Raw genomic sequence first — 49,757 nt, forward strand, 5'->3', positions numbered from 1 at the left:
AGCGACAGCCCCGATTCCGACGACCAGGCACGGCAGGTCGCGCAGGCGCTCTACCAGGGCAAGGGCTCGGACCTGTCCGATACGCTCGGCTACGCCCAGCTCATCGCGGCGAGCCTCGGCGAGCAGTGGGCCGGCATGGGCAATGCGCTCTTCGTCGAGCCGGTTACGCACGCGACCCGCACGGTGCTCGCGCCCGCCGAAGCGAGTCTGAACGATGCGTGGCGCCAGACGATCGTCGCTGCGTGGAACCGTTCGTTTGCAGGGCGCTATCCATTCGCCAGCACAGCCAGCGATGCGTCGTTGCCCGAACTCGCGCGCTTCCTGCGTCCGCAGGGCGGCTTGATCGACACGTTCCTCTCCACGCAGCTTGCTGGCGCGTTGCGGTTGCAGGGCGACCAGTGGGTGCCCGCTTCCGGGGGAACAGCCAGCACGGCGCGCGCATTCGATCCAGCCTTCCTGAAGGCGATCAATACGCTTCAGCAGATTGCGGGGTATATGCTCGCGCAGGGCGAGCCGCAGTTCGTGTTCGGTCTCAAGCCGGTGCCGACGCCGGGCGTCACCGATACGCTCCTGACGCTCGATGGGCAGACGCTGCACTACTACAACCAGGTGGAATCCTGGAGCACGATGACGTGGCCATCCGGTGAGCCGCAGAAAGCCGGCACGCGACTCGAATGGCAGACGGATACGGCGGGCACGAACAAGGGCTTCGAATTCCCGGGACGCTGGGCGCTCGTGCGTCTGCTCGAACGCGCCAGGGTCGAGCCAGTGGACAGCGCGACATACCAGCTGACGTGGCAGGCGAAGCCGGAAAACGCCGATCCGAAGTCGGGTGTGAGCAAGGCTGATGGGCTCAGCGATCTCGCCGCGCAAGTGGCGCGCGAGCCACTCGCACCGGCCCCCTCAGATTTAACTCATCCGTTGCGTTACCTGATTCATACAGACGTGGGGCAGGGGCCGATGGAACTGCTCGCGCTTCGGGGGTTCGTGCTGCCCTCGCGCATCTTCGTCGATCGCGGCAGTCCCGTCGCTGCAAGGCAGTCCGCGTCTGCGGGACCGCCGCCACTGCCCAGGACGGCTATCGCTGCTGCGAAGCAGGCGGCGGTCTCGCTTCCCACTGGCATGGTGCCAAAGTGAAGACGCGCCGAACCATGCGCGTGAAAACGATAAACCCTGAGAAGTCCTGATCATGACCGACCCTATCCGGAAAGAATATTCGCAAACAGCACACCATTGAAGAGAAGCACGCGGTCGCTGCATCGCGCGACGGGCGCTGCATGTCGACGTAGTACGCGAACAACACCACGCATCTGCAGTGGGTATGAAGGGCACCGGTGGAAAGCCGTGCCCTTCAATGTCAGGGTAGGCTCCACGTGCACTCTTTGTGCGAAGGCACGTTTGCATGTGCCGCCGGCCGTCCCGCCTTGCCTGCGTATGCGCAGAAGGGCACAAGTGGCAGGCTGCGCCGACCAATATCAAATCGGGAAACTGATGCCCGGAATGCGTGATCCTGGAGCGTTGCTGGACCCGTAAGGCCAGAAGGCGGGTATGAGGCGTTTGCATTGACGGAACGAGCCTCAGGATCACAGCTTCAGGAGCTAGTTCCGTTGGCGGTGGAAGCGGCGGAGTAAAAGCAGATCGGGTTGCCTTGCCGGGTAGCCACGCGTGGAGGCAGCCTGGCATGGCAGGGTTGTTCGCCGAGGCGTGAGGTCGCGTTATAGCGCGACGTCGATGCCGATGTCGCGCCGAGGCCGTTCCAGCGCCAGCCAGCGCTGCACCGTGGGCCGCTGCCACTGATAGCGGGCGTAATCGGCCAGCGGCAGGGGCACGGCGTCGCCGTTGAGCACGAGGCGGTTGAGCATCAGCGCGAGATCGACATCGGCGATACACCAGTCGCCGAACAGGTTGGGCTGGCCGTGCGCCAGCAGCGCCTGCGCCGCGGCAAAAAGCTTGCGCGCGGCGTCTTGAGCCGCAGGAGAAAGCGGCTCGGCAGTGGGGCCGTAGAACACCACTTCGGTCGAGCGTTCCGCACGGATCGGCATCAGGTCGCTGCGCAGCCACGCCTGCACCTGGCGGGCGCGTGCGCGGTCGCGGCGGTCTTCGGGGTAGAGCGCGGACTGCGGAAAAACTTCGTCGAGATACTCGGTGATCGCCGACGATTCGGACAACGCGAAGCCATCGTGGATCAACGTGGGCACGCGTTGCGTGAGCGAGGTCGCGGCAAAATCCGCTGCACGGTTGGCCTGTTTGTCGAGATCGACGGTGTGCAGGGTGAAGGGCAGCGACTTCTCGTGCAGCGCGACGAACACGGACATCGCATAGGGGCTGGCGTATTGCGCGTCGGCGTAGAGTTCGAATTTCGGCTGGGACAAAACGGTCTCCGTTGAACGCGGCGCGATCGGCCACGGTCGTTCATATTACGCGACGTCGTGCACTGCATCTGCCTGAATTTCCTGCGCGCAACGCTCCAGCATTTCAGCGAAAATCCGCTTGGCCGGACTGTCCAGATCGCGCCACGCAAGGCCGATACCGGTGCGATGGTCGCGAAGGTCCAGCGGGCGTGCAATCACTTTGGGTGGGAGCGCCAAGGCCGCATGTTGCGGAATCACGCCAATGCCCAGGCCCGCGGAAATCAGCGCGAGCATGGTGGTGTACTCGCCCAGTTCCGCGGCGATTTCCAGCGACACGCGTTGCTGGCGGAACGCCACCAGCATCTCGTCATAGAGCCCCGGTGCATAGCGGCGCGCAAGCACGAAGGCGGCGCGCCCGCGCAGATCGGCGGGGCGAATCTGCGCCTTGCGCGCCAGTGCGTGATCTTCGGGCACGGCCACCACGAAGCTCTCCTCCATCACCACGCGAATTTCCACGCCCGCACCGCTCACTGGCAGACGGATCAGACCGAAATCGAGCTTGCCGTCGTGCAACGCCGCAATCTGCACCGGCGTGGGCATATCCTTGAGTTCCAGCGTAATCATGGGATACCGCGCGTGCATGCGCCGCATCAGCGCTGGCAGCAGACGCGGCAGCACCGACGAAACAAAGGCCACGCGCAGCGTGCCGATCTCGCCGCGCGCAGAAAGCCGCGCCGCCTGTTCCGCGCGCGCCGCCTGATGGAGCGTGGCGCGCGCCTCGGGCAGAAAGACCGCGCCGGTTTCGCTCAGGGCCACGCGATGGCGGTCGCGCTCGAACAGACGCACGCCCAGGTCTTCTTCGAGAGCCTTGATCTGCATGCTCAGCGCGGGCTGCACGATGCACAGACGCTCGGCGGCGCGGCCGAAATGCAGTTCTTCCGCGAGCGCGACGAAGGCGCGCAAGTGCTTGAGTTCCATGGCGATTGTCGTCGATATCCGACCTTGTTATCACGCTTCATGATAACAAGGTCACGAAAGACTATTGGCCGAAGCGCGCAGAATACGGTCAACTCCCACGGAAGACACCGAAGCCACGCGCCACCCGAGGCTGACGGCGGCGGAGCCGGCCCACGGCCTGCCCGCCACCGGCAGTCCCGCGACGCACACGACAATGACGAACGAGACACTCCGCCTGTTTGGCCTGCATGGCCGTCGCGCCCTGGTGACGGGCTCCGGACGAGGTATCGGGCTTGCCCTTGCGGGCGGCCTGGCGCGCGCCGGCGCCGCACTGGTTATCAACGCACGCAATGAAGCGCAGGCCGCCGAAGCAGCCGCGCGTTTGCGCGACGAAGGCTTGGAAGCCGATATCGCCGTGTTCGACGTTGCCGATGCGCAAGCCGTCACACGCGCCGTTGATGAAATCGAGGCGCATCTTGGCCCCATCGACATCCTCTTCAACAACGCCGGCATCCAGAAACGCGCGCCACTCGACCAGTTCGCCGCAAGCGACTGGGACGAACTGATGCGCGTGAATCTGGACGGCGTGTTCCACGTTTCGAAGGCCGTCGCGCGCCACATGCTTGCGCGCGGACGCGGCAAGATCGTCAACATCAGTTCGGTGCAGAGCGCGCTGGCGCGGCCGACCATCGCGCCTTACGCCGCCTCGAAGGGCGCGCTGCGCATGCTCACGCAGGGCATGTGCGCCGACTGGGCGCGTCACGGCATCCAGATCAATGCGCTCGCGCCGGGCTACTTCGCCACCGACCTCAATCGCGCGCTGGTGGACGACCCGGAGTTCAGCGAATGGCTATGCAAGCGCACGCCTGCGGGCCGCTGGGGCCGCGTCGAAGAGTTATGCGGCGCGGCCGTGTTTCTCGCCTCCGAAGCGTCGAACTTCGTGAACGGGCAGACGCTCTTCGTCGACGGCGGCATGACGAGCGTGGTGTGAGAACGATGCGTGCGCAACGTGTGCACAACGTGTGCGCGGTGTCCGCGCCCATGCAATCAAGGATCAAACGATGAAGTCGAATTCCGCTATTGCTTCCTTGCCGTTGCGCGTGCTCGCGGGTCTTACGCTCGCATGGACGCTGGCCGGGGCGGTTCATACGGCCCACGCCGCTGACTGGATCGTCTCGGGCAACGATGGCAAATATCAGCGTATGGAAGGGCGCGACACCTACCTGACGAACCCGCCGCCGGACACGCTCACGCTGCTCGACGCGAGTCAATTCCCGCCGCAGGTCAAGGCGACGGTTGAAGTCGAAAATGGCATCCAAGGCCCGCCGCAGGCCGTGGCCGTGACGCCCGACGGTGCGCTCGCGCTGGTGGCTGCGCCCACGCGTTACGACGAAGACGCGAAGAAGCTGATCATGGACCCGTTCCTGCAGGTAGTCGATCTGCACGCCACGCCGCCCGCTGTCACGCGCGTCGACCTGGGCGCGCATCCGCAGGGCATCGCGATCGATCGCAGCGGGCGTCTTGCCCTCGTAACCGGCGTGGATGGCCGCGTGGCCGTGGTGCAGATCGACAGCAACAGCGTGAAGATCGCCGACTGGCTCAAGCTGGGCGAAAAGCGTCTGGCGGGCGTGAGCTTCACGCACGATGGCCGCCATGCGCTGGTGTCGCTGCGCGACGAGCAGGGCGTGGCCGTGCTCGACGTCAACGACGGCCATGTGAGCGATACGGGCCTGCGTCTTTCGTCGGGCGTCGCGCCGTACACCATCGACGTATCGAGCGACGGCAAATGGGCCGTGGTAAGCGACGTCGGCCTTGCGGGCCTGCCCCATTACCCGGGCAGGCTGGCGGGCGACGCCGATGCCATCACGCTCATCGACGTTTCGCACGAACCGCTTCGCGCGGTCCAGCATCTCACGGTGCCGTCGCTGCCTGAAGGCGTGGCGATCTCGCCGGATGGACGCTGGATCGGCGTGCAAGCGATGGACGGCTCGAACCTCACGCCCGATAACCCGGGCCGCCACGCGCGCGGCAAGGTCGTGCTGTTCGAGATCCGCAATGGCGTGGCGCATCAGGTCGCCGAAGCGCCAGGCGGCGAGGCAGCGCAGGGCATCGCTTTCACGGCGGACAGCAAGTATCTGATCGTCCAGTTCAACGTCGAGCATCAACTGGCGCTCTACGCGGTCAACGGTGGACATCTGCGCGATACCGGCAAGCGTATCGAAATCCAGGGCGGCCCGTCCTCGCTGCGCACGACGCCGCGGTAAAGCGGCACGACGCTCATGCCGGCGGGTCCGCACGGCGTGAACGTAAAACGCCATAACGATCAAGATTACTAACTTCTAGTCATTCCGATTTTCATACTGTCGATCATGCCTCATTCGATACCTGCACTCTGCGGCTCGCTCGCGGGCCAGCCTTTTACCTTCAACGTCAAGGTGCACAACGCAGCCTATCGCGAACTGGGCCTCGACTACACCTTCGTGAGCTTTGGCGTGGAGGACGCGCCGCTGGCGGTGCAGGCGATCCGCACGCTCGGGATTCGCGGCATGAACGTGACGATGCCGCATAAGCAGGCGGTGATTCCGCATCTGGATGCGCTGGACGAAACGGCGCGCGAGATCGGCGCAGTCAACACCATCGACAATCGCTCAGGAAAGCTGACCGGTTACAACACCGATTGCGTCGGCGCGGTGCGCGCGCTCGAAGAGGTCACCAGCTTGCCCGGCAAACGCATCGCCCTGCTGGGCGCGGGCGGCGCGGCGCGTGCGATTGCCTGGGGCGCGCAACGCGCCGGTGCGAGCGTGACGGTTTTCAATCGCACCGCCGAGCGCGGGCAAAAGCTCGCCGACGACTTCGGCCTGCGCTTTGGCGGCGCGTTGCAGGACTTCGACCCGCACGCCTTCGACGGTGTGGTCAACGCCACGGCGGCAGGCTTTCGCGCACCCGATGCGAGCCCGCTGACGCCGCATCAACTGGCTTCGCATCTGTTCGTGATGGACGCGGCGTTTCTGCCGGTGCGCACCCGCCTGATTCGCGACGCCGGGGCAGCGGGCTGTGCAACCGTCGACGGCACACGCATGTTGCTGCATCAATTCTGCGGGCAGATCGAGCTTTACACGGATCGGCCCGCGCCGTTCGAGGCGATGCGTATCGCGCTGCTCGACGAGATCGAGCGCGTCACGCGCGACGCCCCGTAGCCGGTTCATGCATCCGGCAGCCCGCATCAGACGGGCGCTGGAAGCGGCGATCTGGCGCCTGCAATGCACAGGAGTTGAAATGGAAGGAGACGACATGAAGCAGCAATCGATTGCCATGAACGGTGCAGGAGCGCGCGCAAAGCAAAGCATCCAGGCCGACGCCGCGCAGACCAAAGTCACCTCGGCGGATCTCTACCGCGCGGCGTGGGCGGCGTCGATCGGCAGCGCACTGGAGTACTACGATTTCGCGCTTTACAACCTGGCTTCCGCGCTGATTTTCGGGCCGTTGTTCTTTCCGTCGAGCGACCCGGCGCTTGGTCTGATCGCCAGCTTCGGTGCGTATTTCATCGGCTTCGCGATCCGGCCGGTGGGCGGCATCCTGTTCGGTGCGCTGGGCGACCGCTACGGGCGCAAGTTCGTGCTGATGGCGACGATCCTGCTGATGGGCGTGGCGAGCACGCTGATCGGCGTATTGCCCACTTATGCGAGCGTGGGCATCTGGGCGCCGATCCTGCTGGTGGGGTGCCGCCTCCTGCAAGGACTTGGCGCGGGTGCCGAGCAGGCGGGCGCGGCGGTGCTGATGGCCGAATTCGCGCCGCCGCAACGGCGCGGCTATTTCGCGGCGCTGCCGTTCATGGGTGTGCTGCTGGGCACAGTGATGGCAGCGGCAATCTACTTCGCGCTCGTGCGGGTGGAGGATATTTCGCAAACGCCGCTCTGGCGCGTGCCCTTCTTGCTGAGCGCGGTCATCATCGCCGTAGCGGTTTGGATTCGCCTGCGTCTGCGCGAATCGCCGTCGTTCGCGCGGCTCGAAGCGCGCCAGCAGATCAAGGAAAGCCCGCTGCGCCATCTGATGCGCCACTCCCGGCCGACCGTCCTCAAGGTGATCGGCCTGCGCATGGCGGAAAACGGCGGATCTTCGATCTATCAGTCGCTGGCGATCAGCTATATCGCTACCGCTACGGGTCTGAAAGGGCAGATCGGGCCGCTCGCGCTGCTGTTTGCGGGCGCCTCTGGCGCTATCGTCATTCCGCTTGCAGGACTGCTTGGCGATTGTATCGGCCGCGTGAAAACGTACCGTATTTTTGCGGTCTATCAGCTTGTTCTGGCGTTTCCCACCTGGTGGGTGCTGAGTCTGGGCAACGCCACTGCGAGCATCGTCATGCTGTGCGTGACGCTGGCGGGCGTGTGGGGCATGTTCGCGACGCAAGGCGCGCTGCTGCCCGAATTGTTCGGCGCGCAGCATCGCTATGCGGGCGTGGCGGTGGGGCGCGAGCTGTCGGCGGTGGTGGCGGGCGGCGTCGCGCCGCTGGTGGGCGCGTCGATCATCGCTTATGCAACGACGCACTGGGGCGCCGGGCAGGGTGCCGCGGGCACCGTGCTCGCGTGGATTCCGCTCGCCACTTATGTCGCAGTCCTGAGTTTGATCGGCGTCTTGACGACGTTCCATATCCCCGAAACGCGCGGGCGCAGTCTCGACGACCTCAACGACGCCTGAATTTCACGCAGGCAACGCATTCCCGCACTCCGACGGCGGCCAGTCAGGCCGCCGTTTTTCATTTCCGTCGCGCATTTGCGCGTCCCCGGCCCACTCAAATCTGTCCCCATAAAATTCTTCACGTGGAGATTTATTGCAAATTTCGCAATTATTCTCTGCTTGACGAAACATTTCGATCAAGTATGCAAGCCTGCATCGCTATGGCCTGCAATTCGAGGCGGTTTACGGTTTCGGCGGCGAGGCGCGCAATGCGTGGATCGTGGTGCTGGCGTATCGTGTAGGACTGCTGCATTTTGCAGCCGCCTGGCTGCACGCCAATGGCGACGCCGCGCATTGGCGGGCGGCTACATCTATACGCATCGCAGCGCCGTGAGCGATGCGTGTAGGGCGCAATATCACGAGTTCAATCTCTCGGCGTTCTACGCGCTAAGCAGGCGCACCTGGCGCTACGGGCCGATCGCTTATCAGCAGCCCAGTGGGGCCACGCTGGACGGCTGCCGCAATGCAGTTGTGGCGACGGCCTCGCTGGCCGATGTGTCGAACGGCGCGTCATCGGCGAACGGGCGGCGAGCTGGCGCCAAGCGCTGGCGCGAATAGGTTTGCGGCAACGGTTCTGAATTCTGCCGAACGAAGCGGCGTCAACCGGATAGCGGCGAAGTTAGGGTCCCCCACCCATTGACGCCACCGGACGATTTTGCGATACAGAATATAATTCCGCGCGACCCTCGCCCTGCGGTGAACCGCGTTCACTATTCCCACTATCGCAATGTCTGATTCCGCGCAGAAGCCGGCCCGAGCAAGCGCTCACAAGGAAGATCGCCATTTCGTCACCGCGCTCGCGCGCGGGCTCGAAGTCCTCGCGTGCTTTCGCGGCGGCGACACGACACTCACCAATCAGGAAATCGCCCAGCGCTGCAAGCTGCCCAGGTCGACGGTCTCGCGCCTGACGATGACGCTCACGAAACTGGGCTACCTGATTCATCTGGAAGATACCGGGCGTTATCGGCTGGGGACGGCTTGCCTGGCGCTTGGCAGTTCGATGCTCGCACGCCTGGATGTGCGCAAGCTCGCGCGGCCCATGATGCAGGAGCTTTCGGAGTTTTCGGGCGGCACGGTGTCGCTGGGCGTGCGCGACCGGCTGTCGATGCTGTACATCGAAAGCTGCCGTAGCACGGCGGCGCTTGCGCTCACGCTCGATGTGGGATCGCGCATTCCGGTAGGCACGTCGGCGATCGGGCGGGCATGGCTTGCCGCGGTTCCCGCACGCGAACGCGAGGAGGTGATGGAGCAGATTCACGAACTCGACGACGTGGCGTGGCCTGGCGTGCGCCGCGGCATCGAGCAGGGCGTGAGCGATCATGCCGGACTGGGCGTGACCTGTTCGTTCGGCGAATGGCAGAAAGACGTGAATGGCATTGCGCGCGCGTTCGAACCCGGTGGTGGCCTGCCGGTGATGGCGATCAATGTGGGCGGACCTTCCTTTTCGCTTACACCAGAATTTCTGCTCGATGAAGTGAAGCCACGGTTGCTGCACATGATCGCGCAACTGGAAGCGGCCATCGCGGGACGATGAGGGCGAGGGCGCGAGCATGGCGACAGCCGGTTTGTTCGCGCCTTTTCTTTTGGGTCAAATAATTCGGTATGCGAAATTGATTGGGCGTAATTACCGCAGTCTGGACAACCCGCAATGAGGTCTGCAGCGCAAAATGCAGCACGGTGATCCATGCCGGGTGAATCACGGCGAGTCCCACCGCCCGTCGCGCCGGAAAATCCCAGCCTTTCAATTTTGCCCCTCGCCAGTGGGGTTTTTCCCGAGCCAACGAGTCCAATCGGCGCTTTACAGCGCCAGAGCCTCCGCGTTTGCATTTCTGCAATGCAGAATTCATGATCGCTTTGCAGAACAATCTCGTGAGCTAGCGTGGCTCGATTTCATAGGCCGCGCCTCGCCTATGGAGGCCTGTGGATTTCATGAGTATCGATCTCCAGTCGAGCTTCAGTGGCACGCGTCCCGTCGCGCCTGCGCATGCTTTCGATATCGGGCGTCTCGCCGAATGGATGCGCGAGCATGTCGATGGCTTCAATGGCCGCGTCAATGTCGAGCAATTCAAGGGTGGTCAGTCGAATCCCACTTTTCTGCTCGAATCGGCTGGCGGGCGCTACGTGCTGCGGCGCAAGCCGCCTGGCGAGTTGCTGCCTTCCGCCCACGCGGTGGAGCGCGAATACCGCGTAATCCGCGCGCTCGCGCAGACCGACGTGCCGGTTGCGAAGACCTTTGCGCTGTGCGAGGACGCCGGCGTGATCGGCTCGCCGTTTTATCTCATGGAATACGTGGAGGGCCGCATTTTCTGGGACGCGGCGCTGCCCGACATGACGAGCGAAGCGCGCGCGGCGATCTATGGCGAAATGAATCGCGTGATTGCCGCGCTGCATTCGGTCGATCCCGATGCGATTGGTCTGGGCGATTACGGCCGCACCGGCAACTATATCGAGCGGCAGGTCGCCCGCTGGACGCGCCAGTATCGCGCCTCTGAGACCGAGCGTATCGAGGCGGCCGACGCACTGATCGACTGGCTACCGGAACATATCCCGCGAGGCGACGAGCGCCGCATCGTGCACGGCGATTATCGGCTCGATAACGTCGTTTTTCACCCGCACGAAGCGCGCATTGTGGCGGTGCTCGACTGGGAGCTTTCCACGCTCGGCCATCCGCTGGTCGACTTCGCCTATCACTGCATGATCTGGCACATGCAGGCCGGTGCGCGCCGCGGCCTGGTGGGGCTCGATATCGCCGCGCTCGGCATTCCAGACGAAAAGACCTATCTCAAGCGCTATCTGGAGAAGGTTGCGCGCGCATCCAGGTCGGCCGTGCCCGAAGCGGACTGGGGTTACTACCTCGTCTTCAATATGTTCCGGCTGGTGGGCATCCTGCAAGGCGTGATGGCGCGCGCGCTGCAGGGCAATGCCTCCAGTGCGCTCGCACTGGAAACAGGTCGGCGCACGCGGCCGCTTGCGGAGCAGGCCTGGGCGCTGGCACGCCAGGTCGATGCCCTGCGCTAGCGCGGCGCGTCTATCCAGACCCACCTATTCCGGCCAACCTCGGGCCGACCACTCACGCGGACAAGACATATGAACTTCGAACACTCAGGCAAGGTGAAAGCACTGCAGGCGCGTCTTACGGCGTTCATGGAGCAGCATGTCTATCCGGCGGAAAAACAGTTCGCCGCTGAAATGGATGCTGCGCGCCGTGCAGGCAACCCATGGCAGCCCGCGCCGGTCATGGAGCAGCTCAAGGACAAGGCGCGCGCCGCCGATCTGTGGAATCTGTTTCTTCCCGCGCACGAAGGCGAGGGCGGCCTGACGAATCTGGAATATGCGCCGCTATGCGCAATCATGGGCCGTTCCGCGATTGGCGCGGAGCCGTTCAACTGCTCCGCGCCCGATACGGGCAATATGGAAACGCTGCTGCGCTACGGCAGCGAAGCGCAAAAACGCGAATGGCTCGCGCCGCTGCTGGACGGCAAGATCCGCTCGGCCTTCGCGATGACGGAGCCGGCGGTGGCATCGTCGGATGCGACCAATATCGAGGCACGCATCGAGCGCGACGGCGATCACTACGTCATCAACGCGCGCAAATGGTGGACCTCGGGCGCGAACGATCCGCGCTGCAAGATCCTCGTTTTCATGGGCAAGACCGACCCCGAGGGTGCGAATCGTCATCAACGCCAGTCGATGGTGCTGGTGCCGCTCGATACGCCAGGGGTGACGGTGCTGCGCCATCTGCCGGTGTTCGGCTACGACGATGCACCGCACGGTCACGCCGAAGTGCTGTTCGAGAACGTGCGCGTGCCGGTGACGAATGTGTTGCTGGGCGAGGGCCGTGGCTTCGAGATCGCGCAGGGGCGACTCGGGCCGGGCCGCATTCATCATTGCATGCGTCTGATTGGCCGCGCCGAGCGTGCGCTCGAAGCCATGTGCCAACGCACCACGCAGCGCACCGCCTTCGGCCGCAGGATTGCCGATCAGGGCGTGACGCGCGAGCGCATCGCCAATGCGCGCATCCTGATCGATCAGGCGCGCTTTCTGGTGCTGCACGCGGCCTGGAAAATGGATGAGGTCGGCAACAAGGCGGCGCGCAAGGAGATTGCCATGATCAAGGTGGCCGCGCCCGCAATGGCCTGCCAGGTGATCGACTGGGCGATCCAGGCGCATGGCGGCGGGGGAGTGAGCGACGATTTTGGTCTTGCGCGCGCCTACGCGAGCGCCCGCACGATCCGTCTCGCCGATGGACCGGACGAGGTGCATCGCAACGCCATCGCCAAGATGGAACTCGCGGCTTACCTTTAAGCCGTGGAGCTCAACATGAACGCGAATTCACATCCGGCAACCGGGCCGAACAGCACGCCGTTTGCGAGCATCGGCGACCAGATCCGTCAATGGGCGGTGGAGCAGGGCGATCATCCGGCGCTGATCTGCGAAGACACGACCTATAGCTACGCCGATCTCGATGCGATGACCGATCAGTGCGCGTGCGCATTGCAACGCGATGGCATTGCGCCCGAAGACGTGATCGCGATCTGCGCGAACGCTTCGCCCTGGTACGCGGCGGTCTTTCTGGGCGCGCTGCGTGCGGGCGTGGCGGTCGCGCCGCTTGCGCCGTCCTCGCATCCGGACAGCCTCGCGGCCATGATTGCGAATTCCGGCGCGCGCGTGTTGTTCCTCGACGCGTCCGTGCGCGAGGCCCTGCAAGGCGCCGCCACGCCGCCCGATGTGCGCAGCGTGCGGCTGGATGCGCAACACGATGCCGCAGACGTCACCGCCATCGACGCCTGGCTTGCGCCGCGCGGGAGGGTGCCGCGCCACGTCGATATCCAGTCTGAATGGGCCTTCAACATCATCTATTCGTCGGGAACGACTGGCTCGCCCAAGGGCATCGTGCAATCGCATGCGATGCGCTTCGCCTACGCGGCGCGCACCGTCGAGCGCGGATACGGACCGCAGGCGGTCACGCTGATTTCGACGCCGCTCTATTCGAACACCACGCTCGTGAGCTTCTTCCCCACGCTTCAGCTGGGCGGGACCGTCGTGCTGATGCCGAAGTTCGAAACGAAGCGCTATCTGGAACTGGCGCAACAGCATCGCGCGACGCACACGATGCTCGTGCCGGTTCAATACCAGCGCCTGATGGCCGAGCCCGATTTCGACCGCTACGACCTGTCGAGTTTTGTTTCGAAGTCCTGCACGAGTGCGCCGTTTGCGGCGCGCGTGAAGGCCGACGTCGTGCGCCGCTGGCCCGGCAGTCTCACCGAGTTTTACGGCATGACCGAAGGCGGCGCATCGTGCGAACTCAGCGCCAACGACCACCCGGACAAACTCCATACCGTTGGCCGCGTGATGCCCGGCCACGAAATGCGCCTGATCGACGCCGCCGGCAACGAATTGCCGCCGGGCAGTATTGGCGAGATCGTGGGCCGTTCGCCGACGATGATGACGGGCTACTATCGCCAGCCCGACAAAACCGCGCAAGCGGAATGGCACGACCGTGGCGGCCAGCGTTTCATCCGCACTGGCGATATTGGCCGCTTCGACGAAGATGGTTTTCTCGTGCTGATGGATCGCAAGAAGGACATGATTATTTCGGGCGGCTTCAACGTCTATCCCAGCGATCTCGAACAGGTGTTGCTGCAGCATCCGGATATCGCGGAAGCGGCGGTCGTGGGTATCGCGTCGGAGCGCTGGGGCGAGACGCCGGTGGCCTTTGTCACCTTGCGCGACGGCGCTGCGGTTGAGGGCGCAACGCTCGCGAGCTGGGCGAACGCGCGCTTGGGGAAGATGCAGCGTCTTGCCGAAGTGGTGATTGCGGACGCCTTGCCGCGCAGTGCGATCGGCAAAATCCTCAAGCGTGAATTACGCGAGAGTTTTAAGCCCTCGCGCGCCTACTAGCATTGAGGCGCGCCGCCTGGCGCGCGCCTTCAATCGAGAATCGAAGCGTTGACGCATCAAGGCAGGCCGGCGCGCGGCGCTTCAGGAAAGCAAAGCCCTACGACGAAGTCGTCGAGCGTGGCGGTCAACGTCGTCATGCGGCCTCGCAAATGCAATGCGGGCCGCGACCATGACAATCAGAACGCGGCCCGCCTCCTTCACAAGGACATTACTTCGCTGCTGCCACCGCCGTATCGGGCAGCGCCTTGATATTGCCGCCTTCCACGACGGCTACCACGGCGCGTCCCATCGTGATGCCGCCGCGCGGATCCACGCCGGTCAGGCCATGCGGATTGTTCTGCGGCGAAAGCGATTTTAGCGCCTGATCGTAGGCTTTGCGGATCGCGGTGGCATCGCTGGTTGTGCCCGCAACCTTCATCGCCTGCGCGGTCGCCCAGACGGCGGTGTAGTTGAGCGAGGCTTCCTGGCTCGGCAGATGTCCGCCGTGCGTCTTCGAAAAGCGCGCGACAAAGGATCTGGCGTCGGGCGAAGGATCGTCGCCGATCGGCATCACGCCAATCGATCCATCGAGCGCGCCGTAGCCGCCCGCGATCTTCGCGACTTCGTCGAGCTTGGCCTGGTCCATCACCACGAAGCCGCCTTTGAAGCCCAGTTCGCGCGCCTGGCGGATGATGAGGCCGGTCGGCTCGGACGGCCCGCCCACGAAGATCACTTTAGGCTTCGAGGCCAGCACGCGGCTCACGCCGCTGTAGAAGTCGGTGGCACGGTTATAGGACATCGGATTATCGGCGACGATGGTGCCGCCCGCCGCCTGCCACGCGGGCTTGAACGCGGCGGTCCAGGCTTTGCCGTAGTCGGTATCGGTGTTCGCGATGGCGGCGTCCTTGCCGAACTTGTCCATCTCGTACTTCACGAATGCAGGCGTATACGAGGTGAATTCCGGCGGGATGCGAATCGTGAGCGGATTGCCGCGCGCCGCCAGTTGCGGCACGCTCGTATAGGCAAGCAGGAGCAGCTTCTGCTGCTGGTTGATCGTCTGGACTGCGTAGCATCCGCCTGAGTGGGGAACCAGCACGACGCTGGCGCTGTTTTCCTGCGAAAGCCGGCGCGCGTTGATGGCGGTCTCGCTCGGGTTGTACTGGTCGTCGAGCGCCACCACGTCAAGCTTGACCTTCTTGCCGCCCACCACGAGACCGGCCTGATTGATTTCGGCGACGGCCATCTGCATGCCTTCGAGCACTTCCTGGCCGTATTTGGCGGCGCCGCCGCTAAGCGGCCCCGAATAGCCGATGTGCACAGCGGCTTCCTGCGCCTTCGCCGGCGCGGCCAGCGCAAGCGAGACGGCAAAGGTCGTGGCAACCGCGAGAGACAGCTTGCTGACGATCATGAACGTATCCTCGAAGGAGTGACGGTGAAGAACCGCTGAATCGAAACGTGGCAATCGGATGAAACGTCAGCCGCCTACATAGGCGCGCCGCACCGCTTCATTGCCGGCGAGGCTTTCATAGGTGCCTTCCAGTACGATGCGGCCCGATTCCACGACATAGGCGCGGTGCGCGATCTTGAGCGCCGCGTGCGCGTTCTGTTCGGCCAGCAGCACCGTGGTGCCAGCGCGATTGATGCGCTGGATCACCTCGAAAGTCTGCTTGACTACAAGCGGCGCGAGGCCGAGCGAGGGCTCGTCGAGCAGCAGCACGCGCGGGCGGCTCATCAGCGCGCGGCCAATCGCCACCATCTGCTGCTGGCCTCCGCTCAGCGACCCTGCCGGATCGTCCTTGCGGCTGACCAGATCGGGAAAGAGCGTGAGCACGTCGTCCAGGCGCTGGCGGTTGCCCGTTCGGTCGCGCCGGTGCGCATACGCGCCTAGCATCAGGTTCTTGAGCACCGACATCGCCGGAAACAGCTTGCGTCCCTCGGGACAGTGGATCACGCCCGCGCGCACGACATCGGCGGGCCGCTTGCCGACCAGATCAACGTCCTTCAGGCGGATCTGGCCGCCGCTGGCCCGCGTGAGTGCGCTTGCCGCGCGAAAGATCGAGCTTTTGCCCGCGCCGTTCGCGCCCAGCAGCACCACGAGTTCGCCTTCATCGGCACGCAGGGTGATGCCGTGCAAGGCGCGAAAGCTGCCGTAATCGAGGCTTACGTCATTGAACGTCAGCATGTTCGCTCCCGAGATAGGCGTCGATCACGGCCGGGTCTTTGCGGATGGCGTCGGGCGTGCCCTCGGCGATTTTTTCGCCATGGTCGAGCACCATGATCTTGTCCGCGAGATTCATGATCATGCTCATCTTGTGCTCGACCAGGCATACAGTCATGCCGCGCCGCGCGATCTTGCGGATCAGGGCGGCCAGGCCATCGGTTTCTTCGGGATTCACGCCGCCTGCCGGTTCGTCGAGCAGGAGCAGCGTGGGATCGGTCGCAAGCGCGAGCGCGATCGCCACGCGTTTGCGTTCTTCCTGCGTGATGCCGCCCGCGGGCTTCGCTTCCAGATGCGCAAGGCCCACGAAATCGAGCGCTTCGCGCGCCTTGTCGCGGCAGGTGCGTTCTTCGGCTTTGCAGCGCGAAGTGCGCAGCAACGCGTCCCACAGATTCGAGCGCGTGCGCAGGCGGTGCCCGACGATCAGGTTCTCCAGCACCGAAGCCGTTTCGAACAGCGCGGTGGCCTGAAAGGTGCGCGCCACGCCCAGGCGCGCCATCTGGTCGGCGCGCAGGCCCGTCACGTTCTGGCCGCGCAGGCGGATCGTGCCGGCGCTCGGCCGGTACATGCCGCTGATCAGGTTGAAGAAGGTGGTCTTGCCCGCGCCATTGGGACCGATGATGGCGTTGACGCGGCCTTCCTCGATCTGCGTGCTGACGTTCGTGACGGCCTTCAGGCCTCCGAACTGTTTGGAGAGTGCGCTGATTTCAAGCATGGCCGTCTCCGCTGGACGTGGCGCGGCGCGCGGGTGGCGCGGTGACCTGGCGCAACGCGATGCGGCTGCGCACGCTCTGATAAAGACCCACGAGGCCGCGCGGCAGGAAGATCAGCAGCACGATCAGCAAGGGGCCGAACACGATGAACCGGTAGTCCTGCATGAACTGCAGCGACTGCGTGAGCCACGGCAGCGCGATAGCGCCCAGCAGCGGCCCGGCCAGGGTGCCGATGCCGCCCACCACCGCATACATGGTCATGTCGAAGGTGTGGCTGATGTTGGCGAGATCGGGGCCGAGAAAGCGCACGAACCCGGCATACAGGCCGCCTGCGATGCCCGCGTAGAACGTCGAGATCAGGAACGCCAGCATCTTGTTGCGCATCAGATCGATGCCGAGCGCCTGGGCGAGATGCTCGCTGTTGCGGATCGCCACGAAGGTATGGCCCAGCAGCGAATGCACGATGCGATGCATCAGCCACATGCCCGCGACGAGAAACGCGAAGGTGAGGTAGTAGAGCGCGCGCGGGCTTTCGAACGAAACCGGGCCGATATCGGGCGGCGCGGCAATGCCGATGATGCCCACCACGCCGTGCGTGACGCTGTCCCATTTCTCGATCACGAGAAAGATGATGTAGCCCACGCAGAGCGTGAAGATCGCGAAGTAATTGCCCTTCAGGCGCAGCGAAACGATGCCGACGAAAAAACCCAGCACCACGCTCAGCACGCCCGCGAGCGCAAATGCGGCCCAGAACGGCACCTGATAGTCCACGGTGAGAATGCCCACCGTATAGGCGCCGACCGCCATGAAGCCGCCATGCGCGAGATTGAACTGGCCCGTGTAGCCGGTCAGCAGATTCAGCCCCACCGTGGCGAGCGCAAAGATATAGGCCGTGGACATCACCGTGAGCGAATAGTCGTTGCGCACCAGAAAAGGCAGCACCAGACCGGCGACGAACAGCGCGATCCAGCCGGAGTGACGCGTCAGCGGCGTCTGGGAGGGGGTGGTCATGATGCGCGCATCTCCCGCGAAAAGAGTCCTTGCGGACGCAGTGACAGGATCGCCACCAGCAGCACGAATGCGATCAGGTCCTGATAGTCGGGCGAGACGTAGAAAGCGCCGAAGCTCTCGGCCATCCCGATGATGAGCCCGCCCACCACCGCGCCTGGCACGCTGCCCATGCCGCCCAGGATGATGATGACGAAAGCCTTGAGGATCACTAACTGGCCCATCGCCGGATAGATAAGGTTGATGGGCGCATAGAGCGCGGCGGCCACCGCGGCCAGCACGCCGGAGAGGGCGAAGGTGGCCATGCCCACCTTGCGTGGATCGATGCCCATGAGCGCCGCGCCTTCGCGGTTCTGCGCGACCGCCAGAATGGTTGAGCCCGCAACGGTGTGGTGGAGGAACAGTTGCAGCGCCAGCACGAGCCCAAAAGCGGCGGCGACGATGAGCAGGCGCTGGATGGGCGCGATGACGCCGTTCCATTCGAGCACACCGGACCACGGCGGCGACATGCGGTGGAAGTCGGTGCCCCAGAGCGCCTGCGCGGCGGCTTCGAGAAACAGCATGAGGCCGATGGCGGCGATCATCGGCGAGAGTTCGGGGGCGTTGCGCAGCGGGTAGAACACCAGACGCTCGGCAAGGATGGCCAGCACGGCGACGCATACGGCAGCGACAACCATGGCGCTCCAGTAGCCCAGTCCGAAGCGCGAAGTGAGGTAGAACGCGGCAAATGCGCCGACCATGTAGAACGCGCCGTGCGCGAAATTGGGCACGGCCATGATCCCGTACACCAGCGTGAGGCCGAGCGCGACGAGGCTGTAGATGCCTCCAAGCGTCAGACCGTTGAGCACCTGCTGCAAAAACAGATCCACCGTGACCTCCCGAACACGGGCCTTACGCGTCGAGCGCCGCGCGAGGCGGCAGGGCGAAGGCCGGAGATTGAACTGCCGCGCACCCGGGTGACGGTTGACGGCAGGCGTTTCGATCATGCGGTTGCTGCGAGGACTGGCCTTGAGCATCGACATCCGGCCAGGTTCAATTTGGCAATGAATTCTGCAGTGCAGTCAGCCTGGGGAAAATACCAGACGGTCGTTCGAAAATCGCCAGAGCGTTATTTTTAAGCGTTTTTTTCGACGAAACCGATGGATTTTGCGGTGCAGCGGACTACAAACGGAGACGGCTGACTGCCTTGACTCACGCTAATCGCGTGACTAAGTTCTGCCATGCCGTCAGTCATTCCACGGATTAGAAGTGATTCATTCATCATCAACGCGAATGGAGGGCAGGGACGATGCGTTTCATCAACAAGGTTGCCATCGTGACCGGAGCGGCCAGCGGGATCGGTCGCGCGACGGCGCGCAGGCTCTATGCCGAGGGCGCGTCGGTCGCGCTCGTGGACCGGCAGGCCGGCGCGCTCGCAGACGTGGCGGCGCAATTCGACGCCGCGCGCGTGTGGCATGGCGTCGTCGATGTGGCGCGCGAAGATGACGTAGCGCGCTGCGTTGCCGACGTGCGCGCACGCTTGGGCGAAATCGACGTGCTCTGCAACGTGGCGGGCATCGCCGGCGGCGATTATTCGAGCGTCGCCGAAACGGACACAGCGGTCTGGCAGCAGATTCTCTCCGTCAATCTGATGGGCGTGGTGCACTTCACCAAATGGGCCGCGCAGGCGATGACCGCGCGCGGCCAGGGGGCGATCGTCAATGTGGCCTCCGTGGCGGGCGTGCGCTCGGGCGCGGGCGGCAATGCGTACAGCGCTTCCAAGGCCGCCGTCATCAACCTCACGATGACGAGCGCCTGCGATCTTGCGGCTTCGCAGATCCGCGTGAATGCCGTGTGCCCCGGCCTGATCGAAACCGGCATGACAGCGCCTATATTCGAACGCGCACGCGAGTTGAACAAGACCGACCGGCTGGGCTATCGCTGCGAACTGCGCCGTCCGGGCCGCCCTGAAGAGGTGGCTTCCGCCATTGCCTTTCTTGCCAGCGACGACGCCAGTTACGTCACCGGCCAGGCGCTGCCTGTCGACGGCGGCAACACCGCTTCGCTGAATCTGCCTGGCATGAAGGTCTGAGCGCACCGCTCATGCGGCCCGCCTGCAACAGCGGGCCGCATGCCTCGCGCGGCAGAACGCGATCAGAACAAATGGCGGATGCCGAGGCTTGCGCCCACCGTCGAACCGTTCACTTCGTAGAGCGCGTTGTTGATCGACAGACCCGTATCCATGCGGCCGTGGTTGTTCACGTAGCCCACCTGGCCGTAGAGCGTCGTACGCTTCGAGAGGAAGAACTGCACGCCCCCCGAGGTCATGATCGAATGGTTCGCGCCATTATTGCCGTCGCGCGTGTACCAGACGCCCGCGTTCACGTTGAGGTAAGGCGTGACGAAGTAGCTCAGGCCGCCCGAATAAACGCTGTTGTCGAACGAGCCGGCCACCTTGTAAAGCGCGTAGGAGGCCGAAACGGCGAGGCCGTTTTCGAAGCGGTAGAGTGCGCCCAGCGTGCGGCCCACGAATTCCACGGTGCTCGGAACCGGCGTGCTGACCGCGCTGCCGCCCGAGTTGCCGTTGTAGAGCGCGCCGGTGAGCGTGAGGCCGCCCAGGTGATAACGCAGGCTCGCAGAATATTGCCGGCCCGCCTGGAAGTCGCCCGCCGAGCCGCCCAGTGCGATCATGGCCGCCGCCTGGATGCCGTAGATTTCCGGCGAGGTATAGGTGAGCGAATTGCTGTTGAAGAGGCCGGTGACGAAGACGTTGTTGACGTAGCTGACCAGACCGCTGCCGAAGTACGACATGCCGCGCGGGTCCGTATCGTAAAGCGACAGGAAGAACGGCGAATATTGCAGACCAGCCTTCATCGAACCATAGGGGCTGTTGATGCCCACCCATGCCTGGCGGCCGAACATATTGCCGTTCGAATTGTTGAACGCGCCGTTTGCCACGCTGATGCCGCTCTCCAGGGTGAAGACCGCGCGTATGCCGCCGCCCAGATCCTCGGCGCCGCGCATGCCGAAACTCGATCCCGTCATGCCGCTGTCCGTGAACGAAAACTGGTGGCCCTCGTTCTGGCCCGTCGACATATTCATGGTGTGGCTGGTATAGAGCAGCGAGGCATCGACAATACCGTAGAGCGTCACACTGCTCTGCGCGTGCGCGGCGCTTGCCATGCCCATCAGACCCGTCGCTGCGACCCCGGTGGCAAGCAGTTTCTTGCGTAGCGTATTACGTTTTGACATTTTGGAATCCTGATCGACTGGAATGGCTTGAAATTGGTTGGATCAGTGCACTTCTCTTGTCGCGGCGCGTCAGGGTGCGCGGACGTGGCGCATGGGCGCCATCCGTGCGGGTTACCGGCCTTGTTGAACAGCGTGTGGCCGGCTTCGACGCGTTACGCGAACGTCGTTACGGGGATTGCTGCGGTAATACGGGAAGGACGTCTTGCCGGTGAGGCCAGGTCAGGCGCGCAAGGAATAGGGCGGCGCGCCGCATGTCGGATTCGGATCGCAAGTTCAGGCTTTGCTCGTTCACCGATTGCCTCTCCAGATACCAGGTAGGGCTTGCAAGATTGTCCGGAATGTCTGTCAGACGGGGATTATTTTTGTACGGTCGTACGAAAACGTCACCCTGGGGGAAACGTGGGGGCGACACTCTAATTTTTATCGGGCGCCTGTGCAGGCGGCCCAGATTGTCGGATGCGCGACAATCTGCTGAGGATCGGTAAGGGCAGGAGTTCTATGCGGCGCGCAAATAATGATTCGGAGTCCATTTCAAATTGACGCGGCTCAAACCTTGAACGTCTGGCCCACTACCTCGGCGACGAAATCGATCACTGCGCGTATTGGCGGCGAGTGCCGCAGATCGTCGTGCACGACCAGCCAGATATCGAGCGAGAAGGCCTCGCCCGCCCACGGCAGGCGCTGCAGCGTTGGATCGGCGTCGCCCATGAACACGGGCAGGCCCGCCACGCCAACGCCGGTGCGCGCCACCGCCAGTTGCGTGGTGATGTCGCTCACTTCGCATACCACCGGCCGCGCGCCCGCCGCCGCCCGCAGCCATTGCTCGTGGGGCATGTCCGCGAGCCGCGCCTCGTAAGCGATGAAACCCCACTCGGCGGGCTGGTCCGCCGGCGCGTAGTCGCGGCTGGCGTAAAGCGCGAACGGCATCGTGCCTAGCTTGCGCGTGACATTGCGCGGCTCGTCGGGGCGCGCTAGCCGCACGGCGAGATCCGCTTCGCGCCGCCCCAGCGAGACGCGCTGCGCTTCGCTCGCAATCGACAACCGGATGCCGGGATGCCGCTGCGCGAACGCGCCCAGCGTGGTCGCGAAGAAGTTGCTCGCCAGCACCGGCGGCACGCTGATGGTCACCTTGCCGAGCATCGGCGACTGGGCCGCGCGCGCGAGCCGCTCGATGGCGAACGCTTCGGCCTCCATGCGCTGCGCCAGTTCGACGATCTGGCGGCCCGATGCGGTCAACTGGCAGGCGCGCGGCAGCCGGTCGACCAGACGCATTGCCAGATCGGTTTCCAGCGCGCTCAGACGCCGGCCGACGGTTGCGTGATCGACCTTGAGCTGCCGGGCGGCGGCGGAAAGGCTGCCCGTCTGCGCAACGGCCACGAAGAAGCGAAGATTTTCCCAGTCGAACATCGGTGCAATTTCTCCCATCTACTGTGCACGATTGGGGAATATTCGCACAGAACCGCAGCGCTTACGCTGTCGTTTTGCGACTCAAAGGCATAGCGATGCAAACCCTCACCTCAAAATCGCCCGATGCGCAGGCAGACGTGCGATCGGGCTTCGTACAGATCGCCGCGTGTCTGGGCTTCGTGGTGGTCTCGATCGACGTGAGCGTGGTCAATGTCGCGCTCGATGCGCTGCGCGTCGCATTTCACGCCGACGTCACCGGCCTGCAGTGGGTCGTGAACGCCTACGCTCTGGTGTTCGCATCGGCGTTGCTTTTGGCGGGGGCGCTGGGCGACCGCTTCGGCGCGAAACGCGTGTTCGCCGCGGGTTTTGCGCTCTTCACGTGCGCCTCGGTGGGCTGCGGGCTGGCGGGTTCGCTCGCGGCGCTGATCGGCTGGCGGCTCGCGCAAGGGGTGGGCGCCGCGCTGCTGGTGCCGAACTCCCTTTCGGTATTGCGCGAGGCGTTCCACGACGCCGGCGCGCGCAGCCGCGCGGTGGGCTGGTGGGCCGCGGGCGGCGGCATCGCGCTGGCGGCCGGGCCGGTGATCGGCGGCCTGCTGATCGCGGCCTTGGGTTGGCGCAGCATTTTTCTCGTCAACGTGCCGGTCGGTGCAATCGGGCTCTGGATGACGCTGCGTCACGCGCCGCGTTCGCATGGGCATCCGGGGCGCAGTCTCGATCCGCTCGGCCAGATTAGCGGCGCCCTCGCGCTGGCCGCGCTCGCCTTCGCGTTGACCGAGGCGAGCAGCCTCTCGTGGCAAAGCCCGTTGATCGTGGGCGCATTCGCCTTGAGCATCGTCTCGGGCGCGGCATTCGTGTGGCAGCAGGCGCGCAACCCCGCCGCGACGCTGCCGCCCGCGCTGTTCGCCAACCGCACGGTCGGCGGCGCGACGCTCATCGGCCTGATCGCAAATCTGGTGTTCTATGGCATCGTTTTCACGTTCAGCCTGTTGTTCCAGACCGTCTGGCACTTCACGCCCGAGCGCACCGGGCTGGCATTTCTGCCGATGATGGCGGTGCTCGTGGTGATGAACATCGCGGCGGGACGACTGGTGAATCGCGCGGGCGCGCGGCGGCTCATCATGGCGGGACTCGTGATGGCCATCGTCGGCTATCTGTCTATGCTGCCCGCGCTTGCCGCGCAGTCGTACGAATGGCTGATCGCGCCGATGCTGCTGGCGGGCGGCGGCATCGCGCTGGCGGTGCCCACGCTCACTGGCGCACTGCTGGCAGCGGTGAAGCGCGAGCAGTCGGGCATCGCCTCGGGGCTGCTCAACGCTGCGCGCCAGGTGGGCGGCGTGATGGGCGTGGCGCTGTTCGGCTTCCTCGTGCGCCATGCGCAGACCGCGCTGTTCCTGCATGGCGTGGTGCAGGCGCTGGTTGTGTCCGCAACGTTATTGGCGGTGGCGTGCGGGGTGGCATGGCGCACGCTGGAGAGCCGGGCGCGCCCGCTGGCCGGGACCGTGGCCCCGGCGTCGCATCAATGATCGTGCCTGACCTGGGGAAGCACGGGTTGCCGCGTCTTGCGGCTCAGCAGCAGGGCGACGATGGCGGAGAGGGCGAGGGTCGCCGCGACCAGTTGCAGACCGGCCGTATAACCGCCGGTCTGCGCCTTCAGCCAGCCTATCGCCGCAGGCCCGACGAAGCCACCCAGATTGCCGATCGAATTGATCATCGCGATGCCCGCCGCCGCGCCCGCGCCGGAGAGGAAGGTGCCCGGCATCGCCCACAACGGTGCTTTGGCCGCGCTGATGCCGACGTTCACAGTGACCAGCGCCAGCACGATCGCGAGCGCCGAAGTCGCCGATCCCGCAAACACGAAACCCGCGCAGGCCAGCAGGCAGGGCAGCACGACGTGCCAGGTGCGCTCGCCGGTACGGTCCGAGTGGCGCGCCCAGACGATCATCGCCACTACGGCCACGACGGCGGGAATCGCGTTGAGCAGCCCCGTTTGCAGCGCACTGAAGCCAAATTCGCGAATCATGAGCGGCGCCCACAGACCCAGCGTATACAGTCCCGCCGAGGTGCCGAAGTAAATCAGCGCGAGCGCCAGGACGCGCGGGTCGCGCAGCGCGCTCCACGCCGCCGCCGTGTGGCCCGTATTCGATTCGCGCAGGCGTGCTTCGTCGCGTAGTTGCGTGATCAACCAGTTGCGTTCATCGGCATCGAGCCAGCGCGCCTTGTCCGGTGAGTCGGTGAGCGCGCGCAATACGACCACACCGAGCACGACGGCAGGCACGGCTTCGATCAGATAAAGCAGTTGCCAGTCAGCCAGGCCCATGAATGGCGGCAATTGCATGAGCGCGCCGGAGAGCGGCGAACCGATTGCGGTCGAGATCGGCGCGGCCGCCATGAACCACGCCGCTGCAACGGCGCGTTGCCGTGCCGGAAACCATAGGCTCAGATAGAGAATGATGCCGGGGAAGAAACCGGCTTCCGCCACACCCAGCAGGAATCGCAAGGTGTAGAAACTGGCAGGACCACTAACAAAAGCGGATGCCGCCGAAACCAGACCCCAGCTCACCATCACGCGCGCGATCCACAGACGCGCGCCCACACGATGCAGGATCAGGTTGGACGGAATCTCGAACAGAAAATAGCCGATGAAAAAAAGCCCGCCGCCCAGCCCGAACGCCGCCGGTGACAGGCCGATTGCCTTGTTCATCGTGATCGCCGCGAAGCCCACGTTGACGCGGTCGAGAAAGCTCACGAAGTAAAGCAGCATCACGAACGGAATGATCCGCCACATGAGCTTGCGCGTGACGCGCGCGGCGATCTCGCTGCGGTCTGCGGCAGTATTCCCGGTAATGTCCGTATCCATGTCTCCTCCATTGGGGTGGGCGCGTGCGTGCGCGCCCCTTATCGCTCCGGTCACAACAAGGTGCTGGCGCCTATGCCGCCACGGCATCGGTCGCAGCGGCGATCGCGCCCGTCTTTTCGAGCAACGCGCAGAGCGCCGCCGTGACTTGCGCCGTGCTTGCATTGCCGCCCAGATCGCGCGTGTGCAGCGAACTATCGGCTGTCACCGCTTCGATGGCCTGCATCACGCGCGCGGCGGCTTCGGTTTCGCCCAGGTGTTCGAGCAGCATCACGACCGACCAGAACGTGCCGACGGGATTCGCCAGGCCCTTGCCCATGATGTCGAACGCCGAGCCGTGAATCGGTTCGAACATCGACGGATAGCGGCGCTCGGGGTCGATATTGCCGGTGGGCGCGATGCCCAGACTGCCCGCGAGTGCGGCGGCCAGATCGCTCAGAATGTCGGCGTGCAGATTGGTGGCGACGATGGTGTCGAGCGAGGCGGGCCGGTTGACCATGCGCGCGGTGGCGGCATCGACGAGTTCCTTGTCCCACTTGACATCGGGAAACTCCAGCGCGATCTGCTGCGCGATCTCGTCCCACATGACCATCGCGTGGCGCTGGGCGTTGCTCTTGGTGATGACGGTGAGTTGCCTGCGCGGGCGCGACTGCGCGAGGCGAAACGCAAAGCGCAGGATGCGCTCGACGCCCGCGCGCGTCATGATCGACACGTCGGTGGCGGCCTCGATCGGATGACCCTGATGCACGCGCCCGCCCACGCCCGAGTATTCGCCTTCGGAGTTCTCGCGCACGATCACCCAGTCGAGGTCGTTCGGGCCGCAGCGTTTGAGCGGCGCGTCGATGCCAGGCAGGATGCGCGTGGGCCGTACGTTCGCGTACTGGTCGAAGCCCTGGCAGATCTTCAGGCGCAGACCCCAGAGGGTGATGTGATCGGGCACGTCCGGGTCGCCTGCGGAGCCGAACAGGATCGCGTCCTTGTCGCGCAGTGCGTCGAGTCCGCCGGCCGGCATCATCACGCCGTGTGCGCGGTAGTAGTCTGCGCCCCACTGGAAGTCCTCGAACTCGAAGGCAAAGCGCTGCGTCGCGCGTGCGAGGGATTCGAGCACCTGTTGGCCGGCCGGCACGACTTCCTTGCCAATGCCGTCGCCCGGAATGGTGGCGATGCGATAAGTCTTCATGATGCGGTCCTGATCGATGCGACTGCGTGAGTCGGGTGAAAGAGGTGAGAGCGGGTGAACTCACTTTACCTAACTGGCAGTTCAGGAACCGGCGCTATACTCAAAGCATCTTTAACCTGAATTCACAAATCGAAAGGCGGCAAGACATCGTGGCCGAAACCGTTCAGCCCGGCGATCTGGGCTTTTTCTCGATGCTGGCCGCTTCCGGCAGTCTGAGCGCCGCCGCGCGCGAACTGGGCCTTACGCCCGCCGCCGTGAGCAAACGGCTCGCGCAGATGGAGCAGCGCGCGGGCGTGCCGCTCGTCAACCGCACGACGCGGCGCATGACGCTCACGCCCGAAGGCGAGGTCTATCTGGAGCACGCGCGCCGCATTCTCGACGAGATCGACGAACTGGCCGAATTGCTGGGCGGCTCGAAAGCGCATCCCAAGGGGCTGTTGCGTGTGAACGCGACGCTGGGTTTCGGGCGCAGTCATATTGGCCCGGCGATTTCGCGCTTTGTTTTGCGCTATCCGCAGGTTGAGGTGCAGTTGCAGTTGTCCGTGACGCCGCCGCCGCTCACCGACGATTCCTTCGACGTCTGCATACGCTTTGGCGAGCCGCCCGATGCGCGGGTGATCGCGCGACGCCTCGCGTCCAACCGGCGCTTGCTGTGCGCCGCGCCTGGGTATCTGGCACGGCGCGGTGCGCCCGTCACGCCGCACGATCTGGCGAAGCACAATTGCATCGGTATCCGCCAGGGCGACCAGGCGTATGGCGTTTGGCGGCTGACGAGCGAGCGCGGCAATGCACGCAGGACGGAGTCGGTGCGCATCCACGGCAATCTCACCACCAACGACGGCGAGATCGCCGTGAAGTGGGCGCTGGAGGGCCACGGCATTCTCATGCGTGCGGAGTGGGACATCCACGACTATCTGGCCGACGGCCGCCTCGTGCCGGTGCTGCCTGACTACGAAACGCCGGGCGCCGATATTTACGCCGTCTATGCGCAGCGGCACCAGCTTTCGACGCGCATTCGCGCATTCGTCGATTTTCTCGCCGTTGAACTGGGCGGCGCGCAGGAGCGCCTGGCCATGCCTGCGCATTCATAGGCTACATGGACGGCTTCTCGGGTGTCGCTACTGACGTGCGGGGACTAAATCGTTGGGGTTACCGGTAGCAATATATTCTCGCGTATATATCGAAACCTTAACCAGACGCTTGCGACGATGAGCCGTTCAGCTGGCGCTTGCGCCTGCGATTTTCGCGGTGCTGGCGCTTTCGGCGGGCATGCGGAAGGTGAAGCGCGTTTCGGTTTCGTCCGACTTCAACTCGACGCTGCCGCCATGCGCACGCGCGATTTCGGCGACGATGTACAGACCGAGTCCCAGGCCGCGCTGCTCATCGCGCACGTCGCCGCGCGTGAACGGCGCGAACAGCCGCGCGTGCAATTCGCGCGGAATCACCGGCCCCTGGTTGCTGACGCTGATCACCAGCGCGTCGTCGTCGCTGACGCACACCACGACGGGTGCGCTTTGCGAGCCATAGGTGAGCGCGTTCTTGACCAGATTGGAGAGCATGCGCGCCATATAGATCGGGTCGGTGGCGATCGGGCGCGCAATCGACATCGCGAGTTCGATCTGGCGATGCGGGTGCGCAAGGCGCAGCTCCTCCACGGCGTGGCGCAGCGACGCTTCGAGCCCGTCGTGTCTAAGACGCAGCGGCATGCCGTGGACCAGGCGGCTGCGGCTCGCATCGGAAATATCGTCGATGAGCGCCGTCATATGGCGCACGCTGCGGCCGATGGTTTCGGAGATCGCCCGTTCGCGCTCGTCGAGTTTGCCCAGGCGCAGCAGGCGCGCGCCCGCACCGATCGCCGCAAGCGGATTTCGCAGATCGTGGCCGAGCACGGCAAACGCCTGAATGGCGTCGATATCGCGTTGCGCTTCGGTGGTGGGGGCGGACGAACGCATGTCCGCATCGAGATCGGAAGCCGCGCTGCGCAGCACGAGCTGATGCCGGTCGAGCATCTCGCGCGTGGCGGCGGCGTCGATGCCGTCATGTCGATAGCTGCACATGCAGATCAGACGGCGACCGCGCACCATCTGCTGCACGCTCGACTCGTAAGCGAGGAAATCGTCCCATTGCGATTTTTCGACCCACGAGCAATTGCCGTTGGTGCGCAGCCCGCGATAACCGGCGTCCAGCGCTTTGCGCTCGCGTTCCAGCAATCCTGCGATCAGCGCGTCCGCGCGCAGCGCTTCGCCTTTCGCGTAGAACGCGCGCACATCCTGGATCTCGATCTGGCCTTGCTGCTCGCGCGCGTCCAGATCGGGCACGGCTTCGCGCAGGGCGGCGCGCGCGTCATCGGCGCCAAAGGGCGCTTCGGTCACCCACAGGCAGCACTCGTGATTGTCGAGGCCCGCCTGAAAGTAAGGGACGAGGACGTCGCGCAGGTCATCGGCCGAGCGATAGAGCTGGCCGATATGGCTGCCCCACGAAAGCAGCGGCAATGACGCAATGCCCGACGGTGCGTGGGATTGAGCGGGTTCTTCTTGCATGGTCCGACGGAGTAAAAAGGCGTGCCATTGGCGATGGCGTCGAGGCGGCGATACGTGGCCGCCGCCTCACATCTCAATATACTCCGTCTGCTAGATCGCGCGTCGGCAGAGCGGGGTCTTTCTCCCGTTTCATTGGTTTTCATTCACCGTGGATCGGTAAATATTTCCAAACCTATGCGGCCCGAATAGAGCACGACCCGGCACGGGGCGGGCGCAAGTGTTCAGGCGTCGAGTAGCACTCCACGCGTTCCGGGCCTTCAACGGGATTCGAGCAGCAGATACGCGCCGTCTTCCGACACGCCCGCATCGATGGGCGTGAAGCCCTGTGCTCGATAGAACGCCAGCGCGGCCGCGTTGCGCGTGAGACATTTGAGGCGATAGCGCTCGACGCGCCAATTCGGCAACGCGCGCAGCAAGGCCGGTCCTATGCCTTGCCGCTGGCGTGACGGCAGCACGAAGAGGTGATGGATAAAACGATCAGGTCTCCAGATCGAAATGAAACCGGTGAGATCCGTGCCGGCTTCGAGCGCCACCAGCACGTCTTCACCTTGGGTCTGGGTATCGAAATCGCCTGGCCGGAAGGAGCCGGCGGTCTGCCAGAAGAAGGTTGCGCGCCGGGTGTGCAGGAACAGTTCGCGCAATGCGGGCCGATCCTCAAGCGCGGCCGGCCGTATCGTCACGTTCCTCTCTCCCGGAACGCTTAACGGATCGTTCAACTGAACGCGCCGCTCTTTTGCGTCGCTTCGGGAAGCTGCCGCGTCTCGCGTATCGAAAGCGGATGCCAGAGTCGCGCGCCGCCCTCGATACCGCGATCGTTCGGCACCGTCGCCACGTTGGGCGGCAGATCGAACGCGAGCCGTTCGGCATTGCCGCCGCCGATCCACAGCCTGTCGTAATGAACCAGCGATTCGAGAATGCCGATCACCTTCTCCACGCGTCGATTCCAGCGCTTGTTGCCCGCTTTGCGGCGCGCGGCGTCGCCGATATATTCGTCGTACGCGTGTTTTTTGCTGACCGGATGATGCGCCAGTTCCAGATGCGGCATCAATTCGCCGTCGCGAAACAGCGCCGTGCCCGCGCCCGTGCCCAGCGTCAGCACGAACTCCAGACCGTGGCCTTCGATGGCGGCGAAGCCCTGCATTTCCGCATCGTTGATCATGCGCACGGAGTCTATGCCCAGCCGCTCGCCCAGCATTTGCGCAAGCGGCACGTCGCTCCAGCCTTGCAGGCCCAGATGCGGCGCGGTCAGCACATGGTTATTGCGTACGAAGCCGGGAAAGCCGATCGAAACACGCGCAGGCGAATATTGATCGACAAGCGGCGCGACCAGCGTATGTAGCGTATCGACCAGCAGTGCGGGCGGGCAGGGATGCGGCGTGGACACGCGCACGCGTTCGGTCAGCATGTGGCCTTGCGCATCGACGATGGCCGCTTTGAGGCCCGTGCCGCCGATATCGATGGCAAGGATGTTTTCGATCTTCGGCGCGGCAGTCTTTTTCGCGCTGCGCGTTGGCGTCGCTTTCGTGCTGGTTTTCGCGCGTGTAGTGGTTTTAGCGCTCTTTTTTGTGATCACAGGCTCCTCCGTGCTGGATTTACGACTTTTTAGGTTCTGATGGCGTAAGCGTACGCCATGCGCGGCCGTCCTGCGCGAGTAGTGCATCGGCCTCGCGGGGACCCGCGCTGCCCGATGCGTAGCCATGCACAGGCACCGCTTCGCCATTCTCGGGATGCAGCACGCCGTCCACGGCGGCCCAGCTGGCTTCGATGCTATCGGCGCGCTGGAACAGCGTGGCGTCGCCCAGCATGCAGTCGTAGAGCAGCGTTTCGTAGCCCACGTTGGCGTGCTGCGCGAAGAAGTCGTCATAGTCGAACGACGAGCGCACCGCGCCAATTTCCATCACCGGTCCTGGCGTCTTGACGTTGAAATCGAAGCTCGTACCGTGCGAGGGATCGATGCGCAGCGTGAGCACATTCGGCGTCAAGGCATCGACAGGCGTATCGCGAAAGAGGCGGAACGGCACGCTCCTGAGTTGCACCGAAATCTCGGTACGCCGCGCCGATAGCCGCTTGCCGGTGCGCAGATAGAACGGCACGCCCGCCCAGCGCCAGTTGTCGATATAGACGCGCGCGGCGGCATAAGTTTCCGTACTGCTGTCTTTCGCAACGTTGGGTTCGTCGCGATAGGCCACACCTTGCGGTCCTTGCTCATACTGGCCGAATACCACGTCTTGCGGCGTGAGCGGCTTGAGCGCATCGAAGATTTCGGCCTTCTTGTCACGCACCGCTTCGGCGTCGAACGAATTGGGCGGCTCCATTGCGATCATGCCGAGCAACTGGAACAGATGGTTCGGCACCATGTCGCGAAACGCGCCGGTCTGCTCGTAGAAGCTGCCGCGTCCCTCCACGCCGATCACCTCGGCGGCCGTGATCTGCACGCTGTCGATGTACTCGCGCCGCCAGATCGGCTCGAATAGCGCATTGGCAAATCGCACCGCCAGAATGCTCTGCACGGTGTCCTTGCCGAGAAAATGGTCGATGCGATAGATCTGCGATTCCCGCGCGAAATCCAGCAGATGCCGGTTGAGATCGCGCGCGGAGGCGAGATCGCTGCCAAACGGTTTTTCAATCACGATGCGCCGGAAGGCGGCGCCTTCGCCTTCGTCTTCTTTTAGCAGGCCCGCTCTACCCAGCCGTTCGATGATCGGCTTGAAAAAGCGCGCGCCCACGGCGAGATAAAACACGACGTTTGCTTTCGTCGGGCCCGAGCCGGAGAGTGTTTTGGCGAGGTTTTGATAGAGCGCGTCGTCCTCGAATTCGCCCGCCTGATAGTCGAGGCGTTGCGCGACCCAGTTCCAGGCGTGGTCGTCCAGCTTGCCTGCGTGGAAGGTGCTGGCCTTGTCGGCGGCGAACTGTTCGAGCGCGCTGTGCAGATCATCGCGCCATTGCTGGGTTTCGCGCTCGCCATGATTGACGCCGATGATGCGCATGCCGTCGTCGAGCAGGCCATCGACGGCGAGGTTGTAGAGCGCGGGCATCAGCAGACGTTTGGTCAGATCGCCGCCCGCGCCGAAGATCACCAGCGTGCAGGGCGGGGCGCGATGTTTGCCGGCAGGCGCCGCCGAGGACGCGGACCCGTCATGGGCATGGACAGGCACCTTGGCGCTGGCGCGCGCGGCGGGGGAGGCATCGGCAGACGCATTCGCAGTTTTCGTAGGCATGATTTCGCTTCGGCTATCCGTTTCGAATAAGAGTTGACCTGCGGCAATCAGCAAAATCGATACCTTGAATGACAACGCGCAGGGTCGTGTGGTTCCTTGTGTGAGGGTTCGTGAACGTAGGCTTTCTGTAAATCCGCGTAAGCCGAAATACCTGAAAACTGCCTGAAACGCCTCGTTCTGGTGCACCGCAGCGATTGCGCCGGGCTTGTTGGCAAGGTTCACGGAGCTGTATCGCAAGCTGAGGTAGCCTCTCGCAAAGCGCTCGATCTTTCGCGCGTCTTTGGGACGAATCCAGCGGTAAGCAAGCAACCGGAAAGCAGCAATCAGGCGACTGTTATCTTGACCAGATGGAGGCAAAACGATGGCAACGAAGCAAGCAACGCTCTATGTCCTGCAGGCCCGTCCCCCGGCAATCATCGCCCTGTGGCCGGACGGCTCGCACGAAGTGGTGCTCGCCAACCTCACGCGCACGCCCGACGGCATCAAGGTCGACGCCGAGAGCGAGGTGGTGTACTGGACCAACATGGGCACCGGCATTCATCTGATCGACGGCGATCCGGCCTCGGGCGCGGTGCCGCCCAACGACGGCACGATCGAGCGCGCGAATCTGGACGGCAGCGCCCACGAAGTGCTGGTGCCATCCGGGCTGGCCGGCACGCCCAAGGAACTCGTGCTAGACAAGGAAAGCGGCCACCTCTACTGGTGCGACCGCGAAGGCATGCGCGTAATGCGCGCGCGCCTGGACGGCAGCGAAGTGACGGAACTGGTGGTGACCGGCAATTTCCCCGCGGATACCGAAGACGCCACGCGCCACTGCGTGGGCATCGCGCTGGACAAGGCCAACGGCCATGTCTACTGGACCCAGAAGGGGCCGCCCGATGCCGGCCAGGGCCGCATCTTCCGCGCGGGCATCGACTTGCCTGCGGGCGCGCATCCCGCCCAGCGCCCCGATATCGAATGTCTGCTGGCCGATCTGCCCGAGCCGATCGACCTCGATATCGATCACGCCAACGGCGTGCTCTACTGGACCGATCGCGGCGACGACGCGCACGACGGTAATACGCTCAATCGCGCGCGGATTACCCCCGAAGGGCTGGTGGGGCACGAGGTGCTGGCGCGCGAGCTGAAGGAAGGGATTGGCGTGTCGCTCGACGCGCGTGGCCGCCGTGCGTTCGTGACCGATCTGGGCGGCAATGTGCGCGAACTGAATATCGACACCAAGGAAACGTCGCATTTCACGACGGTCGCGCATCTAGGGCCGCTCACGGGTATCGATTACATCGATTAGCCAGGCGATCCTCGTTTGACTGCCCGGCAGCGAAGTCGCACCGGGCGGTCGCGCCGGGCAGTTCCGCAACGGTGTGTCAGGTCAGCGAACTATTGGCATAACTCGCCGCGCCCGCGCGCTTGCCCAGTCGCTCCATATAGGCGCTCACGCCTGCCAGCTCTGGCTTCTCGAACGGCGTGCCGAGCCAGCGGTTCACCGACAATCCAACCGGAATATCGGCCAGCGAGAAGCTTGCGCCCGCAACGAAGGCGCCGGTCTCCTGCAAACGCGCATCGAGAATGCGCATATTGTGCGTCCATTGCGCGATCGACTTTTCGATTTCCTGCGCATCCTGATGCGCCGCCGACTGCCGTACCAGGGCGAGAAACGCATAACTCCACGAGCGGTTCAGATCGGTGGCCTGCCAGTCCATCCATTGATCGACACGGGCGCGCGCGAACGGATCGGAGGGATAGAGCGCCTCGCCGTCATAGCGCCCGGCCAGATAGCGGATGATCGAATTCGATTCCCACAGCACGAAATCGCCGTCCCTGATGACGGGCACGAGCGCGTTCGGATTCAGGGCGATGAACTCGGGCGCCTGCGTCGAGCGGAAACCCGTTCCCCAGTCTTCGCGCGTGAAGGGCAGATTCAGTTCGGCGCAGGTCCACAGCACCTTGCGGACGTTGATGGACGAGGTCTTGCCGAGAATTTCGATCATGGCGCGAGCGTGGTGAGGGCGGGGTGTCGATAATCGCGCGTTCACGTTCCGGGCGCAAGCGCGACGTCACGCTGTTGCTTCATGCTGCTTGAGATACGCCGCCACGAACTCCACAAAGACCCGCACCTTCGCGGACAGATTCAGGCGTTCCGGATACACCGCGTAAATATCGGCGGCGGGCAACGACCAGTCGGCGAGCAGGCGCGTGAGCTTGCGCGCATGAACATAGGGCTGCACGTCCCACTCGGAGCGCACGACGATGCCGTGACCATCCAGCGCCCATCGCAACGTCGCCTCGCCGTCATTGCTGCTCATCACACCATGGACTTTCACGAGTTCGTGGCGCTTGCCCTTGGTGAAATGCCAGGTGCCATAGGCGGTGTCGTTCTCGCGCAGCACGATGCAGTCGAGCGCGCGCAACTCGGCGGGCGTTTTCGGCACGCCATGCTGCGCGAGAAAAGCAGGCGAGGCGCACACAACCCGCCGGTTGCTCGCGATCTTCTTGCCGACCACGCGCTGATCCGGCAGGTCGCCAAAGCGGATGCCGACGTCGTAGCCTTGCTCGGCCAGATTCATCGGCCGGTCGGTGAGATCGAGCTGCACCTCTACCTCGGGATGCTGGCGGCGAAACGCCGATAGCGCCGGGACAATGTGACGCCTGCCAAAGCCGAAAGTGGCATTGACCTTCAGTAATCCTTGCGGTTTATCGCGGCTGCTGGAAACAAGGCGCTCAAGCTCCTGCACCTGCTCCAGCAGCTTTGTGCCGGTGGACAGATACAACTCGCCTTCCTGCGTGATCGCGAGCCGCCGCGTGGTGCGGTTCAACAGCTTCACGCCCAGACGCCTCTCGATCTGGCTCAGACGCGTGCTGATGGCCGGCGGCGTCACGCCCATGTCGCGCGCGAGCGCGGAAAGGCTGCCTTGCGTGACCAGTCGGGCAAAGAAGTCGAGGTCGGAGATCGGGTCCATTATTAAATTAGATTTAAGAGTGGCTTTAGTTGTGATCCATTTTAATGCGTGGACCGCCCAATTACACTAGCGCAAACGATCCGGACAGGCCTTTGTCCGGAGCCTGGAGGAAACGATGGGACAGACGCTTTACCAGAAGATCACAAGGGACCACACGGTCTTCCGCATCGACGATCAGCACGTCGCGCTTTACGCCGATCTGCACATCATGAACGAGTACACCAGCCCGCAGGCTTTCGGCGCGCTGGATGCGAAGGGGCTGGGCGTGCGCCGCCCCGAAAAGCAGATGGGCGTGGTGGATCATGTGATTCCCACGCACCCGGTAGCCGCGCAAAAGCGCACCATCATGATCGACGCGGCCGCGCATCAGGCCGCTAATTTCACGCGCAACTGCCAGAAACACGGCATTCATCTGTTCGACGTCACCGATCGCGAACAGGGCATCGAACACGTGGTCGCGCCGGAAATCGGCCTGATTCGTCCGGGCATGGTGGTGCTGTGCGGCGACAGCCACACGACCACTTACGGGGCGCTGGGCGCGCTGGGCTTTGGCATCGGCACCTCGGAAGTGGAGCATGTGCTGGCGACGCAAACGCTCGTCTATCGCGTGGCGCAGGACATGCGCATTCATGTCGATGGCGCGTTGCCGGACGGCACCACCTCGAAAGATCTCGTGCTCTACATCATTTCGAAAATCGGCGCGCAGGGCGCGCGTGGTTTCGTGGTCGAGTACACCGGTGCGGCCATTGCGGCGCTTTCGGCGGAAGCACGCATGACGCTGTGCAATATGACCGTCGAGGCGGGCGCGCGCGGCGCGCTGATCGCGCCGGACGATATCAGCGTGCAATACGTGAGCGAACGCATTCAGGGCTTTACGCGGGAGCAGATTGAAGCGTTCGCCGTGCAGTGGAAACAGATGAAATCGGATGCGCACGCAACGTTCGACGTCACGCACCGCTTCGATGCGGGCGAGGTCGCGCCTTTCGTGACCTGGGGCACCAGCCCCGATCAGGCCATTGCCGTCAACGCACGCATTCCCGCGCTCGCCGCCGATGCGCTCGAACGCAGCAACGCGCGCAAGGCGCTCGACTACATGGGACTCGACGCGGGCCAGGCGATCGATGGCCTCGCGGTCGATCACGTCTTTATCGGCTCCTGCACCAACGCACGCATCGAGGATCTGCGCGCGGTGGCCGCGATCGTGCGCGGGCGCAAGGTGGCGCAAACGGTGCGTGCTATGGTGGTGCCGGGTTCGGGCCGCGTGCGCGAACAGGCCGAACGCGAAGGCGTGGCGCAAACGCTGATCGACGCAGGTTTCGAGTGGCGTCAGCCCGGTTGTTCGATGTGCCTGGCGATGAACGACGACGTGCTCTCGTCGGGGCAGCGCTGCGCCTCAACCACCAACCGCAATTTCGAGGGCCGCCAGGGGCGCGGCGCACGCACCCATCTGATGAGTCCCGCGATGGCCGCCGCCGCCGCGCTGGCGGGCCGTATCGTCGACGTTCGCAAGGAGTTGCAGCATGGCTAGGCCGTTCGCAATCTCGGGCACGGCAGCGCCGTTGCCGCTCAACAATCTCGACACCGACCAGATCATGCCGAAGCAATTCCTGCTTGGCATCGACAAATCGGGGCTTGCCCAGGGCGTGCTCTACGATCTGCGCTATGACGCACAGGGCCAGCCGCGCGAGCGCTTCGTGCTCAATCAGCCGCAATACGCGGGTGCGAAGATCCTCGTGGCCGGATCGAATTTCGGCTGTGGGTCCAGCCGCGAGCATGCCGTGTGGGGTTTGCAGCAGGCAGGCTTCGAAGCGGTGATCGCGCCCAGTTACGGCGAGATTTTCTACTTCAACGCCAGCAATAACCGCTTGCTGGTGGTGACGTTGCCGCTTGAACAAGTCGAGGCGCTGGTTGCCGAACTTGAAAACAGCCCTGAAAAGAGTGTCACGATCGATGTGGAAAACGAAGTGGTCTTGACCCCTGCAGGTCAGCGCTATGCGTTCTCCTTGCCCACGCGCCAGAAGCAGATGCTGGTGGAAGGGCTGGACATGGTCCGCATGACCTTGCGCGACGCGGACAGGATCGCAGCCTTCGAAGCAGAACACGCGCGCGCGCGCCCGTGGTGCCGTATCGATTTACCAGCGCAGCAGCAACATCGCTGAAAACGTGCTTTAAAACTCCACCTCATTCCCATAACGAAAGCCGTCCGTGTCCGTGATATTCACGCGCGGCGCGGCAGGAGACAAACATGAGCATAGCCTCGGTTCGCGCGGAGGATGACGCCGCGCTGGAAACCCGCGTCGTGCGGCGGGTATCGCGACGCATCACGCCGTTCATCATCGTCCTGTATTTCCTGAGTTTTCTGAATCGCGTCAACGTAGGCTTTGCGGGCCTCACGATGAATCGCGACATCGGCTTGACACAGGCGATGTTCGGCGTGGGCGCAGGCATCTTTTTCGTGGGCTATATCGCGGCGGGCATGCCGTCCAACCTCGCCTTGCAACGCGTGGGCGCGCGCCGCTGGATCGCGTTCCTGATGGTGATGTGGGGCGCGCTGTCGGCGGCGACCGCATTCGCGAGCGGGCCTTACAGTTTCTACGGTCTGCGCCTCGTGCTGGGACTCGCGGAAGCGGGCTTTTTCCCCGGCATCATCCTGTATCTGAGCTACTGGTTTCCAGCGCGCCACCGCGCCTTCGTCACGGCGATGTTCATGACGGCCGCGCCGCTTGCCAATATGATCGGCTCGCCGATTTCGGGCGCGCTGATGACGCTGGAGGGCTTCGCGCATCTGCACGGCTGGCAATGGCTCTTTCTGGTCGAGGGTGCGCCCACCGTACTGCTGGGCATCGTTTCGTACTTCTATCTGATGGATCGGCCGGAACAGGCACATTGGCTCGCCCCCGCCGAACGCAACTGGCTTGCCGCCGAAATGCAGCGCGAGCGTGACGCCCGGGCGGCGCAAAGCCGCTCAAGCGTATGGAGCGCCGTGAAAGACCCGCGCGTGCTGCTGCTCGCGCTTGTCTACGCGGGCACCTCGGCGGGACTCTACGCCATCGGCATCTGGGCGCCGATGATCATCCATCGCTTTGGTTTCAGCTATGTCGAACTGGGCTTCGTCAACGCCATCCCGAACCTCTTTGCGGTGGTCACGATGGTGCTGTGGGCGCGCAATTCCGATCGTACCGGCGAGCGCCGTCTGCATGTGGCGATTGCCTGTCTCGCGGCGGGAATCGGCATGCTGATGTCCGGCTATGCGTCGAGCGCGGTCATGCTGCTGGTCGGGCTATCGATTGCAAACTTCGGCATCAACGCGGCCAAGCCGCCACTCTGGAGCATGCCGACGCAGTTCCTCAGCGGCTCGGCTGCTGCCGCGGGTATCGCGCTCATCAACGCGATGGGCAGCCTGCTGGGCGGCACCATCGGACCGATGGTGATCGGCAAACTGCGCGACGTCGGCGGCGACTATTCGCTGGGCCTGTACTTCGTGAGCGCGACGCTGTTTGTTTCGGCGCTGCTGGCGTATCTGTTCGGGGCGCGCCAACGCGGCCGGCAGGGCCCGCAGGAGCGCGCCGTGGCTCAACGCTGAGGGCGATCCCGCTAGAATGGCGATGATCCGCAGTTTCATCGCACTTAACTTTTGTCAGAGCCATTCCAGCGTGACGACCGCCACTCTCGACCAACTGCGCGCTGGGCAACTCGCCGGCGCGCGCCAACTCAAGCTCGCCTGCGGCTTGACCGGATTCCCGCGCGAGATTTTCGACCTCGCCGACACGCTGGAGGTGCTGGACCTGTCCGGCAACGCGCTGACGTCGCTGCCCGACGATCTGCCGCGTCTGAAGCGCCTGCGCATCCTGTTCGCTTCGCAGAATCCCTTTACCGAATTGCCGCCGATGCTGGGCGAGTGCGCCGCGCTGAGCATGGTCGGTTTCAAGTCGAACCGTATTCGCCATGTTCCCGCGAGCGCGTTGCCACCGCAGCTGCGCTGGCTGATTCTGACCGATAACGACGTCGAGACGCTGCCGCCGGAAATCGGCGCGCGGCCTCATCTGCAAAAGCTGATGCTGGCGGGCAACCGTCTGCGCGCCTTGCCCGAAACGATGGCCGCCTGCAGCAGGCTCGAATTGCTGCGGATTTCGGCGAATCAATTCGATGCCTTGCCCGACTGGCTGCTGGCCCTGCCGCGGCTTTCATGGCTCGCCTATGCGGGCAATCCGTTCAATGCGGCGCGCGAGCAGGCGGCCACCATGCAGTCGAGCGTGCCCGATATCGACTGGCATACGCTCGCGCTTGGACAGACGTTGGGCGAGGGCGCCTCGGGCGTGATTCATCGCGCGACGCGGCTGCTCAAGGACGGCCATCCGGCCCAGGCGCTTGCCGTCAAGCTGTTCAAGGGAGCGGTGACGAGCGATGGCTTGCCGGACCTGGAAATGGCGGCTTGTCTGAACGCAGGCCCGCATCCCAACCTCATTCCCGTGCTGGGGCGCATCGCCGGGCATCCGCTGGACGAACAGGGTCTCGCGATGGCGCTGATCGATCCCGCATTCCATAACCTGGCTGGGCCGCCCAGTCTCGATTCGTGTACGCGCGACGTCTACGCGGACGACGTGCGCTTCGACTGGACGGCGGCCCTGGGTGTGGCGCGCGGCATCGCATCGGCAGCGGCGCATCTGCATCGGCGCGGCATCATGCACGGCGATCTCTACGCGCACAACATCCTGCACGACGGGGCGGGGCACGCGTTGCTCGGCGACTTCGGAGCGGCGTCGTTCCATGATGCCGGCGATCACACGCGGGCACGCGCGTTCGAGCGCATCGAGGTGCGGGCGTTTGGGTGTCTGCTGGAAGAACTGGCTGAGCGTGCGATTACGGCTTCCGGCACCCACACTGCCGCGCTCGCGGCGTTGGCGCGCGACTGTCTGGGCGAGCGTGTCGAAGCGCGCCCGTCGTTCGACGAGATTATCGGGCGGCTTGACACGCTGATCTAAGGCTGCCGGAAGAGCCGACCGGCCCGCATGGCGATCTGCTCTGGCCGTCGCGCGAACGACGGCTGCCTTCCGCAATGCGAGCGCCCTACGGCTTGATAAACCTCAAAGTCATCCGGTCCGACTCCCCAATCGCCGCAAACTTAGCGCGATCGACTTCGCCGCCCTGGTACGTGGGTGGCAGCGACCAGACGCCGTTCGGATAATCTTTGGTGTCCTTCGGATTGGCATTGATCTCGCTGCGCCCGGCCAGCACGAAACCCGCTGCCTGCGCGTGCTCGATAACGTAATCCTCCGTCACATACCCGGAGTCGATCATCTGTTGCACCGTCGCGCCGCGCTTCGCGCGATGCTCTTCCACGCCAAGCACGCCACCCGGTTTTAGCGCAAGCCAGAACGCACGCAGGTTGTCGTCGATCTGGCCGTCCTTGATCCAGTTGTGGATATTGCGGAACGTGAGCACGCGGTCGAACTGTTCGTGCGCGTCGAAGCCATTGAACTGCCCGGCGTGCAAGCTGCCCACCTTGACATTGCCATAGAGCGCCGGGCTGGCGGCGAGCTTGCGCAAAAAGGCCGCGTCGGTATCGCGATCTTCGGCGGCAAGCTGCGGCGACGTGCTGATGTAATGGGCTTCGACGAGGTGGCCGTGGTCATGCAGCCAGGGCGCGAGGATATCCGTATACCAGCCGCCGCCCGGCGCAATTTCCAATACCGTTTGCGTCGGCTCCACGCCGAAGAACTGTAAGGTCTCTTTCGGATGCCGATAAACATCGCGAGCTTTGGCGCGCTCGCTTCGCTGCGGACCGGCGATTGCCGCGTCGAGCGAACTTGCACTCGCGGCCGGCGTTTGTGCCGGCTGTGCGGCTTGTTGCGTGTTCGTCGCGCAACCGGCGGCGAAGAGTGTGAAGGACGCCGTGGCGATGGCGGCAGCGCGCTTCAAACTATTTCGTGCGGGGACTCGATGACGTGGGATCGGGTTCATGAGCGAGGACGCGGGTTTTGAATAGACCACACGATACCCGGTTATCGGCATTCACGCTGGCCGGGCATCGTATGCCGAGTCACGGTGGCGGAGGGGGCGGGGCGTGCAGATGCCGCTCGTAGTGGATGAGGTCGTGCCACTCGCCCTGGAAATACATGCAGCGGGTGGCGCGGCCAAAGGCGCGAAAGCCGTTGCGTTCGAGCACGCGCGTCGATCCGGCGTTTTGAGGCCGCACGACGGCTTCAATGCGCGATAAACGCAAATCGCCCGTAGCCGCTTCCAGCGCGAGGGCGACCGCTCTTGATGCGTAGCCTTGTCCCGCGAACGCTTGGCCGATGCGATAGCCCAGCGTCGCGCGGTTGAAATACGGCCGTGTCACATCGACGAGATTCACTCTGCCGACAATCGCGTCGCCGGAACAGACGAGGTATGGGTAAGCGCGGTCTTTGGCGATATCGGCTTGCGCTGCGGCGATCGCGGCGCGCACGGCGTCAAGACTGTAATAGTCCGCGGGGCGAGCGTTGATCCAGTGCTCGAAGTAAGCGCGATTATCGATTTCGAATGCGAGAAGCGCATCGGCATCGTTCAGGGTTGGGTAGCGGATGGTGAGCATGAGCCAGGGGCGTTTGAGGATTCCCGGCGATTCTACAACCGCGCTAAAAAAATAAACGGCAGCCTCGCAAAAGAGGCTGCCGTTTTGAGTGCCGCTGTTACGTCAGTTATTCGGACGCTTGCGCAGCGGCCGGCGAATGGCACCGGGCGGGTGAACCGCTTTTCGACGCCAGCACGTAGTAAGTCAGTGCGGTTGCAACCAGGCCCACCATCCACGACACATCCGCGCCGCCCAGGATCGATGCCCAGGGGCCGTGGAAAAAGCTTTCTTCCATGAACGGCACCTGAATCGCAATACCAAAGACGTAAATCGCAAGCGCCTTGATATTCACCGAGCCATACATGCCGCCATTGCTGCTGATGATTTCCGACACGCGGTAGCGGCGGTGATTGATCAGATAGAAGTCGACCAGATTGATGGCGATCCACGGTGCGAGCACGATGCGCATCGCGAAGATCGCCGTGAGGAAGATCGCGATGAAGTTGCTCGACGCCCACAGCGCGGTGACGGTGGAGGCAACCAGCAACAAGGCCGATACGAGGATGCGCACCTGGCGCCCCGGTACCCAGTGAGGGCGGAAGGTCTGCGCGGCGGTGATGATGGAGAGCACGCCGCCGTAGAGATTCATGCCGTTGTGGCCGATGATGTTGATCAGAAAGAGGCCGATCAGCACATAGCCGAATGCGCCGGTTTGCGTGCGGATCGCTTCCATCGCATCGGTGGCGTGGCCGGTGCTCACAGCCAGCACGCCGAACAGGAACGCGAAAATCGTGCCCAGCGAGGTGCCGAAGTAGGTAAAGGCGAACGTCTTCGCAAAGCCCGTGGTGGCGGGCATATAGCGCGAATAATCGGACGTGTAGGGGGCGAAACTGATCTGCCACACGGCGCACAGCCCGAACATCGCAAACCAGTTGGCGAGATCGAAATGGCCTTGATGGAACGCGCTCGCGTCGAGGCTGGGGATCAGCATGACCATGCCCACCACCAGCGCGCCGCCCATGAACCACGCGCCAATCTTGTTGAAGCGGTGAATGAAGTGATAGCCGATCACGCCAACCAGCGTGGCGAGCACCGCGCCCAGCACGGTGCCAACATGGACAGGCACGAAAGGCGCGGCGGTGTGCAGCGTTTTGCCCGCGAGAATGATGTTGGAAACGAAGAACCCGAGATAGATCAGCGTGGTGAAGCCCACCACCAGCAAGGAACCGTAACGCCCGAATTGCGCACGGCTTTGAATCATCTGCGGCACACCCACGAGCGGGCCTTGCGCCGACGTGAGGGCATGAAAGATCGCGCCAAAAAACTGGCCGGCGGCGATTGCGAGAATCGCGCTCACCAGATCGAGGTGGAAAATCAGTACCGATGTTGCGCCGGAAATCACCGCGAGCGGCGCCACATTCGTGCAGAACCACAGCGTGAACAGATCGGCGGGCTTGCCGTGTCGATTCTCCGGTGCAACATATTCGATCGAGTTGCTTTCGATGGTCAGAACGCTGTTATCGTTCGCCGGGTTTGTCATCATGTCTCCAACTTTATTGCCAGTCCACGTGTCACCGCACACGCAGGGTGCGACGACGCGTGGCGTCTACGGCTATGGTGTTATCGGCGCGCAAGCCGATTGTTTAGCGTCTAGCGCATCACGAACGGATCGCTGATCGGTTCGTCCGAGGTGCGCAGCCAGACCGATTTCGTGGTCGTGTATTCGAGCGCGGCGCTCATGCCGCCTTCGCGTCCGTGACCCGAGAGGCCAAAGCCGCCGAACGGCACCAGCGGCGAAACCGCGCGATAGGTATTGATCCACACGATGCCGGAGCGCACGCGCTTCGAGACACGATGCGCACGCGTGAGGTTGGTCGTGAAGATGCCTGCTGCCAGGCCATAAGCCGTGCTGTTGGCTTTTTCGATCGCTTCCTGCTCGGTGGAGAAGGTGTCCACGGAAAGCACCGGGCCGAACAGTTCGGTGGTGATGCTGTCCGCGTTTTCCACGCCGGTGCAGTCGATGATGGTTGGCGCAAAGTAAAAGCCGTCGCGATCGAGCGCCTTGCCGCCCGCGAGCACTTTCGCGCCCTGATTCACGGAGTTCGCCACGATCTTTTCGATGTGGCGAAGCTGGCGCTCCGTACACAGCGGGCCATATTCCGTGGCCAGATCGTCAGGTGCGCCCACCTGAATGCGCGACACGCGTTCGACCAGCATCGAAAGAAACTGCTCTTTCACCGACGCTTCCACCAGCAGGCGCGAGCCCGCCACGCAGCTTTGACCGCTGGCCGCGAAAATAGCCGCAACCTGCGCATTCACCGCGCTCTGGATATCGGTATCGGCGAATACGATGAACGGCGATTTGCCGCCCAGTTCCAGCGAGACCCTGGCGAGGTTTTTCGATGTGTTCGCAACGATATGCCGCGCCGTTTCCGGGCCGCCCGTAAAGGCAACTTTATCGACATCGGGATGGCTGCTGAGCACCGCGCCGCATTCCGGCGCGAAACCGGTAATCACGTTCACGACGCCGGCAGGGAAGCCCGCTTCGTGAACCAGCCTCGCGAATTCGAGCAGCGGGCCGGGCGCTTCCTCGGAGGCCTTGAGGACCACCGTGCAACCGGCGGCCAGTGCCGGACCGACTTTCACCGCCGAAAGAAACAACTGGCTATTCCACGGCACGATCGCGGCCACCACGCCCACGGGCTGACGTTCGAGCCACACCTGCATATCGGGCTTGTCGACCGGAATATGGCTGCCTTCGAGTTTGTCGGCGATACCCGCGTAGTAGCGGTAGTACTCGGCCACATAGGCGATCTGGCTCGACGTCTCGCGGATGATCTTGCCGGTATCGTGCGTTTCAATTTCAGCCAGACGCGGCGCAGCCTTTTCCACCAGATCGGCGAGCTTGTGCAGCAGCTTGCCGCGCGCCGATGCGGTGAGCCCCGCCCACGCAGGATCGTTCAAGGCGCGGCGGGCGGCGGCCACGGCGCGGTTGACCTCGCCGGTGCGGGCTTCGGGCATCTGCGCCCACACCTTGCCGGTGGCCGGATTGATGCTGCCGAAGCTGGCGGCGCCCGGCTCGAACTGCCCGTCGATATACAGCTGGAACTGAACACTCATGGAATCCGTCCCTTACCTGAACGCAGGCATCACGTCGTTGATCATGCGTTCGAGCGAGGCTTTCTTGCGCTCGAAGCTCATGCCGGTGTCGATCCAGAAAGAATACTCGTCGAAGCCCAGCGCTTCGTAAGCCTTCAGACGGCCGATCACTTCTTCAGGTGTGCCGATCACATTGTTCTTGCGCATCGCCTGCGGCGTATAGAACGGATGGGCATCCATTTCTTCCTTCGTGAGCGGCTTGATCATGCCCTGGCTGACCGGACGCTCGTTCTTGAACCACGCGCCGAAGTAGTTGTAGAACGCGTTCACTTCTTGCGCAGCCACCTGTGCATCGTCTTCGTTGCTGGCCACATAGGTGTGGCGCAGCAGCATGATCTGCGGGCGCGGCACGTCGCTGAACTTCTCGCAGGCGGCATTGAAGTGGCCCACCAGTTTTTCGACTTCTTCGTCGCCGAAATGCAGCGGGGTGACCTGCACGTTGCAGCCGTTCGAGACCGCGAATTCGTGGCTGTTCGGATCGCGCGCGGCCACCCAGATCGGCGGATGCGGCTGCTGCAGCGGTTGCGGCGCGGACGTCGTCGAGGGAAATTGCCAGAACTCGCCTTCGTGCGCGTAGTCGCCTTCCCAGAGCTTTTTCACGGCGGGAATCAGTTCGCGCATGCGCTGGCCCGCGCCCCACGCGTCGAGGCCCGGCATCAGACGTTCATATTCGAACGAATAGGCGCCGCGCGCAATGCCCAGATCCAGACGGCCGCCCGTGATGATGTCGGTCATCGCGGCTTCGCCGGCGAGCTTGATCGGGTGCCAGAACGGCGCGATCACCGTGCCGGTGCCCAGACGCACGTTCTTCGTCTTGCTTGCGAGATCCACGAGGTTGAGGAAGGGATTCGGCGCGATCGTGAAGTTCATGCCGTGATGCTCGCCGGTCCAGACGGCATGCATGCCGCCACGATCCGCGATCTGGCACAGCTCGACCATTTCGTCATACAGCTGCTTTTGACTGGTCTGGTCGGAGACGCGCTCCATGTGAACGAAAAGCGAAAAACGCATGGTGGGACCTTTCAGGAAAGAAGCGGGCGGACCGTGCCGTTGCTGTGGTCGCCGTAGTACATACCGTAGCTCTTGAGCTGGCTCTCCTTGCGATAGCGCTGCAGCATGCTGGCCGTTGCGCTGTCCTGGAACTGATCCGGCTCGATCTCGTCGAGGCTCACGAAATCTCCCGACACCGCCGCTTCATCGGGCGCGCTGCAGAGGAAAGAGATGTACTGGTAATGGGTTTCGGTGTTGTTATAAGCCGAATAAATAAAGCTTGCAGAGGCATCGGGCTGATATTTGTCGAACAGTTCGGCGAGCGCCTTGTCCGCGCCTTCCTTGCCGATTTCTTTCGACGGCAGGCCCCATTTGTTATCGGCGGTGCGGGTCAGCAGGACCTTGTCGTCGCGCGCGATGATGGCGCTGACGATCACCTTCGGCCCGGCGATCACTTCGGCCGACACCTTGGCCGGCGTGAAATAGCCGCCGCGGTAGTAGCCCAGGCCCGCGAAGCCCGCTGAATGGAACGCCTCGACCTTGCCGACCAGCAGGGCGTGGTCGCCCGCATCGATCACGGCGTGCGTGGTGCAGTCGAACCACGCGCTCACATCGGCGAGCAGCGGGTTGTCATTCGTGCTCAGATTCCAGTTCACGTTGGCGAAACGGTCTTCGCTGGGACGGGCGAAGGTGTTGGACAGATCCTTTTGTCCTTCCGCGAGGATATTGATCGCGAAGTGGCGCGTGCTCGAAAACGTCTGATAGTTGCTCGAAGTCTTCGCAATGCTCACCAGCAGCAGGGCGGGATCAAGCGACACCGACGAGAACGAATTCGCGGTAAAGCCGAGCGGCTGGCCATCGTCGCGCGAGGTGGTCACGATGGTCACGCCGGTCATGAAGGCGCCGAATGCGTCGCGAAGTTCTCGCGTATTGATCGGAGCAAGCACGGGTGCGGTCGTGGGAACGGTCTCTTGGCTCATATCAGACTTCCGACTTCAAGGGTTCAACCGGCGCTTCGGTCTGTGCTTCGATGTGCGCTTCGATCTGCGTTGCAACCGCCAACCAGTCGCGCAAGGCGCGATTGACGGCTTCCGGCGCGGTCAGGTTCACCATGTGGCGCTCGTCTTCGATCACCACGGCGCGGCCATTGTGCGCGGCGGCGGCCATCTGGTTCGCCATCTCGGGCGTGGAGTTCGGATCGTCCGAGCCGGTCAGCACGAGCGCCGGGCAGGCGATGTCGTGCCAGCCGTCGGCGTAGACTTCGTCGCCCTTCGCGAAAGCCGTATACGCCGTGGCGTAGCCCGCGAGATCGACCGACTTCAGCCACGATTCCACCTTATGCGCGGCGATCTGCTGCGCTTCTTCGGCGTTGAACCAGCGCTTGAGCGGCGTTTGCACGTCGATGGTGCCGGAGCGCAGTTCGGCGGCGCGCCGCAACACGGCTTCGCGCGCCTCGGGCGTGCGGCGATACACGCCGTTCAGGACTGCCACGCGTTTGACCAGATCTGGCCGCGTGACGGCCACGCCTGCGGCGATCAGCGAACCCATCGAGTGGCCCGCCAGATTCACGGGACCGGCGTGCAGCGCCTCGATAAAAGCAATCGCCCACGCCACGAACTGCTGGAGACCCGCACCGGCGGCGAGCGGGGCGCTCTGGCCGTGGCCCGGCATATCGACTGCAATCACGCGGAAATCGCGCGACAGGTCGTCGATCTGCGGATACCACGCATGCGCCTGCATGCCTACGCCGTGAATCAGGACGAGCGGCTCGCCACTACCTTGTTCGAGGTAGTGCGCGACGCGCTTATCGGACAGCTGCAGGGTTCTTGACGTCATTTCCGAGCTCTGCGAGGTCTTGGTAGCGATCGCCGATGCGGTGATGCGGACGGCCACCCGTTGCGCCGCCGATGGCGATGACGATTTCATCGGCTGCGGGCGCATCGGGGATGGCGAATTGCAGCGTCAGGTAGTGCGAGCGACGGCCTTCGTCGTTCTTGTCCATCATCGGAATGAGCAGCGGCGCATTGGCCGGGCCGCGCGTGTTGTTGAACGCCAGATACGACTTCGCGCCCACCGCCGAACGGTACTTATTGCCGAAATGCAGCGTGTGGATCAGCGCCGATGCGTGTTCCAGTTCGCCGTCCAGACCGACGATCGCGCTCTTGCCGAACGCTTCCACCGCTTCGCCCGAACCGGCTTCATCGATGATCAGTTTGGTCAGATGGGCGCTCAACTGCGGCGCGAGTTCGCGGATTTCCGGCGAGAGGTCCTCCACATAGCCACGGCCCGCCCACGGGTTTTTGATGACGGCAACCGCGCCAATCAGCTTCAGCGGCTTGGCGGCGTCCTTGTCGCCGTCGACGAAGACGGTTTCGACATGGAGGATGGACTTGCGAATCAGGCTCATGGCGCATTCCTTGGGTGCGTTGATTGTGGTTGATAGTTTGGTATACCATAGTACGGCATGCCATGAGTGTTAACCCTGAAATGAATCTGACTATTGAAAATCCGCCGGTGACGCTGCGCGAACTGTCCTTGAACAAGCTGCGAAATGCGATCATCAGCGGCTATTTCCCGGCGGGAAAGCGGTTGGTCGAACGCAGCCTGTGTGAAGAGATGGGCGTGAGCCGATCGGTCGTGCGCGAGGTGATGCGCTATCTGGAGGCGGAAGGCCTCGTCGAAACCGTCACGGGCAAGGGGCCGACCGTATCGACGTTGAGTTGGGACGTGGCCGCGCAGATCTATCAGATCCGCATGGTGCTGGAGCAGGGCGCGGTGGCGTCCTGCACGCAGAATCTGACGCCGGAGACCGCGCTTGAGCTCCAGGCCCTGCTGGCTGAATTCAAGGCGGCGTTCAGCGGCGACGACGTGAATGCGATCGTCAATCTGTCGTCGAAGCTGTATGAGAAGATTTTTGCGGTCGCGGGGCAGAGCGTCGCGTGGGAAGTCGTGCAGCGGCTCAATGGCCGTATCAGCCGTCTGCGCGCCATGACGATGAAATCGACCCGACGTAGTGAAACCGGATACCAGCGTATCGATAAAATCTGTCGCGCGATTTGCGAACAGCGCGATCCGGAGCTGGCGAAACTGGCCGTGCATGCACATATCAGCGAAGCGGCCGCCATTGCACAACGCATTCTTGAGAACGAAAAGGAGAAATCATGACGGCATACTGGATCGCTCACGTGACGGTGCTCGACGCCGACAAGTACAAGGGCTATACGGACGCCGCGCCGGAGGCTTTCAAGAAGTACGGCGCGGTATTTCTGGCGCGCGGCGGCGCGTATGAGGTGCTGGAAGGCGCAGCGTTCCAGCGCCATGTCGTGATCCAGTTCAAGGACATGGAGACCGCGCTGGCCTGCTATCACTCGCCCGAATATCAGGCGGCCAGGGCGAAGCGCGAAGGGTATAGCACCGCCCAGATTACGATTGTCGAAGGTTTGCCGGGCTGATCGACTGGCTGAAGTGAAAACGCGGGGATGCAATGTCCCCGCGCGTTGGTTCCGCTACGCCCCGCCATAGACATTCCCCCGCCGCGAATCGTCAATGATATCCATCTAATGGATAATACCTCGCATATATGATTGATTTGACAGATGCGAGAGCCATCGCTAATTTGTCATGCCGAGACGTTATGCATTCCCATCGACCGCTAGTTTCCCACTCGATGGAAGCGATCTAGTTTGCAATCCAAATGAATACAACAAAAATCGAACGCATCGAAACCCGCCTCGTCGATCTGCCGACGATTCGCCCGCACAAGCTCTCCGTGGCGACGATGTACGGCCAGACGCTGATGCTGGTGAA

The 49,757-nt window shown here is 63.7% G+C and carries 45 protein-coding genes; 20 read left to right on the top strand and 25 right to left on the bottom strand.

Annotated elements, in window-relative coordinates; all coding sequences use genetic code 11:
* A partial coding sequence (locus F4827_RS32785) for a type VI secretion IcmF C-terminal domain-containing protein (protein WP_311675122.1) occupies positions 1-1,137 on the top strand: 1,137 nt, incomplete at its 5' end.
* Between the two features lie 578 nt (positions 1,138-1,715).
* On the opposite strand, the gene yfcF is transcribed toward F4827_RS32785, so the two are convergent.
* Together yfcF and F4827_RS32795 are read right to left on the bottom strand one after the other, a co-directional pair.
* A complete protein-coding gene (gene yfcF, locus F4827_RS32790) occupies positions 1,716-2,372 on the bottom strand; it encodes a glutathione transferase (protein WP_183732733.1) in 657 nt (218 codons plus the stop codon).
* 45 nt (positions 2,373-2,417) lie between these two features.
* Positions 2,418-3,329, bottom strand: a complete 912-nt coding sequence (locus F4827_RS32795; protein WP_183732735.1) for a LysR family transcriptional regulator — start codon at positions 3,327-3,329, stop codon at positions 2,418-2,420.
* Positions 3,330-3,522: 193 nt separating this feature from the next.
* On the opposite strand from F4827_RS32795, the gene F4827_RS32800 reads away from it, so the two are divergent.
* The 9 genes from F4827_RS32800 (at position 3,523) to F4827_RS32840 (ending at position 13,943) form a co-directional block, all read left to right on the top strand.
* Positions 3,523-4,299, top strand: coding sequence for an SDR family oxidoreductase (locus F4827_RS32800; protein WP_183732737.1), 777 nt, complete (start codon positions 3,523-3,525; stop codon positions 4,297-4,299).
* Positions 4,300-4,369: 70 nt separating this feature from the next.
* Complete coding sequence (locus F4827_RS32805) at positions 4,370-5,572, top strand: YncE family protein (RefSeq protein WP_183732739.1); 1,203 nt, start codon at positions 4,370-4,372, stop codon at positions 5,570-5,572.
* Between the two features lie 105 nt (positions 5,573-5,677).
* Complete coding sequence (locus F4827_RS32810) at positions 5,678-6,505, top strand: shikimate dehydrogenase (protein ID WP_183732742.1); 828 nt, start codon at positions 5,678-5,680, stop codon at positions 6,503-6,505.
* Positions 6,506-6,599: 94 nt separating this feature from the next.
* Complete coding sequence (locus F4827_RS32815) at positions 6,600-8,003, top strand: MFS transporter (RefSeq protein WP_260175531.1); 1,404 nt, start codon at positions 6,600-6,602, stop codon at positions 8,001-8,003.
* Between the two features lie 333 nt (positions 8,004-8,336).
* Entirely contained in the window at positions 8,337-8,600 is a 264-nt protein-coding gene (locus F4827_RS32820; protein ID WP_183732745.1) for a hypothetical protein, read from the top strand.
* Between the two features lie 169 nt (positions 8,601-8,769).
* Positions 8,770-9,576 carry an IclR family transcriptional regulator gene (locus F4827_RS32825; protein ID WP_183732746.1) on the top strand — a complete coding sequence of 269 codons (807 nt, stop codon included), beginning with the start codon at positions 8,770-8,772 and terminating at the stop codon, positions 9,574-9,576.
* Between the two features lie 395 nt (positions 9,577-9,971).
* Positions 9,972-11,060, top strand: coding sequence for a phosphotransferase (locus tag F4827_RS32830; protein ID WP_183732749.1), 1,089 nt, complete (start codon positions 9,972-9,974; stop codon positions 11,058-11,060).
* Between the two features lie 69 nt (positions 11,061-11,129).
* Positions 11,130-12,347, top strand: a complete 1,218-nt coding sequence (locus F4827_RS32835; protein WP_183732752.1) for an acyl-CoA dehydrogenase family protein — start codon at positions 11,130-11,132, stop codon at positions 12,345-12,347.
* A gap of 15 nt (positions 12,348-12,362) precedes the next feature.
* Entirely contained in the window at positions 12,363-13,943 is a 1,581-nt protein-coding gene (locus F4827_RS32840; protein WP_183732755.1) for a class I adenylate-forming enzyme family protein, read from the top strand.
* A gap of 208 nt (positions 13,944-14,151) precedes the next feature.
* Here the strand turns inward: F4827_RS32840 and F4827_RS32845 are convergent, their stop codons facing one another.
* From F4827_RS32845 to F4827_RS32865, 5 genes are all read right to left on the bottom strand, one after another.
* Positions 14,152-15,330 carry an ABC transporter substrate-binding protein gene (locus tag F4827_RS32845; RefSeq protein WP_183732760.1) on the bottom strand — a complete coding sequence of 393 codons (1,179 nt, stop codon included), beginning with the start codon at positions 15,328-15,330 and terminating at the stop codon, positions 14,152-14,154.
* A 66-nt stretch (positions 15,331-15,396) separates the two neighbouring features.
* On the bottom strand, positions 15,397-16,104 hold the full coding sequence (locus F4827_RS32850) for an ABC transporter ATP-binding protein (RefSeq protein WP_183732763.1): 708 nt from the start codon (positions 16,102-16,104) through the stop codon (positions 15,397-15,399).
* The gene (locus F4827_RS32855; RefSeq protein WP_183732766.1) at positions 16,088-16,855 is read right to left on the bottom strand and encodes an ABC transporter ATP-binding protein; all 768 of its coding nucleotides are present in this window, start codon (positions 16,853-16,855) and stop codon (positions 16,088-16,090) included. Before F4827_RS32855 ends, F4827_RS32850 begins: the two co-directional genes overlap by 17 nt.
* Positions 16,848-17,864, bottom strand: coding sequence for a branched-chain amino acid ABC transporter permease (locus F4827_RS32860; protein ID WP_183732768.1), 1,017 nt, complete (start codon positions 17,862-17,864; stop codon positions 16,848-16,850). Before F4827_RS32860 ends, F4827_RS32855 begins: the two co-directional genes overlap by 8 nt.
* On the bottom strand, positions 17,861-18,730 hold the full coding sequence (locus F4827_RS32865; protein ID WP_183732841.1) for a branched-chain amino acid ABC transporter permease: 870 nt from the start codon (positions 18,728-18,730) through the stop codon (positions 17,861-17,863). The genes F4827_RS32860 and F4827_RS32865 overlap by 4 nt, the downstream gene beginning before the upstream one ends.
* Before the next feature lie 419 nt (positions 18,731-19,149).
* On the opposite strand from F4827_RS32865, the gene F4827_RS32870 reads away from it, so the two are divergent.
* Entirely contained in the window at positions 19,150-19,932 is a 783-nt protein-coding gene (locus F4827_RS32870) for an SDR family NAD(P)-dependent oxidoreductase (RefSeq protein WP_183732770.1), read from the top strand.
* A 62-nt stretch (positions 19,933-19,994) separates the two neighbouring features.
* Here the strand turns inward: F4827_RS32870 and F4827_RS32875 are convergent, their stop codons facing one another.
* On the bottom strand, positions 19,995-21,092 hold the full coding sequence (locus F4827_RS32875; protein ID WP_183732772.1) for a porin: 1,098 nt from the start codon (positions 21,090-21,092) through the stop codon (positions 19,995-19,997).
* A gap of 546 nt (positions 21,093-21,638) precedes the next feature.
* On the bottom strand, positions 21,639-22,517 hold the full coding sequence (locus tag F4827_RS32880; RefSeq protein WP_311735613.1) for a LysR family transcriptional regulator: 879 nt from the start codon (positions 22,515-22,517) through the stop codon (positions 21,639-21,641).
* A 77-nt stretch (positions 22,518-22,594) separates the two neighbouring features.
* Here F4827_RS32880 and F4827_RS32885 point away from each other — a divergent pair, with 77 nt between their 5' ends.
* A complete protein-coding gene (locus F4827_RS32885; RefSeq protein ID WP_183732776.1) occupies positions 22,595-24,022 on the top strand; it encodes an MFS transporter in 1,428 nt (475 codons plus the stop codon).
* Here F4827_RS32885 and F4827_RS32890 read toward each other — a convergent pair.
* Both F4827_RS32890 and F4827_RS32895 read right to left on the bottom strand, forming a co-directional pair.
* Positions 24,016-25,356: an MFS transporter gene (locus F4827_RS32890; protein WP_183732778.1), complete on the bottom strand. Its 1,341-nt coding sequence runs from the start codon at positions 25,354-25,356 to the stop codon at positions 24,016-24,018. The genes F4827_RS32885 and F4827_RS32890 overlap by 7 nt on opposite strands.
* Before the next feature lie 70 nt (positions 25,357-25,426).
* A complete protein-coding gene (locus F4827_RS32895; protein ID WP_183732783.1) occupies positions 25,427-26,533 on the bottom strand; it encodes a tartrate dehydrogenase in 1,107 nt (368 codons plus the stop codon).
* Positions 26,534-26,682: 149 nt separating this feature from the next.
* Between F4827_RS32895 and F4827_RS32900 the strand changes: the two genes are divergently transcribed.
* The gene (locus F4827_RS32900; RefSeq protein WP_183732786.1) at positions 26,683-27,624 is read left to right on the top strand and encodes a LysR family transcriptional regulator; all 942 of its coding nucleotides are present in this window, start codon (positions 26,683-26,685) and stop codon (positions 27,622-27,624) included.
* Positions 27,625-27,750: 126 nt separating this feature from the next.
* Here F4827_RS32900 and F4827_RS32905 read toward each other — a convergent pair whose 3' ends face one another.
* The 4 genes from F4827_RS32905 to zwf form a co-directional block, all read right to left on the bottom strand.
* Positions 27,751-29,073, bottom strand: a complete 1,323-nt coding sequence (locus F4827_RS32905) for an MEDS domain-containing protein (RefSeq protein ID WP_183732789.1) — start codon at positions 29,071-29,073, stop codon at positions 27,751-27,753.
* A gap of 257 nt (positions 29,074-29,330) precedes the next feature.
* Positions 29,331-29,753, bottom strand: coding sequence for a GNAT family N-acetyltransferase (locus F4827_RS32910; protein ID WP_183732791.1), 423 nt, complete (start codon positions 29,751-29,753; stop codon positions 29,331-29,333).
* A 32-nt stretch (positions 29,754-29,785) separates the two neighbouring features.
* Positions 29,786-30,643, bottom strand: a complete 858-nt coding sequence (locus F4827_RS32915; RefSeq protein WP_409258892.1) for an ROK family protein — start codon at positions 30,641-30,643, stop codon at positions 29,786-29,788.
* A 22-nt stretch (positions 30,644-30,665) separates the two neighbouring features.
* Complete coding sequence (gene zwf, locus F4827_RS32920; protein ID WP_183732794.1) at positions 30,666-32,291, bottom strand: glucose-6-phosphate dehydrogenase; 1,626 nt, start codon at positions 32,289-32,291, stop codon at positions 30,666-30,668.
* 361 nt (positions 32,292-32,652) lie between these two features.
* On the opposite strand from zwf, the gene F4827_RS32925 reads away from it, so the two are divergent.
* On the top strand, positions 32,653-33,579 hold the full coding sequence (locus tag F4827_RS32925) for a YncE family protein (RefSeq protein WP_183732796.1): 927 nt from the start codon (positions 32,653-32,655) through the stop codon (positions 33,577-33,579).
* A 76-nt stretch (positions 33,580-33,655) separates the two neighbouring features.
* Here F4827_RS32925 and F4827_RS32930 read toward each other — a convergent pair whose 3' ends face one another.
* Both F4827_RS32930 and F4827_RS32935 read right to left on the bottom strand, forming a co-directional pair.
* Positions 33,656-34,279 carry a glutathione S-transferase family protein gene (locus F4827_RS32930; protein WP_183732798.1) on the bottom strand — a complete coding sequence of 208 codons (624 nt, stop codon included), beginning with the start codon at positions 34,277-34,279 and terminating at the stop codon, positions 33,656-33,658.
* 66 nt (positions 34,280-34,345) lie between these two features.
* Positions 34,346-35,248, bottom strand: coding sequence for a LysR family transcriptional regulator (locus F4827_RS32935; RefSeq protein ID WP_183732800.1), 903 nt, complete (start codon positions 35,246-35,248; stop codon positions 34,346-34,348).
* Between the two features lie 115 nt (positions 35,249-35,363).
* Between F4827_RS32935 and leuC the strand changes: the two genes are divergently transcribed.
* The 4 genes from leuC to F4827_RS32955 all read left to right on the top strand — a co-directional run bounded on the left by leuC (position 35,364) and on the right by F4827_RS32955 (position 40,230).
* On the top strand, positions 35,364-36,776 hold the full coding sequence (gene leuC, locus F4827_RS32940; protein WP_183732802.1) for a 3-isopropylmalate dehydratase large subunit: 1,413 nt from the start codon (positions 35,364-35,366) through the stop codon (positions 36,774-36,776).
* Positions 36,769-37,407 (top strand): 3-isopropylmalate dehydratase small subunit, encoded by a 639-nt coding sequence (gene leuD / locus F4827_RS32945; protein WP_183732804.1) that lies wholly within the window; start codon positions 36,769-36,771, stop codon positions 37,405-37,407. The genes leuC and leuD overlap by 8 nt, the downstream gene beginning before the upstream one ends.
* A gap of 86 nt (positions 37,408-37,493) precedes the next feature.
* Positions 37,494-38,831, top strand: coding sequence for an MFS transporter (locus F4827_RS32950; RefSeq protein WP_183732807.1), 1,338 nt, complete (start codon positions 37,494-37,496; stop codon positions 38,829-38,831).
* Positions 38,832-38,901: 70 nt separating this feature from the next.
* On the top strand, positions 38,902-40,230 hold the full coding sequence (locus F4827_RS32955) for a leucine-rich repeat-containing protein kinase family protein (RefSeq protein ID WP_311675137.1): 1,329 nt from the start codon (positions 38,902-38,904) through the stop codon (positions 40,228-40,230).
* An 85-nt stretch (positions 40,231-40,315) separates the two neighbouring features.
* Here the strand turns inward: F4827_RS32955 and F4827_RS32960 are convergent, their stop codons facing one another.
* The 8 genes from F4827_RS32960 to F4827_RS32995 all read right to left on the bottom strand — a co-directional run bounded on the left by F4827_RS32960 (position 40,316) and on the right by F4827_RS32995 (position 48,357).
* Positions 40,316-41,209, bottom strand: coding sequence for a class I SAM-dependent methyltransferase (locus F4827_RS32960; RefSeq protein ID WP_183732813.1), 894 nt, complete (start codon positions 41,207-41,209; stop codon positions 40,316-40,318).
* A gap of 79 nt (positions 41,210-41,288) precedes the next feature.
* Positions 41,289-41,822: a GNAT family N-acetyltransferase gene (locus F4827_RS32965; protein ID WP_183732816.1), complete on the bottom strand. Its 534-nt coding sequence runs from the start codon at positions 41,820-41,822 to the stop codon at positions 41,289-41,291.
* 106 nt (positions 41,823-41,928) lie between these two features.
* Positions 41,929-43,344 (bottom strand): cytosine permease, encoded by a 1,416-nt coding sequence (locus F4827_RS32970; protein WP_260175534.1) that lies wholly within the window; start codon positions 43,342-43,344, stop codon positions 41,929-41,931.
* A 107-nt stretch (positions 43,345-43,451) separates the two neighbouring features.
* Positions 43,452-44,921 carry an aldehyde dehydrogenase gene (locus F4827_RS32975; protein ID WP_183732819.1) on the bottom strand — a complete coding sequence of 490 codons (1,470 nt, stop codon included), beginning with the start codon at positions 44,919-44,921 and terminating at the stop codon, positions 43,452-43,454.
* Between the two features lie 12 nt (positions 44,922-44,933).
* Positions 44,934-45,971 (bottom strand): LLM class flavin-dependent oxidoreductase, encoded by a 1,038-nt coding sequence (locus tag F4827_RS32980; RefSeq protein WP_183732822.1) that lies wholly within the window; start codon positions 45,969-45,971, stop codon positions 44,934-44,936.
* An 11-nt stretch (positions 45,972-45,982) separates the two neighbouring features.
* A complete protein-coding gene (locus F4827_RS32985) occupies positions 45,983-46,930 on the bottom strand; it encodes a flavin reductase (RefSeq protein ID WP_183732825.1) in 948 nt (315 codons plus the stop codon).
* 1 nt (position 46,931) lies between these two features.
* On the bottom strand, positions 46,932-47,786 hold the full coding sequence (locus F4827_RS32990; RefSeq protein ID WP_183732829.1) for an alpha/beta fold hydrolase: 855 nt from the start codon (positions 47,784-47,786) through the stop codon (positions 46,932-46,934).
* Entirely contained in the window at positions 47,755-48,357 is a 603-nt protein-coding gene (locus F4827_RS32995; protein ID WP_183732832.1) for an amino acid synthesis family protein, read from the bottom strand. Before F4827_RS32995 ends, F4827_RS32990 begins: the two co-directional genes overlap by 32 nt.
* Positions 48,358-48,437: 80 nt before the next feature.
* Here F4827_RS32995 and F4827_RS33000 point away from each other — a divergent pair, with 80 nt between their 5' ends.
* Positions 48,438-49,115 (top strand): GntR family transcriptional regulator, encoded by a 678-nt coding sequence (locus F4827_RS33000; protein ID WP_183732851.1) that lies wholly within the window; start codon positions 48,438-48,440, stop codon positions 49,113-49,115.
* Complete coding sequence (locus tag F4827_RS33005; protein ID WP_183732835.1) at positions 49,112-49,402, top strand: DUF1330 domain-containing protein; 291 nt, start codon at positions 49,112-49,114, stop codon at positions 49,400-49,402. Before F4827_RS33000 ends, F4827_RS33005 begins: the two co-directional genes overlap by 4 nt.
* Positions 49,403-49,757 lie beyond the last annotated feature (355 nt).

Origin of the sequence: Paraburkholderia bannensis, assembly GCF_014200455.1 — a bacterium.
GTDB classification, from domain to species: domain Bacteria; phylum Pseudomonadota; class Gammaproteobacteria; order Burkholderiales; family Burkholderiaceae; genus Paraburkholderia; species Paraburkholderia bannensis_A.

Coding starts and splice junctions, on each gene's coding strand:
- F4827_RS32870 (WP_183732770.1), top strand. CDS start 19,150: ATGCGTTTCATCAACAAGGTTGCCATCGTGACCGGAGCGGCCAGCGGG.
- F4827_RS32875 (WP_183732772.1), bottom strand. CDS start 21,092: ATGTCAAAACGTAATACGCTACGCAAGAAACTGCTTGCCACCGGGGTC.
- F4827_RS32815 (WP_260175531.1), top strand. CDS start 6,600: ATGAAGCAGCAATCGATTGCCATGAACGGTGCAGGAGCGCGCGCAAAG.
- F4827_RS32810 (WP_183732742.1), top strand. CDS start 5,678: ATGCCTCATTCGATACCTGCACTCTGCGGCTCGCTCGCGGGCCAGCCT.
- leuC (WP_183732802.1), top strand. CDS start 35,364: ATGGGACAGACGCTTTACCAGAAGATCACAAGGGACCACACGGTCTTC.
- F4827_RS32860 (WP_183732768.1), bottom strand. CDS start 17,864: ATGACCACCCCCTCCCAGACGCCGCTGACGCGTCACTCCGGCTGGATC.
- F4827_RS32795 (WP_183732735.1), bottom strand. CDS start 3,329: ATGGAACTCAAGCACTTGCGCGCCTTCGTCGCGCTCGCGGAAGAACTG.
- F4827_RS32985 (WP_183732825.1), bottom strand. CDS start 46,930: ATGAGCCAAGAGACCGTTCCCACGACCGCACCCGTGCTTGCTCCGATC.
- zwf (WP_183732794.1), bottom strand. CDS start 32,291: ATGCCTACGAAAACTGCGAATGCGTCTGCCGATGCCTCCCCCGCCGCG.
- F4827_RS32835 (WP_183732752.1), top strand. CDS start 11,130: ATGAACTTCGAACACTCAGGCAAGGTGAAAGCACTGCAGGCGCGTCTT.
- F4827_RS32800 (WP_183732737.1), top strand. CDS start 3,523: ATGACGAACGAGACACTCCGCCTGTTTGGCCTGCATGGCCGTCGCGCC.
- F4827_RS32850 (WP_183732763.1), bottom strand. CDS start 16,104: ATGCTGACGTTCAATGACGTAAGCCTCGATTACGGCAGCTTTCGCGCC.
- F4827_RS33000 (WP_183732851.1), top strand. CDS start 48,438: ATGAATCTGACTATTGAAAATCCGCCGGTGACGCTGCGCGAACTGTCC.
- F4827_RS32930 (WP_183732798.1), bottom strand. CDS start 34,279: ATGATCGAAATTCTCGGCAAGACCTCGTCCATCAACGTCCGCAAGGTG.
- leuD (WP_183732804.1), top strand. CDS start 36,769: ATGGCTAGGCCGTTCGCAATCTCGGGCACGGCAGCGCCGTTGCCGCTC.
- F4827_RS32885 (WP_183732776.1), top strand. CDS start 22,595: ATGCAAACCCTCACCTCAAAATCGCCCGATGCGCAGGCAGACGTGCGA.
- F4827_RS32925 (WP_183732796.1), top strand. CDS start 32,653: ATGGCAACGAAGCAAGCAACGCTCTATGTCCTGCAGGCCCGTCCCCCG.
- F4827_RS32905 (WP_183732789.1), bottom strand. CDS start 29,073: ATGCAAGAAGAACCCGCTCAATCCCACGCACCGTCGGGCATTGCGTCA.
- F4827_RS32975 (WP_183732819.1), bottom strand. CDS start 44,921: ATGAGTGTTCAGTTCCAGCTGTATATCGACGGGCAGTTCGAGCCGGGC.
- F4827_RS32845 (WP_183732760.1), bottom strand. CDS start 15,330: ATGATCGTCAGCAAGCTGTCTCTCGCGGTTGCCACGACCTTTGCCGTC.
- F4827_RS32965 (WP_183732816.1), bottom strand. CDS start 41,822: ATGCTCACCATCCGCTACCCAACCCTGAACGATGCCGATGCGCTTCTC.
- F4827_RS32880 (WP_311735613.1), bottom strand. CDS start 22,517: ATGGGAGAAATTGCACCGATGTTCGACTGGGAAAATCTTCGCTTCTTC.
- F4827_RS32890 (WP_183732778.1), bottom strand. CDS start 25,356: ATGGATACGGACATTACCGGGAATACTGCCGCAGACCGCAGCGAGATC.
- F4827_RS32970 (WP_260175534.1), bottom strand. CDS start 43,344: ATGATGACAAACCCGGCGAACGATAACAGCGTTCTGACCATCGAAAGC.
- F4827_RS32995 (WP_183732832.1), bottom strand. CDS start 48,357: ATGAGCCTGATTCGCAAGTCCATCCTCCATGTCGAAACCGTCTTCGTC.
- F4827_RS33005 (WP_183732835.1), top strand. CDS start 49,112: ATGACGGCATACTGGATCGCTCACGTGACGGTGCTCGACGCCGACAAG.
- F4827_RS32825 (WP_183732746.1), top strand. CDS start 8,770: ATGTCTGATTCCGCGCAGAAGCCGGCCCGAGCAAGCGCTCACAAGGAA.
- F4827_RS32990 (WP_183732829.1), bottom strand. CDS start 47,786: ATGACGTCAAGAACCCTGCAGCTGTCCGATAAGCGCGTCGCGCACTAC.
- F4827_RS32980 (WP_183732822.1), bottom strand. CDS start 45,971: ATGCGTTTTTCGCTTTTCGTTCACATGGAGCGCGTCTCCGACCAGACC.
- F4827_RS32935 (WP_183732800.1), bottom strand. CDS start 35,248: ATGGACCCGATCTCCGACCTCGACTTCTTTGCCCGACTGGTCACGCAA.
- F4827_RS32840 (WP_183732755.1), top strand. CDS start 12,363: ATGAACGCGAATTCACATCCGGCAACCGGGCCGAACAGCACGCCGTTT.
- F4827_RS32950 (WP_183732807.1), top strand. CDS start 37,494: ATGAGCATAGCCTCGGTTCGCGCGGAGGATGACGCCGCGCTGGAAACC.
- F4827_RS32855 (WP_183732766.1), bottom strand. CDS start 16,855: ATGCTTGAAATCAGCGCACTCTCCAAACAGTTCGGAGGCCTGAAGGCC.
- F4827_RS32960 (WP_183732813.1), bottom strand. CDS start 41,209: ATGAACCCGATCCCACGTCATCGAGTCCCCGCACGAAATAGTTTGAAG.
- F4827_RS32805 (WP_183732739.1), top strand. CDS start 4,370: ATGAAGTCGAATTCCGCTATTGCTTCCTTGCCGTTGCGCGTGCTCGCG.
- F4827_RS32895 (WP_183732783.1), bottom strand. CDS start 26,533: ATGAAGACTTATCGCATCGCCACCATTCCGGGCGACGGCATTGGCAAG.
- F4827_RS32830 (WP_183732749.1), top strand. CDS start 9,972: ATGAGTATCGATCTCCAGTCGAGCTTCAGTGGCACGCGTCCCGTCGCG.